The organism is Saccharopolyspora endophytica, assembly GCF_018070075.1.
Lineage (GTDB): Bacteria > Actinomycetota > Actinomycetes > Mycobacteriales > Pseudonocardiaceae > Saccharopolyspora > Saccharopolyspora endophytica.
This window is the reverse complement of sequence record NZ_JAGPXE010000015.1, coordinates 55406-111764: the sequence shown is the minus strand read 5'-3', so window position 1 is coordinate 111764 and position 56359 is coordinate 55406. Positions and strand designations below refer to the sequence as shown.

The window sequence follows — 56359 nt, the reverse complement described above, 5'->3', positions numbered from 1 at the left end:
CCTGAACGGCGTTCAGGCTAGACTGGGGGCACCGACCGGTCAACTGGAGGTTTCGAGTGCGCTACCACCGCAGCGATGTCGTGGCTCGGGCCATCGAGGTCCTCGACGAGTACGGGCTGGAATCGCTCACCATGCGCCGGCTCGCCTCCGAGCTCGGCGTCCAGCCCAGCGCGCTCTACCACCACGTCCCCAACAAGCAGTCGCTGCTGGCGGCCGTCGCCGACGAGATCCTCCAGCGCGGCAGCAGGCCCCGCCGCGCCGAGCGCTGGGACCGGCGGGCGATCGAGATCTGCGCGGAGCTGCGCGACGCGATGCTCGCCTACCGCGACGGCGCCGAGGTCGTCGTCACCGCGCACACCTTCGGGCTCGGCGCCCGCGAGCCCGCGACCGCGCTGCGCTCGGCGCTCGGCGACGGCGGACTGCCCGCAGACCTGGTCGACGTGGGCACCCGCGCGATCCTGCACCTGGTCTTCGGTCACACGGTCGAGGAGCAGACCGCGATGCAGGCGGCCAGCGCCGGTGCCATCGACCGGAACCCCGATGGCGCCGCTGATTTCGAGCAGGGCCTGCAACTGCTGCTCGACGGGCTCCGCGCCCGGGTTTCGGCGGGCTGAGCCCGGTCAGGTCGCTACGGTGGCGGGATGGAGCTGTTCACCGCCTCGTGGGCGTCGTTGCGCTCGGCCGTGGCCGACCTCGCCGACGACGACCTGCTGCAGCCGTCCGGGTGCCGGGGCTGGCTGGTGCGAGATCTGGTGTGCCACCTGATCATCGACGCGCAAGACGTCCTGATCACGCTCGCGACACCGGAGGAGGCCGAGCCGACACGCGACGCGATCACCTACTGGGAGATCGCGAGCGAGCCGCCGACCGGCGAGGACCCGCTGGACGCGCTCACGGTCCGGCTGGCCGCCGCCTACGAGGAGCCGTGGCTGCTGAAGTTCCACCTCGACGACCTCGGCTCGGCGGCGGGACGTGCCGCGCAGCTCGCCGACCCGACGGGCAGGATCGGCACGAAGGACCAGGTCCTCACCGTCGCCGACTACCTCGACGCCTACGTCGTGGAGTGGACCCTGCACCACCTGGACCTGGTCGCCCGCCTTCCGCACGTGCCCGGACCGGCGCCGGAATCCGCGGCGGCGTCGAGGGCGGCGCTGGAGCAGATCACCGGAACACCGTTCCCCGACTCGTTCTCCGACGTCGACGCGCTCCTGGTGGGCACCGGCAGGCGCACCCCGACCGAGACCGAGCAGGCCGAGCTCGACCGGCTCGGCCTCTCCGTTCCCCACGTGCTCGTTTAGTCCCCGACCGTCCCGTACTGGGGGCGGCCCGCTGTGCGGTAGGTCTGGATCGCCACGCCGTTCGGTGTGGTGCGGTTCGCGGCGAGTTCGAGCTCGGTGTCCAGGCCCCGCTCGGCGAACAGCCGCATCCCCTGGCCGACGATCACCGGGAAGGTGATCAGGTTGAGCTCGTCGACCAGGTCGTTCTCCAGGAGGAACCGCACCAGGGTGGCGCTGCCGTGGACCTGCAGCTCCTCACCGGGCCGCTCCTTGAGCTCGCGCACCGCCGCCGCGACGTCGCCGCTGAGCACCGTCGTGCGGGCCCAGCTCGGGTCGGTCAGAGTCGTGGAGGCGACGTACTTGGGCAGCGCGTTGAGCGGGGTCGCGATCGGGTCGTCGGGGTCGTCGACCTTCGGCCAGTAGGCGGCGAAGATGTCGTAGGTCCGCCGCCCGAGCAGGAAGGCGTCGACCCGCCCGAACATGGCGTCCATGAACTGCCCGACCTCGTCGTCGAACAGCGGCGCGAGCCAGCCGCCGCGCTCGAAACCGCCGCTGCGGTCCTCGTCCGGGCCGCCGGGGCCCTGCATCACGCCGTCGACCGAGAGGAACGTGCTCACCGTCAGCTTCATCGTCCTGGTCCTTTCCGGTGGTCGTCACCAGGGTGGACCGCTCGCGGACGGGAAACTCATCGGTGGTCAGTCGCGGCGCGGTCTGCGGTGCAGGAGCCTGAACCGCGACCACTGCGTCTCGGCCGCCTCGATGGAACGCCGGGTGCGCTCGGGGTCCACTGTGGAGAGCTGGGCGGCGATCGCCTGCGCGACCGCGAGTCCGGGTGCCAGCGACGGGAAGAAGGCGACGCCTTCGGCGGGGATCAGCACGATCTGCTCGGATGCCGCCGCCAGGGCGGGGCTGGCCGCGTCGGTGAGGGCGAAGACCCGCGCACCTCGGTCGTGGGCCTCCTCGGCCGCGGTCACCGTGCTCTGGTAGAGCCGCCAGAAGCTGATCGCGATGAGCACGTCGCCCGGTTCGATCCGGGAGACCGCGTTGGCCAGCTCGGCGTCGTCGTGCACGACGGTCGCTTCGTAGCCGGCCAGCTGCACGTTGTGGCCGAGCGCGGAACCCACCGAGAAGTAGCTCCCGTTGGCCACGATCACGGTCCGCCGGGACTGCGCGATCGCCTCGGCGATGGTGCGCAGCAGCTGCTCGTCCAGGCGGCGGTTGAGCACCGCCAGCGAGTCCAGGTCGCGGCGCAGCGAGGCCCCGCCGAGCTCTCCCTCGGTCTGCTGCGCGGCGGCCACTTCCGGAGCGCTGAGCGAGGACAGGTAGCGGGCCCGCAGCTCCTGCTGCAGGTCGGACCAGCCGCTGAACCCCAGGGTCTGGGCGGTCCTGCTGACCGTGGCGACGTTGACGCCGGCCAGTTCGGCGGCCTCCGCGGCCGAGCTGTAGGAGACCCGCCTGGGCTGCGTGAGCAGCACCTGCAGAACCGAGGCGCCCTTGCTGCGCAAGCCGCGTTCGGGAACGCGCCCGCGCAACCAGCTCTCGAACCCGTCGGGCTCGGCTTCGGTGGTCAATCGGGCTCCCCTCGTCGACGCCCAGCTTAACGAGCTCAAAACGCAACAGGTATTGCAGTTTGTGATTACTGCACTATATGTTGCTGGACACTTCGCTCGGTGCTGCGACTCACCTGGACGCACCCCTCACCTGGAGGCAACCGTGTCCCTGCTGGCCAGACTCGACCGGCTCCCGCTGAGCCGGCCGCACTACCTCCTGCTGCTGCTAGGCGGACTCGGCTACACCTTCGACGGCATGGACTCGGCCGTGGTGGCGTTCCTGCTGCCGAGCGTCCAGGACGAGTGGGGGCTGACCAACGCCCAGCTCGGCCTGATCGGCTCGGCCACGCCCTTCGGCTTCCTGTTCGGCGCCACCTGCGCCGGACTGCTCGGCGACCGCATCGGCCGCCGCAAGGTCATGATGTGGGCGCTGGCCGTCTACGCGCTGTTCTCCATCATCGGAGCTCTGTCGCCCAACTACGAGATCTTCCTCGGCGCCCGCGTGCTCGCCGGGTTCGGAGCCGGGGCCGAGAGCGCGATCATCGCGCCGTTCCTGTCCGAGTTCGTGCCCGCCGCTCGGCGGGGGTGGTTCGTCGGCGCGCTCGCCGGGTTCTTCTCCTTCGGCTTCGTCGCCGCGGCGCTGCTCGGCCGGTTCGTCGTGCAGCCGGTCCCCGAGGGCTGGCGCTGGGCCCAGGTCATCACCGCGCTGCCGATCGTGATGCTGCTGTGGTGGCGTCGATCGCTACCGGAATCACCGCGATACCTGCTGGCCAACGGGCGGACGGCCGAGGCCGAGAAGGTCGTGGTCGACCTGGAGGAGAAGGTCCGGGCGGCCACCCGCGCCCCGCTGCCGCCGATCCCCGAAGCCGTGGTCGAGAAGCCGGCCGAGGCGCGCAAGATCGGGCTGGTCTCCGCGCTGAAGTACCTGTGGAGCGGCTCGATGGCCCGGCGCACTGCGATCACCTGGCTGATCTGGTTCGTGATCACCTTCTCCTACTACGGCTTCTTCACCTGGATCCCGACCTTGCTGGTGCAGCAGGGGATCACGGTCACCAAGAGCTTCGAGTTCTCGATCATCATCTACCTCGCGCAGGTGCCCGGGTACTTCTCCGCGGCCTGGCTGGGCGAGTACCTGGATCGCAAGAACACCATCGCCCTCTACCTCGCCGGGGCCGCGGCCAGCGCGTTCTGGATGAGCCAGATGACCGACCCGGTGCTGATCACGACCTCGGCGGCCGTGCTGTCGTTCTTCCTCAACGGCACCTACGCAGCGGTCTACTCGTACACCCCGGAGGTCTTCCCGACCTGGATCCGGGCCTCGGGAACCGGTCTGTCCAGCGCATTTGGCCGCGTCGGCAGCATCATCGCGCCCTCGGTGATCGGCATCTCCGCCGCATCCCTGGGATTCGCCGGAGTCTTCGGACTCACCACCGCCGTGCTGGCGGTCGGCGTCGTGTGCACCCTGCTGTTCGGGCTGTCCACCGCGGGCCGGTCGCTGGAAGACCTCACCGAAACCGACGAGACGAAGGCGGTATCGCGATGACGCTGTCCGAAGTGGAGGAACGGGTTCGGGAGGACGTCGGAGTCCGGCTGTTCACCGTGCTCGCGTGGCTGCCCGGCCGCGGCGTGCTGCACCGCGCGCACAGCAGCCACCCCGAGCAGTACCCGGTGGGCGGCGAGAAGTCCGTCGAGGTCGCCGCGGGGTGGCTGGACCGGTGCATCACCGCGCAGCTGCCCTACTTCGGCCCCGACGAGGCCGCGGTGCGCGAGGTCTTCGCCGATCACCGGCTCATCGCCGAACTCGGCTGCGGATCGGTGATCAACGTCCCGGTCGTGGGCGAGTCCGGCACGCTGGGCGTGCTCAACCTGCTCGACGCCCCCGGCGCCTACGGGCAGCCCCAGGTGGCGCGGGCCGGAGAACTGGCGGTGCTGGCCGCACCCGCGCTGAGCGAGCTCGTGCAGCGCATCGACGAACCCGAGGAAGGACCGACATCGTGACCACCCTGCTGCTGCGCTCCGGCAAGCTGCTCGACGTCGACACCGGCGAGTACGCCGAAGGTGACCTGCTGTGCGCCGACGGCCGCATCGTCGAGATCGGCCGCGGGCTGCGGGCACCGGACGGGGCCCGGACGGTGCAGCTGTCCGGCGCGACGGTGCTGCCCGGGCTCATCGACGGCCACGTGCACGTCACCGCCGCCACCGCCGACCTCGGCGCGCTGACCACCTGGTCCCCGTCCTACGCCACCGCGCACTCCGCGCGGATCATGGGCGGGATGCTCGACCGCGGCTTCACCACCGTGCGCGACGCCTCGGGTGCGGACTTCGGGCTCGCCGACGCGCAGGCCGAAGGGCTCGTTCGCGGGCCGCGGCTCGCCTTCTGCGGAAAGGCGTTGAGCCAGACCGGAGGGCACGGCGACAGCCGCCCGCGCGGCACCCGCGTGCACGACGGGCACCAGTGCTGCGCGGGGCTGGGCCGCATCGCCGACGGCGTGGACGCGGTGCGCGCCGCCGCCCGCGACGAACTGCGCAAGGGCGCCCACCACATCAAGGTGATGGCCGGGGGCGGGGTCGCCTCGCCCACCGACCGCATCGACTCCACCCAGTACTCGATGGACGAACTGCACGCCATCGTGCAGGAAGCCGAGGCCGCCAACCGCTACGTCGCCGCCCACGCCTACACGGCGCGCTCGGTGAGCCGTTCGCTGCGCGCCGGCATCCGCTCCATCGAGCACGGCAACCTCATCGACGAGTCCAACGTGGACGAATTCCTCGAGCAGGACGCGTTCCTGGTGCCCACGCTGGTCACCTACTGGGCGCTCAAGACCGAAGGTCGGGAGTTCGGCCTGCCCGAGGACAGCTGGCGCAAGGTCGACGAGGTGCTCGGCGCCGGACTGGCCGCGTTGGAGACCGCGCACCGAGGCGGCGTGAAGATCGCCTACGGCACCGACCTGCTCGGCGGCATGCACCGTCACCAGAACGAGGAGTTCCGGATCCGCAGCGAGGTCCAGCCGCCGTTGGACGTGATCCGCTCCGCGACCAGCACCGCCGCCGACCTGCTCGGCATGAGCGGCGAGATCGGCACCCTCCGCGAAGGAGCGGTGGCCGACCTGGTCGTCCTCGACGGCGACCCGCTCGAGGACATCGCCGTGCTCGCCGAGCCCAAGCACATCACGCACGTCGTGCAGGGCGGTCAACTCGTCTGAGAGCGGGAAGAATGGTGCTGTGATCGCTTCAGCACCTCGTGAGCCGGTGGGGACGCCGCCCGTGGTCCGCGCCATCGCGGGCGGCCGTCCGGTTCGGGCGGTGTGGCGAAACGAGCTGGGAGGGCTGACCTTCCGGATCGGATCGGAACCCCGCGCGCAGTTCGTGAAGTGGTCACCCGACGGCCTCCCGCTGGCTCCCGAGGTGGAGCGGTTGCGCTGGGCCGGCCGCTACGCCTCGGTGCCGCGCGTGCTCGACCACGGCTCCGACAGCACCGGGGACTGGATGGTCACCGCGGGGCTGCCCGGTCTCTCAGCCGTCGACGACCGCTGGATCTCCCAGCCCGAGACCGCGGTGCGCGCCATCGGTTCCGGACTGCGCGCACTGCACGAGGCACTACCCGTCGAGAGCTGCCCGTTCGACTGGTCAACCGAATCGCGGCTGGCCGGCGCTCGGCAACGCGCCACCGCAGGCCTGATCGACCTGGCGGACCGGCCACCCGAGCTCGCCCGCATCGGCGGAGTCGACGAGGCGCTGGACCTCCTCGCCGAACCTCCTCCGGTCGATCGCCTGGTGGTCTGCCACGGCGACGCCTGCGCCCCCAACACCCTCATCGGGGACGGTGACCGGTGCACCGGCCACGTCGACCTCGGCAGCCTCGGCGTGGCCGACCGCTGGGCCGACCTCGCCGTCGCCACCTGGTCCACCCTGTGGAACTACGGTCCGGGTTGGGAGGACGCGCTCCTGGACGCCTACGGCGTCGCTCCCGACCCGGACCGCACGGCCCACTACCGGCTCCTGTGGTGGTTGGCGGACTGACCTCGCTCAGCCGAAACCCGGCAGGACCAGCAGGATCCAGAGCGCCAGCGGGGTGGCTGCCACGACGACGCCCCCGTAGATGAGGAGCTTCCGGAAGAATGCGTCCTTGTCCACGTCCTTGGCGTTGGCCAGCACGATCGCGCCGTTGGTGGAGAACGGGCTCACGTCGACGACCGTGGCCGCCACCGCGAAGGCCGTGATCATGCCGATCGGTCCGACGCTGCCGGTCTGCAGGAACGGCACCGCCAGCGGGATGAGGGCGCCCATGATGCCGACCGACGAGGCGAACGCCGACACGATCGCGCCGATGTAGCACAGCAGGAGAGCGGCGAGCAGCGGAACGCCGATGCCGGCCACCGAGTGGCCCACGTAGTCGATCGTGCCCATCTTCTCCAGCACGCCGACGTAGGTGAGGACACCGCAGATCAGCAGCACGGTCGGCCACGCGACTTCGCTCGGCGCGGCCTTGCCGGTCTTGGGCGACAGGACGCTGAGCACCACGGCGATGCTCATCGCCATCAGGCCGACGTCGAGCCCGAAGCCGAGCGTGGTGACCACCAGGACCACCAGACCGGTCAGCGTCAGCACGCGGTCGCGGTTGAGCCGCAGCTCCTCGACCGGCTCGCTGTCGGGGACCTCCGCACCGCCGCCCGAACCCGTCGCGATGAGCCGCCGGGCCTCGGCGCCCCTGCGCAGCCGCAGGCCTCCGAAGACCACGAACACGATCCCGGCGATCACGGCGTTGGCGGCGAAGCTGCCCAGGAACAGCACCAGCGGACTGCCCGGCAACCCGCTGTTGGCCACGACCTCGTTGACGATGCTGCCGTAGATGCTGATCGGCGAGAAACCGCCCGCCTGCGTGCCGTGCACGACCATCGCGCCCATCAGCAGCGGGTTGATCCGGTACTGCGCGGCCAGGTTCAGCGCGATCGGAGCCACGATGGCCACCGCGGCGGGGCTGACCGCACCGATCGCGGTGAGCAGCGCGCCGATCCCGAACATCACCCACGGGATCAGCGCGATCCGGCCGCCCACCAACCGAACGGCGCGTTGCACCACCCAGTCGGTCGTGCCGTTCGCCCGGGCTATCGCGAACAGGAACGTCACGCCCACCAGGACCACGAACAGGTCCCCGGGGAAGCCGTCGAAGATGTCGTCCTCGGACAGCCCGCCGAACACCGTGGCGACCAGGAAAGCCGCTGCGAAGCACAGCACTCCCATGTTCACCGACAGCGTCGTGGCGATGACGAACGCGGCGACCAGCACCAGGATGGATATGACTTCGGGTGGCACCTTTGCCTCCTTGCCTGCGCGGCCCGCGCACCACGAAGGGGGTGTGGTGCGCGGCACAGTGGCTCACTGGCTCAGCCACTTTCCGTGAAACGCAGCCCGAAGTCAATACCGAACTGGCCAACTGGCTCATCCAGTTTCGGGGTGCCGCCGGGCGCCCGGCCGCCCTGCAGCGCGATCAGCGCCAGCCGAGCTCCGGGGCCACGTGGCGGAGGATGCTGTCGATGACGTGGGCGTTGTAGTCCACGCCCAGCTGGTTGGGCACCGTGAGCAGCAGGGTGTCGGCCGCGGCGATCGCCTCGTCCTCGGCCAGCTGCTTGACCAGCACGTCCGGCGCCGCCGCGTAGGACCGACCGAAGATCGCGCGGGTGTTGGCGTCGATGTTGCCGATCTTGTCCTCGGTGTTGTCGTCACCGCCGAAGTACATGTCGTCGAGGTCGTTGACGATGGCGAAGATGCTGCGGCTGACCGACACCCGCGGCTCGCGCTCGTGCCCCTCGGCGCGCCAGGCCTCGCGGAACGCCTCGATCTGCTTGCGCTGCTGGACGTGCAGCGGCTCACCGCTCTCGTCGTCCTTGAGCGTGGAGCTCTGCAGGTTCATCCCCAGCTTCGCCGCCCACCGCGCCGTCGCGTTGGAGCTCGACCCCCACCAGATGCGGTCCCGCAGGCCGGGGGAGTGCGGCTCGACGCGCAGCAGTCCCGGCGGGTTGGGGAACATCGGCCGCGGATTGGGCTGCGCGAACCCCTCGCCCTTGAGGACCTCCATCAGCACCTCGGTGTGGGTGCGCGCCATGTCCGCGTCGGTCTGGCCCTCCGGTGGCTGGTAGCCGAAGTAGCGCCAGCCCTCGATCACCTGCTCCGGCGATCCCCTGCTGATGCCGAGCTGCAGCCTGCCGTCGGAGAGGAGGTCGGCCGAACCCGCGTCCTCGGCCATGTAGAGCGGGTTCTCGTAGCGCATGTCGATCACGCCGGTGCCGATCTCGATGCGGCTGGTCCGGGCGCCGATCGCCGCCAGCAGCGGGAACGGCGAGCCGTACTGCCGCGCGAAGTGGTGCACGCGGAAGTAGGCGCCGTCGGCGCCGAGCTCTTCCGCTGCGACGGAGAGGTCGACGGCCTGGTGCAGCGCGTCCGCCGCGGTGCGCGTCTGCGAGTGCGGCGAGGCCGACCAGTGCCCGAAGGACAGGAACCCGATCTTTTTCACACCGGGTTCAACGCGGACCGACCGTTTTTGTTTCCCGGGTGCGAGCCGCGCCACCACCCTGCTTGAAGGGCTTCATGAGCAGCTTGTGGGCCGGCTGCTCCACCGCGCGGGTGAGCACCCACCCGAGGAGCGTGCCCGTCACCAGCATCGCCAGGGTCTGCGTGATGGTGTCGACCCCCACGTCCTGCAGCTTGCGCAGCACGATGTAGCCGATGGCCTGGTGCATCAGGAAGGTGCCGTAGGAGATGCCGGCGAACCAGCTGATCGCGCGTCGCGCGGGCTGCGGCATCGCCATGTCGGGGGAGCGCGCGACCAGCGCGATCAGGCACATGCCGATGGCCACGGCCACCGACGAGCCGGTGTCGGCCAGCAGACCTTCGGGCGTGCGCGTGTAGTTGTGCACTTCCTGCGCCGCCATGCAGAGCGCCAGCAGAGCCGCGAAGTGCGGGGTGCTCAGGCGCTTGACCGACCACATCCAGATCGCCACTCCCGCGACGAACAGGTGCCAGCGGTGCATGCCGACCCCGTCGACCACGGTCCGGTAGGTCTCGTCGATCGGCTCGGCGATCCGGATCGGCCACTGCGCCAGCGGTACCAGCACCGCCACCCACAGCACGATCACGATCCTGCGACCGTGGCCCCACCAGCTCCGGTAGAGCAGGGCGGCGACGGTGAAGCCCATCAGCTGCAGCGGCACCGTCCAGTGCGAGCCGTCGATGAAGGGGTAGAACTGCGGCTTCCAGTGCCACAGCATCAGCAGGTTGGCTCGCAGGTCCTCGGGCAGGGGGAAGAACCAGCCCTCGATCGGGAACGCCCGCAGCACGTAGTAGCTGACCACCACGGCCGCCAGGAACGACGGCAGCAGTCGGGCCACGCGGCCCCACCAGTAGCGGAGCAGGGAGCCGCGGCGGATCGTCACGCACGCGAAGTACGCGGAGACGACCAGCAGCAGGCTGGCCCCGACCTGATACGGGAACTCGAAGGTCCTCGGCTCCAGCTCGGGGTGGAGGAAGACGCTCAGGCTCGTGGAGTGATAGAGCATCACCAGCACCACGCAACCGGCTCGAACAAGATCCCAGCTGATCTTCCGGCGGCTCTGCCCACCGCCGGATCCGGCTGTCGTCACGCTTGTCGCTCTTCCTCTGCGCTAGTCCTCCGGCCAGCTTCACCCAGGAGAGCGTCTGTTGGCCATCGGGGCTGACACCCATTTTTGGTGCGCACGACCCGTATGGGTGTTCGAAGGGCGACCGGTGGTCGAATGGGCGTTCAGGAGGTGCGGGACGTGTCCTTGTTCTGGCGGGTGTTCCTGCTCAACGCCGCCGTGCTCACCGGAGCGACGGTGCTGCTGGTGCTCAGCCCGGCCACGGTGTCCACGCCGGTGCTGCCCGCCGAAGGCCTGATCCTGGTCGCCGGGCTGGTCGCGATGCTGGTGGCCAACGCGGTGCTGCTGCGCATCGGGTTCCTGCCGCTGCGGCGGCTGACCCGAGCGATGACCACCATCGACCTGCTGCGGCCGGGATCGCGGCCGCCGGTGTCCGGGCACGGGGGCATCGCGGACCTGATCATGGCGTTCAACGCGATGCTGGACCGGCTGGAGTTCGAGCGCGCCACCAGCAACGCCCAGGCGCTGTCCGCGCAGGAGGCCGAGCGCCGCCGCATCGCCCGCGAGCTCCACGACGAGGTCGGGCAGAGCCTGACCGCGGTGCTGCTGGAGCTCAGGCGGGTCGCGGACGAGGCGCCCGAGGCGGTGTCCGACGCGCTGCACCAGGTGCAGGAGACCACCCGCGACAGCCTCGACGAGATCCGCCGCATCGCCCGGCGGCTGCGCCCCGGGGTGCTGGAGGAGCTCGGCCTGGCCAGCGCGCTGAAGTCGCTCACCGGCGAGGTCCACGGCGTCGCCGCCCGGTGCCGGATCAAGGGCGAGCTGCCGGAGCTGGGCGAGGAGGTCGAGCTGGTCATCTACCGGGTGGCGCAGGAGAGCATCACCAACGCGGTCCGGCACTCCGGTGCGACCCGCATCCACCTGCTGGTGCACGTGGAGCCCTCGGAGGTCCGGTTGCGGGTGCGGGACAACGGCGCGGGCATCGGGGACTCCCCGGAAGGCGCCGGCATCCGGGGAATGCGGGAGCGCGCACTGCTGGCCGGGGCGACGCTGGCCGTCGAACCGGTCTCCGAGGGCGGCACTGAAGTCCGGCTCGACGTGCCGATCAACACCGGGGGCGGCCGATGACCGACACGACCCGCATCCTGCTGGCCGATGATCACGTGCTGGTCCGTCGCGGAGTCCGGCTGATCCTCGACAACGAACCCGACCTCGCCGTCGTGGCCGAGGCCGGCGACGGGGCCGAGGCCGTCGAGCTCGCGCAGGCCGGGGAGCTGGACCTGGCGATCCTCGACATCGCCATGCCCCGGCTGACCGGGTTGCAGGCGGCCCGGCAGCTCACCCGGCTGCAGCCGGACCTGCGCATCCTGATCCTGACGATGTACGACAACGAGCAGTACCTGTTCGAGGCGCTCAAGTCCGGTGCGTCCGGTTACGTGCTCAAGTCCGTCGCCGACCGCGACCTGGTGGAGGCGTGCCGCGCGGCCATGCGCGGCGAACCGTTCCTGTACCCGGGGGCGGTGACCTCGCTGATCCGCAGCTACCTCGACCGCGCGGGCCAGGGGGAGGCCGTTCCCGAACGGGCCATCACCGATCGGGAGGAGGAGATCCTCAAGCTCGTCGCCGAGGGGCACTCCTCGAAGGAGATCGCCGACCTGCTCGTCATCAGCATCAAGACGGTGGAGCGACATCGCTCCAACCTCATGGCGAAGCTGGGCATGAAGGACCGGTTGGAACTCACCCGTTACGCGATCCGTGCGGGGCTCATCGAACCGTGAGCCGTCACGGCGCGTACGAGAATGTTGTTCGCGAAACGACTTTCGCGCACGACCGGGTGGTGCGCCCGCTCTGAAAGGTCGAATCCGGTCGTTCGTACGGGTTAAAAAGCGACGAAACGCTCCGCGCTCGCCTGCGGCTTCGTGATCATGCGGTACCACCTGAAGTGCGAAACATCGCATCAGAGAAGGAGTTCGGAAATCGTGACCGCTCGACCGAAAATCCTGACCGTCTACCTCCTGCTGGTCTGCCGCTACGGGGCGGCCGCCGGCCGGGCCGCCGTTCACCCCTACACCGGTGGCAAGGGGAACCAGCGAGCCTGAAACGACCTCCCGGCCTAGGGATTCGGTGTGTCCGCCGCTGCTCGGGCGTAGCGATCGGCCAGCTGGGAGAAGGCGGTTCGGAGCTCCGGTGGTCCGATGACCTCCACCTCCGCGTCGTACTTCCCGAGCTCTGCGGCCAGTGCCTTCCACGACCACGATCCCAGCGTGAGCTTGCAGCGGTCGTCGGTCAGCTCCTCGACCACGCCGTCGTAGGTGTAGCGGGAAACCGTCCCCGCGGGCAGGTCGAGGACGACCTCTCCTTGGCACGGCCATGTTTCCGCCCCCTGGAACCTGGCCCTGACGAACGCGGCCACGTCGCCGCCGGGGAGTTCGCGCCGGGTGAAGCGCGGACCCGTCGGGACGCGCGGGGTGATCCGATCGGCGCGGAAGGTGCGCCAGTCATCGCGCTCCAGGTCCCAGGCGACGAGGTACCAGCGCCCGCCCCAGGTGATCAGGTGGTGCGGGTGGGTCCGGCGAGGCGCGGACGAGCCGGTGTAGTCGAACCGGAGCTCCTCCCGAGCGTGCACCGCGACGCTCAGGGCCATCAGGACCTCGCTGTCCACGCGCTGGGCGGTGCTGCGCTCGACCGCGGTGATCTGCAACGAATCGATCCGGTGGCGGAGCCGCGAGGGCATCACCTGGCGGAGGGTGATCAGCGCGCGGGCGGCGGCCTCCTCGATGCCCGCTCCCGCCGTGGTCGCGATGCGCAGCGCGATCGCGAGCGCGACCGCCTGGTCGTCGTCGAACAGCAGCGGCGGCAGGTTGCTGCCCGCTTCCAGCCGGTACCCGCCGTCCGGTCCTTTGACCGCCGCGATCGGGTAGCCCAGCTCCCGCAGCCGGTCGACATCGCGCCGAACCGTGCGGTCGCTGACCTCCAGGCGCTCGGCGAGCACCGAACCGGGCCAGTCCCGGCGCGCCTGGAGCAGCGACAGCAACGACAGCAATCGCGTCGAAGTTTTCCGCATGCACCCCATCGTGCCCGCAGTAGCGGACAGAAACTGACCGCTACCGGTGCCAAGCTGCTCTCATGACTGCTTCCCACACCGCACTCGACGTTGAGAAGGCCGACCTGCTCGCCGAGCTCGCCACCGTGCGCGGCCAGTTGCTCAACACCGTCCGAGGACTGACCGACGAACAGCTGGGCGAGCGCCCGACCAAGAGCGAGCTGTGCCTCGGCGGGATCGTCAAGCACGTCACGAGCACCGAGGAGTCGTGGCTGCGGTTCATCACCGACGGGCCGTCGGCGATGTCCTTCGCGCTGCCAGACGGAGTCACCTGGGGCGACATCGAGGCCGGCACGGCGCGCGAGTACCCGCAGTGGATGACCGACCGGATCAACGATTTCCAGATGCTGCCGGGTGACAGCCTCGAAGGGATCGTGCAGCGCTGCGAGAACGTCGCCGCCCGCACCGAGGAGATCGTGACCGCGCTGCCCGACCTGCTGATCACGCACCCGGTGCCCGACGCGCCCTGGAACGAACCCGGGACCGAGCTCAGCGCCCGCCGCGTGCTGCTGCACGTGATCTCCGAGATCGCGCAGCACGCCGGACACGCGGACATCATCCGCGAGACCATCGACGGCCAGACGACCACCTGAGCGCATGCCCGTTCTCGACACCCGCGCGCTCAACCGCGCGACGCTGGCCCGGCAGCTCCTGCTCCAACCGGCGGACCTCGCGCCCCGCGATGCCGTTGCGCACCTGTGCGGCGTGCAGGCACAGGAACCGCAGGAGCCGTTCGTCGGCCTCTGGTCCCGGATGCGCGTCTTCGATCCGGCGGAGCTCTCGGAGCTGCTGACCCGCCGGCGAGTGGTGCGGACGCACCTGATGCGCCGCACCATGCACCTGCTGGCCGCCGAGGACGTCCTGTCCTGGCGGTCCCGGCACGACGCGATGCTGTTGCAGCGGGTCCTCGGCGTCTACCGGCGCGAGCTCGAGGAGGTCGACCTCGGCGAGCTCGCGGCCGCGGGCCGGGAGGTGCTGGCGGAGGGCGAACCGCATTCGCAGTCCAAGCTCGCGAGAGCGATCGCCCACCGCTGGCCCGAGCAGAGCCTCCGCGCTCTGGGCGAAGCCGTGGTCGGAGCCCTGGTTCCCGTGGTGCAGCTGCCGCCGCGAGGTCTGTGGCGCACCAGCGGGGCGGCCCGTTACCTGCCGGTGTCCTCCTGGCTGGGCCGGGACGTCGACCAGGAGTCACCCGACGATCAGGTCGGCCGGGACCTGGTGCGCCGCTACCTCGCCGCGTTCGGCCCGGCCGCCACCGCCGACATCCGCGCCTGGTCGGGGCTGGCCGGCCTGCCGGGCGCGGTGAAGGCGGTGCGTGACGAGCTCGTGTCCTTCCGGGATGAACGCGGGCGTGAACTGCTGGATCTGCCCGACGCGCCGCGCCCGGACCCGGACGTGCCCGCGCCCGTGCGGTTCCTGCCCGCGTTCGACAACGCCATCCTCGGTTACGACGACCGCAGCCGGATCATCGACGACGAGCACCGCGGCCTGTCGGTGGCCGGCGAACGCGTCGTGCTGGTGGACGGTCGCGTCGCCGGGACCTGGAAGGTCGCCGGGGGAACCGTGAACATCGCTGCGCTGCACTCCTTCTCACGCGCCCAGCGTGCGGAGCTGGTCGAGCGGGGGAGCGCGCTGGCGCTGTTCCTCACCGACGGGGAGAGAGACCGCGCCCGCGTGACCTAGCCGGTTCAGGAGCGGAGCACCTCGTGCCTGGCACCGGACCTCGTCCGGTCCACGGCTGTGGCCTTCACGGCACGCCGCCGTTGGTCGACATGGATGTCGCGACGCCGACCCGCTGGTCGCGGCCTGTGCTGGCCCATGTCCTGACCACCGATGCGCCGTGAGATGGTGGCGTGGATCCTGACCGGTGTGCACAGTGGAGGCCATGGTGTTCCGCGTACCGACGCCCTCTGACGTCCTCGGCCTGGCGAAGTCCACGGTGGGCTGGGCAGCCGAAACGGCCACGGCCGCCGCCACCGCTCCGGTCCGGGTGCTGGGACTTCTCGGCGAGACCGAGAAGCTGGTCGGCCGCATCTCCACGGTGGTGGACCAGGTGGAAGACCTGGTCCAGCGCGCCGGCGGAACCGTCGCAGACGCCGAGGAGACGATCCAGGACGCCCGCGCGGTCGCAGTGGCGGCCGCTCCCATCGTGGCCGCAGCCGGCCAGGTCTCGACCATGGCGGAATCGGTCGTGCGGCGGGCCAACGGGATCTGCGACGACGCGGCCAACACCGTCGCCGAGGCGCAGCGCACCTCGGCCAACGCCGACGAGCTCCTCTCGCTGTACTCGCCCACGGCGAAGAAGGCCGCACCGCTGGTGGACAGGTTCGTCGAGGAGCTCTCCGATGCCGAGGTCGATGCGGCGATCCGCCTGGTCGACGAGCTTCCGCAGCTCACCGAGCACATCCTCACCGACATCCTGCCGATCTTGCGGACCCTGGACCGAGTCGGTCCCGAGATCCACGAGCTCCTCGAAGTCACCTACGACGTCCGCCGGGCGATCGCCGGCATCCCCGGGTTCCAGTTCTTCCGCCGCCGGGGCGAGGACAAGGTCGACGACGAGGAGCCCGCGAAGCCGCAGCCGATCGCCGCAGCGGAGTGACCACCATCAGGTCGTGACGGGGAGGGCCGAGGTCAGCTCTCCGACGGCTCCGCCGGAACGCATTCCTGGGCCGGAACCGACTGCCCCATGGGGATCGCCGGTGTGGCTGCGGTCAGCTCGGCGGCCACGACCGGTTGCAGCGGCTCGGCCATCGTCATGGCGGTCGGTGCGATCGCCGACGTGGCGGCCGACAGCGGGGAGTGCCCGTCGGTGAGCTGCGTTCCCGGGGTGGTGCGGACGCTCCAGACGACCACGTCGTCGGCGTTGCGGAGTTCAAGACCGTCGTCGCCGACGGTCAGCTGCGCGCCCGGATTGCCCGCCGTGCCGGTGGACCACACGGCGCCGCCGCGCTTGTCGTAGAGGACGAGGTCGCCGTCGTCGAGGAGCTTGCAGCGGCCGGTCCCGTGGAACTGGGTGTTCGACGCCCAGAGCGCACCACGCCCCTCGTTGCTGTAGAGGACCAGGTTCCCGTCGTCCTGATGGGTCAGCGTGTGACGGCCGGACGGGGAGGTCAGCGACTGGCGTCCCAGGGTCTGGCCGGGCAGCATCCGGTCACCGATCGCCGCCGGGCCGCCGGGGACGGCCGCAGTGCTGTCGGAGGTCCAGGCGATCTCGCCGTCGACGTCGGTGATGGTGACATTGCCGTCGTCGCGCACCACGAGCGTGGCGGCCGGTCGGACCGCGCCGGTGGACCAGATCCGCCTGCCGCTGGGGGCGAAGAGCACGAGGCCGTCGGTCTCGCGCAGCGCGCAGAGGGCGGTGTCCGCGCCGCAGGTGTTCGAGGCCCACCACGCCCGCATCGACTCGTTCTCGTAGAGCACGATGTTGCCGTCGTCCTGGTGCACCAACGAGAACCGGCCGTTCTCCGAGGTGAGCGATTCGCGGCGAAGCGTCTGCCCGGTGCGCATCTCGTGGCCGGTGGCGTAATCGCCCGGTGCGTAGTCGGGCGCGTCGAGCGGACCGCCGTCGCCTTCGTCGTCGTCCTCGTCGTCACCGTCGTCGGTCAGGATGAAGAAGTCCGTGACGAAGCAGGTGATCTCGCCGCCGGCGTTGCGCCCCACCCAGGTCGGGTAGTGGCCGTCGCCGCCGCCGGAGGAGCACACGACGACCACCGTCCGGTCCTGCTCGTCGGCGAGTCGTCCCGCGCCCGTGTAGTCCCGTTCCTCCAGGGCTTCCAGCACGCGGTCGACGTACTCCTCGTCGTCGCAGAAGGACAGGTTCGCCGCGTCGATGAAACCACCGGTGCCGCCGTCGACGGGGTAGCCGAAGTAGGAGTCGCCGTCCAGGGTCGAGGCGTCCTGGTCGCCCACCAGCGCCATCTCCCAGGAGGTCGCCGGCTCGTCGCGAACCTGGATCTTGATCGCCGCCACGGCCTGGTACCAGCTGAACTGATCGGGCTCGCCGAAGCGGGCCTCGGCGAGCACGACCGGGTAGGTGCCCGGCGGGACCTCCTGCACGAACGCTCCGTCGTCGGACGAACCGAACATGAAGGGCTCGCCGGCGTAGACCTTCCCGGAAGGCATCCACAGCGAGGTCTCCTGGCGCAGCTGGACGGTGGCGTCGCCGAGTCCGGGGATCGAGTGGCGGGATCCGTCGGTGAAGATCTGGTCGAAGTCGGGGGCGGGGATCGGCATGGGGGCTCTTCCGTTGTGATGTCGGGTTGTTCTCAACACGTGGCACGGGTCGCGTTCGGTTCGCCCCACGCGTCGGGTTCGGCCGAACGTCGGCCCCGGGAGGTCGCCGCGCGAACCCGCTGGACTCGCGCGGCGACCACAGGATGCCCCAGGTTCCGCATTTTCCCACTCTGCAGTTATCAAACAACAAGTGCCGCAGACATGTTGGGTCAACCGACCGTGGGGTCGGAGTGGCGTCCTCCGCCGAGGAATGGCGGGTCTCGTGATCTGGATGGCTCAACGAGCGCTGCCGAGGGTGCGTTCAACCAGCCGCACCAAGGCGGGCTGATGAGCACTGTGGACGGTTGAGCGCGAGTGTCGGGACGAGTGGCCGCGGAGGAAATCGGATTCGAACTCATGTGCTAAATGATGCCCGACGGCATTCGAAAGCGCGAGCGACAAGGCATCGCTAAATAGGGTGATCAAGACGATCACTCAGTGAAACGGTGTGGGCCGTAACCCGTTTCAGGCTTGCTCGGCCGAGTGGCGTTCCTCGGGTGGCAGCAGCGCCGGGTACCAGATGTCGGTGAGCGTTTCCGCGGGATCGGTGTCGCTGGTGTCCAACGTGCCCTGAACCGCCCAGCGGGTGAAGAAGCGCTCCAGCTGGGTCACCAGCAGTCCGACCCGCAAGCGCGCCTCATCGCCGCGCGAGGCGCCCCACCGCTGCAGGTATCGGGGCATCGCGGCGGGCAGCTCGGCGACCGCCGCCGTCGCGATCGGCCGGAAGGAGGGCTCCAGGGCCACCGCCTCGTCCCACACCGGCAGGATGTCTCGGTTCGCCTCGAACCAGTGGAGGGCGCGGCGCAGCCACTCGGTGAACCGGTCCCGCGAACCGCTGGCCAGGACCGCGTCCAGGTCGGCGTAGACCGAGACCGCGCGCTGCTGCGTCGTTTCGGCGCCGATCCGCCGCAGGACGTCGGGTTTGCCGTTGAAGTGCAGGTAGAAGGTCGCTCGGCTGCAGCCGACCTCGGAGGTGACGTCGTCGACCGTGACCGCAGCGTAGCCGCGCTCGACGAACAGCCGGCGGGCCGCATCCAGCAGCGCGGCGCGGGTCTGCTGCTTCTGCTGCTGCCGCAGCGTCAGGCGCTCGGTGTCGGTCACGGCCCCGACCATACAGCTGCCCACTCACTGGACACCACGTCAGCGAAATGGCAGAGTCGATCGCCGATCGCATCGCGACGAGGAGGTTGCCGATGGGTTCCGATCCGGTGGTCTGCATCATCGGCGCCGGGTGTTCCGGCTTCACCACGGCCAAGCGGCTCCGCGACGCCGGAGTTCGCTACGACTGCTTCGAAGAGTCCGACGACATCGGCGGGAACTGGTACTTCGACAACCCCAACGGCCGTTCCGCCTGCTACGAATCGCTGCACATCGACACCTCGACCACCCGGCTGCAGTTCGAGGACTTCCCGGCGACCGGTGCGTGGCCCGACTTCCCGCACCACACGCTGATCCACCGCTACTTCCGGGACTACGTCGAGCACTTCGGCCTGCGCGAGACCATCACCTTCAACACCCGCGTCGAGGCCGCCCGGCGAACCTCCGGCGGGAACTGGGAAGTCCGGCTGAGCAGCGGTGAGACGCGCGAGTACGACGCGCTGGTGGTCGCCAACGGTCACCACTGGGACCCGCGAACCCCGCAGTACCCGGGCGAGTTCGATGGGACGACCCTGCACAGCCACTCCTACCGCAGCCCGTTCTCACCGGTGGACATGCGCGGCAAGCGGGTCGTGGTGGTGGGCATGGGCAACTCCGCGCTGGACATCGCCGCGGAGCTGTCGCACCGCTCCATCGCCGAGCACGTCTGGGTTTCCGCACGTCGCGGGGTGTGGGTGCTGCCGAAGTACCGGGGCGGCAAGCCGGCCGACAAGCTGATGATGCCGCCGTGGATGCCCAAGCGGCTCGCGCTGCGCCTGGCGCGCAAGGCCATCAAGAACAACGTCGGCGCGATGCGGGACTACGGCCTGCCCGAACCCGACCACGAACCGCTGTCCGCGCACCCGTCGGTGAGCGTCGACTTCCTGGCCAAGGCGGGTTCCGGCGATCTGACCTGCGTCCCCGGCATCGAGCGGCTCGACGGCTCGGAAGTGCAGTGCACCGACGGCACCCGGATCGCGGCCGACGTGATCGTGTTCGCCACCGGCTACAACATGAGCTTCCCGTTCTTCGACGACCCTGAACTGCAACCCGATGCCGAGCACCGGTTCCCGCTGTTCAAGCGGATCCTCAAGCCCGGCATCGACAACCTGTACTTCGCCGGGCTCGCGCAGGCGTCGCCGACGATCGTCAACCTCGCCGAGCAGCAGAGCAAGCTCATCGCCGCGCACCTCACCGGGGAGTACCGGGCGCCCGCGAGGGCGGAGATGCGGCGGATGATGGCGCACGACGAGCGCAAGCATCTGCGGCAGTACTACGACGCACCTCGGCATACCATCCAACTCGACTTCGCCCGGTACGTGCGCGATCTCCACCGCGAGATCGCCGCAGGCAGAAAGCGAGCCACCCGATGAACGGTCACTGCGCACCCCGCTTCGCGCCGCTGCGCGACCTCCTGGAACGCCGGTTGGGCGAAGGCGAGGAACGCGGCGCCTCGATCTGCGTCGTCCAGGACGGCGAGACGGTGGTCGACATCTGGGGCGGCGAAGCCCGCGAGGGCGTGCCGTGGGAGAGGGACACGCTGGTCAACACCTTCTCGGTGACCAAGACGATGCTCGCCCTGGTCGTGCTCGGCCTGGCCGATGCGCAGGAGCTCGACCTGGACGCGCCGGTGGCCCGCTACTGGCCGGAGTTCGCCGCCGAGGGCAAGGACGAGGTGCTGGTCAGGCACGTTCTCGGGCACACCAGCGGACTTCCGGGCTGGGACGAGAAGATGACCGTGGCCGACCTCTACGACACGCGCCGGGCGGCGGCGCTGCTGGCCGCGCAGAAGCCGTGGTTCGAGCCGGGGAACGGGTCGGGCTACCAGGCGATCAGCCACGGCCACCTGCTCGGCGAGCTCGTGCAGCGGGTCACCGAGCGGTCCGCCGGAACCGTGCTGCGCACCGACTACGCCGAACCGCTGGGTGCCGATTACTGGCTCGGCGCGCCGGAATCCGCGGACGAGCGGGTCGCGGTCCTCAAATCGCCGCCGCACGCGCCCGACCTCGGCGAGTTCGGGCAGCGGGCGCTGCTCAACCCGCTGTTCTCGATGAAGGTGACCACCACGCGGGAGTTCCTCGGCGCCGAGCTCGGCGGGTTCAACGGCCAGGGCAACGCCCGCTCGGTCGCGCGCCTGCAGTCGCTGGTCTCGCACGGGGGCACCCTCGACGGCAGGACCTACCTGTCGCCGGAGACCGTGGAGCGGATCTTCGAGGTCCAATCCGATTCCCCGGACCGGGTTCTCGGTCACCGCATCCCCTTCGGCATGGGGTACGCGCTGCCCACACCTGATCTCATGCCCACGCCGTCCGGGCGGATCTGCTGGTGGGTCGGCCACGGAGGCGCCGTGGTGGTCAACGACCTCGACCGGCGGATGACCATGGCCTACACGATGAACAAGATGGCCGCCGAGCTCGTCGGGGCGGCCAAGACCCGCGAGTACGTGCGCACGACCTACGAGTGCGTCGCGGACTGAGGACATGACGACGCCGGCGACCCGCGGGGCCGCCGGCGTCGTGGGCGATCAGGCTCCGAAGCCCTTGAAGAGGGTGGTGAACTCGAAGGGCTGCTGCTCGATGCTGCTGCACGTCGGCGACACGGCGCCGCCCGGGCAGCCGCCGTTGTCGCGGCCCGCGGACCAGAAAGACAGCAGGCCGATGCCGTTGGCGTTGGCCCAGTCCAGCAGCTGGCGGGCGTGGTCCTGGGTGAAGATGTTGCCGTTGAAGTTGCGGCCGATCATCGGCGTCACGCCCAGGCGGGCCTTGAGGTCGGCGTCGCTGAGGTCGGGCCAGATCTCCTTCATCTGCTTCAGGGTGCTCTCGGCGGCCGCGATCACCGCGTCGCCCCACGGCTTCTGCGAGCCGAACTCCATGGCCATCGGGTTGACCAGCACGTCGACCCCGTGCGCGGCGGCGCTCTGCAGCACCTGCAGCGAGTAGGGGTCGAGGCCGGTCTCATCGGCCTGGACGCGCAGCGTGTAGCTGACCTTGGTGCCGCGCTCGGCTTGGAGCTTGGCGAGCGCCTCGTTGACGACGTCGTGCGGGATGGTCGCCTCGACGTCGACGTCGAGGTGGTTGGCGCCGGTCGCGTCGAGGATCGTCTTGTAGGCGCCCAGCAGCTCGTCGGCGGTGCCGCACACGCTCTCCAGGTACGGGCCCATGGCGCCGCCGGTGGCGACGATGACGTCGCCGCCCATGGCGCGCAGTTCGTCGATCTGGCCCTTGATGGCCGGGTCGTCGACGGCCCGCTCGCCACCCCACATCGGGGTGCAGCCGGCGGCGCTGCCGAGCACGAAGGCGAGCGTGAAGTGCTGCTGGCCGGTGGCCTTGGCGACCTCGGCCAGGGTGGGCTTCTCCTGCATCACGTCGATGTAGGGAGCGGACTTGATCTCGGCGGGGGCTTCCTGGGCGAGGGCGGAACCCGCGGCCAGCGGGAGCATCGAGCCCGCGAGAAGGGCGGTGACGAGCTTTCGGGGAATGCGCATGGTGCTACTCCGGGGGCTCACTGGAACTCGGCGATGATCTTGGTGAATTCGTAGGGCTGCTGCTCGACGCTGCTGCACTTGCCGTCAGCCCATCCGCCGGGCTGGGTGCAGACGCGGTCGCGGTTGAGCGCCCAGTAGGAGAGGCGGCCGATCTGCTTCTGCTCGGCGTAGTCCAGCAGCGCGCGGAAGGTGTCCGGCGTGAACAGCTCGGACGGCTGGTCGGTGTGACCGTTCATGAGGATCACGCCGGTGCGCGCGTAGGCCGCGGCGTCGTCGAACTCGGGGTGCAGCTCGCGCAGCTGCTTGTGGAACGCCTCGGCGACCGAGATGGCGCTGTTGGCCATGTCCTGCCCGGGGCCGCCGTAGTCGAAGTCCATGATCTTGAACAGGTCGATCTCGGCGCCCATGTCCTTGGCGCGCTGGATCTCGGCCTTGCCCGCTTCGTTGAGCCCGACGGTGGTCATCGGCAGCGTCAACGTGACGTGCAGGTCGGGGTTGCGCTCCTTGAGCATCTTGATGGCTTCGAAGCGCTTGGTCTCGCCTGCCACGTCGCCGAGGTCGTCGCCCTCGATGTCGAGGTCGATGTGCGTCAGTTCGTACTTGTCGATGACCTGCTGGTAAGCGTCCGCCAGGGCGGTGGCGTCGGCGCACGCGGTCGCGAGCTCGATGCCGTTGTAGCCGCCGAAGGACACCGAGATGTTGCCGCCCGCGGCGCGCACCGCGTCGGCCTTGGCCTTCACGGCGGTGTCGGTGGCGATCTCCTGGCCGACCTTGCCGTCCCAGGTGGGGGTGCAGGAGTCGGTGGAGGGGGCCAGGGCGAAGGCGAAGATGTAGTCCTTCTGCCCGCTGGTCTGGATCGCCTCGGCGATGTCCTGCGGTTCGTTGTCCAGCGGCATGTAGTACGGCGCGGCCTTGAGCTCACCGGGCGCGGCCTGCGCCGTCATGGCTCCGGCGATCGGCAGCATCAGCAGGCCGGCGGCCAGCGCCGCCCAGCGGATCGGTTTCCTCGTCACAGGGTTCTCCCCTCATGGCGACCCGGCCTGTCGGTCGGGTCGTGAATCGATCCGGAAGCGCGGCGCGCTCGGCCCCGGATTTCGCACTGCGGAGATCTCCGCTACCGGCGCGGTGGAAAGTATGTGCACCACGCCACAGAGTCAATGGGTCTAGACCACTTTGGCGGGACTACGCAACGCCTCTGGACCGGGCGCGCCATCGGCGGCGTCCCTGTGTCGCAGCGGGTTCCGCCGGACGCCGCGCCACGTCGTTCCAGGGCAGCCCGGCGTTAGCGGATTCCGGCGGTGCGAAGGATCACGATCTGCCAGCGGTCCCCACCACGCGGACGACCGCCCGCCACTTGATCCGTTTCTCCTGCGCACGGCCGGATGGCGGGTGCTTCGCCCGGTTCCGGGAGGTCCAGCGGCGGGGATCTAGGGTGACCGCCCATTGCCGCAGTACCCACTCGAAGGAGTGATCGGCTCCCCATGTCGAACGCCAACCCAACTCCGAGGCGCACCGCGTTGGTGGCGGCTGCCGCGCTCTCCACCGTGATGCTCGGCAGCACCCCGGCCACCGCTGAGCCCGAGTCGGGCGAGGCGTCGCAGGCGGCGCAGAAGCTGCGCGAGCTGTCCCGCCAGGCCGAGGTGATCACCGAGGACTACAAGAAGGCGCAGGACGATCACGCGGCCAAGCGCCACGACCTCGACCGGTTCAACGCCGAAGCCCAGCAGGCGGACCGGGTCGCCGGCGAAGCGCGCGTGCAGGAGGAGCAGCTGCGCGGCCAGGTCGACCGGCTGAGCAAGGCCTCCTACAAGGGCTCGCAGATGAACTCGATCGCCGCGGTCCTCGGCAGCGAGACCCCGGACGCGTTCCTGGACCGGGCCTCCACGCTCGACCTGATGGCGCAGCACAACTCCGAGTCCGTGCGCGCCTACGCCGACGCCACGCACCGCGCGGAGAGCGCCCGCCGCCAGGCATGGGACGCGCGCGCCGGTGCCGCCAAGGCCGAGTCCGACGCCGCGCGGCTGGAGGGCGACATCGCCGGCCGCAAGAAGGAGATGGACTCCCAGGTCGCCAAGGTCAAGCAGCAGTACAACGAGCTCAGCGAGAAGGACAAGGACGCGCTGTCCGGCGTGGAGAGCGCCGTGGGTCAGCTCGCCGGTTCGGGTGCGGCGATCAAGGCGGTCAACGCCGCCCTGGGCAAGCAGGGCTCGCCGTACGTGTTCGGAGCCAAGGGCCCCGAGGAGTTCGACTGCTCGGGGCTGGTGCAGTGGGCCTACAAGCAGGCGGGCGTCGACCTGCCGGGCTCGACGCGCTCGCAGGTGTCGGCCGGCCGCTCGGTGTCGCAGTCGGAGATGAAGCCCGGCGACATCGTCTTCTTCTACAGCTCCGCCAGCCACGACGGCATCTACATCGGCAACGGCAAGATCGTGCACGCCCCGACCGAGGGCCAGGACGTCACCGTCGAAGAGGTCGAGTACATGGGTGAGGTCCACTCGGTGCGTCGCGTCGCCGGCTGACAGGCCGGTTGGGCGCAGCGGGTGGAGTTCCGGCATTTCGCGACCGCACCGAAATCGGCTCCGCTACAGTGTGTGCTGGCATGATCACTGAAAGCCAGGTCCCTGGTCCCGTCCTCGCGTGAACCGAGGTTCCGGGCGAGGCGGAGAACGTTGGGAGAGCCCATGTTAAGCAGGATCGCGATGGTGTCGGTGACCGCTGCGGCCACCGTGCTGCCGCTCGGCGCGGGCAGCGCGGCGGCAGAACCGGCGCCGGCCCCCGAGCTCGTCCCCGGCACGCCGTGCACGGCGACCGCGCATGCGTGCGTGAGCCTTTCGCAGAACCGCGCGTGGCTGATCCGCGCCGGCGAGGTCTACTACGGCGAGGCCTCGGCGCTGGGCGGCCGCCCGGAGAGCCCCACCCCGGCCGGCGTCTTCCACGTGACGTGGAAGGACAAGGACCACCACAGCAAGGAATTCGACGCACCGATGCCGAACTCGGTGTTCTTCACCAACACCGGCGTCGCGTTCCACCAGGGCAGCCTCACCGAGCGCTCCGCGGGCTGCGTCCACCTGTCGAAGAAGTCCTCCACGGTCTTCTTCGACAAGCTCCAGGTCGGCGACGAGGTCCAGGTCGTCCCGTAAGCGGAGAACCTGCGAAGGGCCCGCGACTTCCGCGCACCACGTGCGGGAGTCGCGGGCCCTTCGTCACTTTCAGGACTGGGGGAGAGCGGCGTGCAGGGTCGCCGCCCACTGGGTGACGATGTTCCGGCGCCGCGCGGAGTCGTCGGTGAGGACGTCGGCGAGGCCGAGTCCGCGGGCGAGGTCGAGGGTGGCCTGGACGAGGCGTCGGGTGGTCGGGTCGCTGTCGTCGGCGCCGAGCAGCTCGATCGCCGTCTGGTGGACCGTCCGGCCGAACTTCGCCTCCAGCGGCACGATCCGCTCCCGCAGGGACGGGTCCGCGGCGGCCGCCGTCCAGACCTGGAGGGCGGCCTTGAACAGCTCGCCCGTGTAGTGGTCGACGACCCTGGAGACCACGAACTCGGTCCGTCCCGGCCCTTCGGGCAGCCGGGTGCTCTCCGCGCGGATCTCGGCCATCCGCGCGTCGAACATGTGCTCCAGGGCCGCGGTGATGAGGTCCTCGCGAGCCGGGAAGTGGTGCTGCGCCGCACCGCGCGACACACCCGCGCGCTGCGCCGCGGCGGTGACCGTCGTGGCCTCCCAGCCCTGGTCGGCCAGGCAGTCGATGGTCGCTTCCAGCAGGCGTTGCCGCGTCGCCCGGCTGCGGTCCTGCTTCGGCTCGCGCGACGACATTCTCCTCATCCCCCCACCGGTGCTGACCGGATCCGGCTCAGTACGACTTCGGCAGACCCAGGCTGTGCTGGGCCACGTAGTTGAGGATCATTTCACGGCTGACCGGAGCGACCCGGGCGATGCGGGCGGCGCCGAGCATCGCGGCCAAGCCGTGCTCGGCCGTCAGGCCGGAACCGCCGTGGGTCTGGATGGCGCGGTCCAGAGCGGCGATGCTTGCCTCGGCGGCCGCGTACTTGGCCATGTTCGCCGCCTCGGCGGCTTCCAGGTCCAGACCCTCGTCGTAGAGCGTGGCGGCCTTCTGCATCATCACCTTGGCCAGCTCCACCTCGATCTTGTGCTGCGCCAGCGGGTGGGCGATGCCCTGGTGCGCGCCGATCGGGGTCTTCCAGACCTGCCGCTGGTTGGCGTAGTCGACGGCCGTGGTCAGCGCGTAGCGGCCCATGCCGGTAGCCAGGGCGGCGCCGAGGATGCGTTCCGGGTTGAGCCCGGAGAACAGCTGCATCAGCGCCGCGTCCTCCTCGCCGACCAGCGCGTCCGCGGGCAGCCGCACGTCGTCGAGGAACAGCGTGAACTGCCGGTCCGGGGCGATGATGTCCATCTCCATCGGCTGCGCCACGAAGTTCGGCGTGCCGGTGGGCACGACGAACAGCGCGGGCTTGAGCTTGCCGGTGCGGGAGTCCTCGGTGCGGGCGACGACCAGCACCGCGTCGGCCTGGTCGACGCCGGAGATGAACACCTTCTGGCCCTGCAGGATCCAGTCGTCGCCGTCGCGGCGCGCGGTGGTGGTGATGTGGTGCGAGTTCGAGCCCGCGTCCGGTTCGGTGATGGCGAAGACCATCGTGGTGGTGGCGTCGGCGAGGCCGGGCAGCCAGCGCTGCTTCTGCTCGGGCGTGCCGTACTTGGTGATGATCGTGCCGCAGATCGCGGGGGAGACCACGACCAGCAGCAGCCCGGCGCCCTGGGCTGCGAGTTCTTCCTGCACCAGCGCGAGTTCGTAGATCCCGGCACCGCCGCCGCCGTACTCCTCGGGGATGTTGACGCCGAGGAACCCGAGCCTGCCCGCCTCGGACCAGAGCTCGGTGAGCGGTTCGTGCCGGCGCGCCTTGGGCAGCACGTAGTCGACGTGGTTGTAGCGCTGGGCGAGCTTGGCGACGGAAGCGCGCAGCTCCTTGCGCTCGTCGGTCTCGATGAAGCTCATGCGTTCTCCTCGGTGTCCGGGGTGTCGACCACGGCGAGCACGGTTCCCACCTCGACCTGCTGCCCCGCGACGACGTCGAGCTCGCCGAGCACGCCGTCGGCGGGGGAGGCGACGGTGTGCTCCATCTTCATCGCCTCCAGCCAGAGGATCGGCTGACCTGCGGTGACGCGGTCCCCGACGGCGGCGGCGAGGCGGATGACCTTGCCGGGCATCGGGGCCAGCAGCGATCCCTCGGTGACCAGGTCGGCGGGGTCGGTGAAGCGCGGCGCGCGCGCCAGCGCGACCGGCCCGAGCGGGGAGTCGACGTGGACGCGGTCGCCGTAGCGGGCGATGGCGAAGCTCCGGCGGACCGGACCGTGCTCACCCGGAACGTCGAGCACGACGCGGGTCGGGGTCGCCTCCACCAGCGCGAGCCCCGGGTGGTCGGCGACCTCGACTCCGGTGCGCTTGGCGAGGTAGGACACCTCGATCTCGCGGTCCCCGCAGGTGTAGGTCTTGGTCTGCGGCACCGAAGGCAGGTTCCGCCATCCCGACGGGATCCGGGCGTTGGCCCGCGCGGTGAGCCGGTTCTCGGCGGCCGCGGCCATCGCGGCGGCGACCGCAGCGAGGTCGGCGGTGTCGTCGGTGGCCAGCGGGCGGGACAGGGCCTGCAGGCCGTGGCGGTCGAAGAACGCCGTGTCCGTGTCACCGGCCAGGAACGCCGGGTGCCGCAGGACGCGCACGAGCAGGTCCCGGTTGGTGATCAGGCCGTGGATCTCGGCTCGCGCCAGGCTCGCGGACAGCAGCCGCGCGGCCTCCTCCCGGCTCTCGCCGAAGGAGATGACCTTGGCCAGCATCGGGTCGTAGTGGATGCTCACCGCGTCCCCGCCGGCGAAACCGGAGTCCAGCCTGACCCCCGGAGAGCTCAAGACGGCGAACTCCGCTGCGGTGTCGTCGAACTCGATGCGCTCCAGCGTTCCGCTCTGCGGGCGCCAGTCGTGCGCGGGATCTTCGGCGTAGAGCCGGACCTCGATCGAATGACCTCGGGAGGCGGGAGGTTCGGCGGGAAGCGCGTGGCCGTCGGCGATCTGCAGCTGGAGCCGGACCAGGTCGACTCCGGTGGTGTTCTCGGTGACGGGGTGCTCGACCTGCAGGCGCGTGTTCATCTCCAGGAAGAAGAACTCGCCCCGCTCGTCGGCCAGGAACTCCACGGTCCCCGCGCCCTCGTAGCCGATGGCGGAGGCCGCCAGCCGCGCGGACGCGAACAGCCGCTCCCGCATCCGCGGGCCGATGCGCTCGACCAGCGGGGACGGCGCTTCTTCGACGACCTTCTGGTGCCTGCGCTGGATCGAGCACTCGCGCTCGCCGAGCGCCCACACCGTGCCGTGCGCGTCGGCGAGGACCTGCACCTCGATGTGCCGCCCGGTCTCCAGGTAGCGCTCGCAGAACACGGTCGGATCGCCGAATGCCGACTCGGCCTCGCGGCGCGCGGCGTCGAGCTGCTCGGGCAGCTCGGCCAGCGTCCGCACCACCCGCATGCCGCGACCGCCGCCGCCTGCGGAGGCCTTGACCAGGACCGGCAGGTCGGACTCGGTGACGGCCTCGGGGTTCAACTCGGGCAGCACCGGGACTCCGGCGTCGGCCATCAGCTTCTTGGCCTCGACCTTGGAGCCCATCGACTCGATGGCCTGGACCGGCGGACCCACCCAGCGCAGCCCGGCGTCGGACACCGCCTGCGCGAACGCGGCGTTCTCCGAGAGGAACCCGTAACCGGGGTGGACGGTGTCGGCACCGGTGGACCGCGCGGCCTGCACGAGCCGCTCGGCCCTCAGGTACGTCTCGCCCGGGGTGTCGCCGGGCAGCCGGACCGCCACGTCGGCTTCGGTGACGTGCGGAGCGGAGGCGTCGGTGTCGGAGAAGACCGCCGTGGTCGACAGGCCCATGCGGCGGGCGGTGGCGAAGACCCGCCGGGCGATCTCACCGCGGTTGGCGACCAGAACATGGGTGATCATCGCTTCAGGACCTCACATCCGGAAGACGCCGAAGCCCTCGGCGCCTTCGATCGGGGCGTTGTGGATGGCCGACAGGCACATCCCCAGCACCGAGCGGGTGTCGCGCGGGTCGATGACGCCGTCGTCGTAGAGCCGTCCGGACAGGAACATCGGCAGCGACTCGGCTTCGATCTGGTTCTCCACCGCTTCCCGCATCGCCGCGTCACCGGCCTCGTCGAACGGCTGGCCCTTGGCCTCCGCGGCCGCGCGGCCGACGATCGAGATCACCCCGGCGAGCTGGGCGGGGCCCATCACGGCGGACTTCGCGCTGGGCCAGGAGAACAGGAAGCGCGGGTCGTAAGCCCTGCCGCACATGCCGTAGTGGCCGGCGCCGTAGGAGGCGCCCATCAGCAGCGAGATGTGCGGGACCTTGCTGTTGGACACCGCGTTGATCATCATCGCGCCGTGCTTGATGATGCCGCCCTGCTCGTACTCGGCTCCCACCATGTAGCCGGTGGTGTTGTGCAGGAACAGCAGGGGAGTCTCGGCGCGGTTGGCCAGCTGGATGAACTGGGTGGCCTTCTGCGACTCCTCGGAGAACAGCACGCCGCGCGCGTTGGCGAGGATGCCGACGGGGTATCCGTGCAGCTCGGCCCAACCGGTGACCAGGCTCGACCCGTAGCGCGGCTTGAACTCGTCGAAGTCGGAGCCGTCGACGACGCGGGCGATCACCTCGCGCGGGTCGAACGGCACCTTCAGATCCGTGGGCACGACGCCCAGCAGCTCGTCGGCCGGGTGCAGCGGCTCGCGCACCTCCGCGCGCGGGGTCGGGCCCTTCTTGCGCCAGTTCAGGCGTTTCACGATGGAGCGGCCGATGCGCAGCGCGTCCGGCTCGTCAACGGCGAAGTGGTCCGCCAAACCCGAGACGGAGGCGTGCATGTCGGCCCCGCCCAGCGACTCGTCGTCGGCGTCCTCCCCGGTGGCCATCTTCACCAGCGGCGGTCCGCCGAGGAACACCTTCGAGCGCTCCTTGACCATCACCGTGTGGTCGGACATGCCCGGGATGTAGGCGCCGCCGGCCGTGGAGTTGCCGAAGACCAGCGCGATCGTGGGGATTCCGGCCGCCGACAGCCGCGTGAGATCGCGGAACAGCGCGCCGCCCGGGATGAAGACCTCCTTCTGCGTCGGCAGGTCCGCACCGCCCGACTCGACCAGGGAGATCACCGGCAGCCGGTTGCGCTCCACGATCTCGTTGGCGCGCAACGACTTGCGCAGCGTCCACGGGTTGGAGGTGCCGCCGCGCACGGTCGGGTCGTTGGCGACGATCATGCACTCGACGCCTTCGACGACACCGATGCCGGTGACCACCGACGCGCCCACCTGGAAGTCGCTGCCCCACGCGGCCAGCGGGCACAGCTCCAGGAACGGCGAGTCCTCGTCGAGGAGCAGCTCGATGCGCTCGCGGGCGGTGAGCTTGCCGCGCTTGCGGTGCCGCTCGACCTTCGACGGGCCACCACCGGCGACCGCCGTCGCGTGCGCCTCGTCGACCTCGGCGATCTTGTCGAGCATCGCCTGAGCGGCCTCGGCGTACTCCCCGGAACCGGTGTCCAGCGCGGATCGCAGGATCGTCATTCTCGGTACCCCAATCGGTTCGCCGCCAGTCCGGTCATGATCTCGGTGGTCCCGCCGCCGATGCCGAGGATGCGCATGTCCCGGTACTGGCGCTCGACCTCGGACTCGCGCATGTAGCCGAGCCCGCCGAACAGCTGCAACGCCTGGTGGGCGACCCACTCGCCGGCTTCCACCGCGGTGTTCTTGGCGAAGCACACCTCGACGGTCAGGTCCTGCTCACCGGCGACGGCGCGTTCGGCCAGCCGCCGGGTGTAGACGCGGGCGACGTCGATCTTGCGGGCCATCTCGGTGAGCGTGTTCTGCACGGCCTGCCGGGTGATCAGCGCGCGGCCGAAGGTCTCCCGGTCGCGGCACCACTGCTCGGCCAGGTCCAGGCAGCGCTGCGCGCTGGCGTAGGCCTGCACCGCCAGCGAGAGGCGTTCGCTGAGGAACGCCTGGGCGATGTGGAGGAAGCCGGAGTTCTCCGGTCCCACCAGGTTCTCCGCCGGGACGCGGACGTCGGTGAAGGAGAGCTCGGCGGTGTCGGAGGCGTGCCAGCCCATCTTCTCCAGCTTGCGGGAGACGGTGAACCCCGGCGCGTCCTTCTCCACCACCAGCAACGACACCCCGCCCGCGCCGTCGTCGCCGGTGCGCACGGCGGTGACGACGTAGTCGGCGCGGCAGCCCGAGGTGATGAACGTCTTGGCGCCGTTGACCACGTAGTGGTCGCCGTCGCGGTCCGCGCGGGTGCGCAGGTGACCGACGTCGGAACCGCCACCGGGTTCGGTGATGGCCAGCGACCCGATCTTGTCCCCGGCCAGCGTCGGTCTCACCCAGCGCTCGATCTGCCGCGGATCACCGGCGGAAGCCATGTGCGGCACCGCGATTCCGCAGGTGAACAGCGAGGCGAAGGTGCCGCCGGAGCAGCCGGCGTAGTGCATCTCCTCGGCGATGACCGCGGCGTCGATGAGGTCACCGCCGCCACCGCCGACCTCGACGGGCAGCGCGGCGCCGAGCAGGCCCAGCGCACCGGCCTTCTCGTGCAGCCGGCGGGGCAGTTGACCCTCGCGCTCCCACTGGTCCTGGTGCGGCAGGACCTCGGTCTCGACGAAGCGGCGCGCGGTGTCGCGCAGCACGCGCCGCTCGTCGTCGTCCCACGGGTTCACAGCAGCGCCTCCGGAACGTCGATGTGCCGGGACCGCAGCCATTCGCCGAGTCCCTTGGCCTGGGGGTCGAAACGGGCTTGGGACGCCGCACCTTCGCCGAGGATGCCCTCCACGACGAAGTTCAGCGCCCGCAGGTTGGGCAGCACCGTGCGGGTGATGGGCAGCTCGGCGGCCTCCGGGAGCAGGGTGCGCAGGCGGTCGACGGTGAGCGCGTGCGCCAGCCAGCGCCACTGCTGCTCGGTGCGCACCCACACGCCGACGTTGGCGTTGCCGCCCTTGTCGCCGCTGCGCGCGGCCACGAACGTGCCCAGCGGGACCCGCCTGCTGGGTCCGTCCGGAAGCGGTTGCGGCAGAGCGGGTTCGGGCAGCGCCTCCAGCCGTCGGGTCTCCGAGGCCGGTGGCACGTCGACGCGCTCGCCGCCGGGGAGCACCGCGACGTGCGGCACCTGGGCCTGGTCGACGTACCCCGCGGTGAACACCCCGTACGGGGAGGCCTTGCCGGGGACGCTGGTGAGGCTGCACCCGGGGTAGCTCGCCAGCGCCATCTCCACGGCCACGCCGGAGAACGCGCGCCCCACCACGTCCTGGTCGGGATCTCGCACCACGCAGCGCAGGATCGCGCTCGCCCGCTCCTCGGTGTCGGCGTCGGGCCGGTCGAGCCGCGACAGCGTCCAGGTGAGCTCGGCCGGTCGCCGGACCAGCCCGGCTTCCAGCTGGCGTTGCGCGAGTTCGGCCTTGGCCTCGACGTCCAGGCCCGTGAGGACGAAGGCCATCTCGTTGCGGAACCCGCCGAGGCCGTTGAGCGAGACCTTGAGCTCCGGCGGCGGGGCTTCGCCGCGCGTGCTGCTGATCCGAACCCGATCGGTGCCGTCCTGGCCGATCTCGACGGTGTCGAGCCTGGTCGTGACGTCCGGTCCCGCGTAACGCGCGTCCTGGACCTCGTACATCAGCTGCGCGGTCACGGTGTCGACGGTGACCGCGCCACCGGTGCCGGGGTGCTTGGTGATCACGCTCGACCCGTCCCGCCGCAGTTCGGCGATCGGGAAACCGGGCCGGGTCAGGTCGGCGATCTCGGTGAAGAACGCGTAGTTGCCGCCGGTGGCCTGCGTGCCGCACTCGATGACGTGACCCGCGGCGACGGCTCCCGCGAGCGCGTCGTGGTCGGTGCGATCCCAGCCGAAGTGGGCCGCGGCGGGTCCGACGATGACCGAGGCGTCGGTGACCCTTCCGGTGACCACCACGTCGGCACCGGCGTTCAGGCATTCCGCGATGCCCCAGCAGCCGAGGTAGGCGTTGGCGACCAGGGGTGAGCCGAGGTCGAGTTCGGCGGCGCGCGCGGTCAGGTCGTCGCCCTCGACGTGCGCGACCGACACGTCCAGCCCGAGCCGGTCGGTGAGCTCGCGGATCCGCGCGGCGAGACCGGCGGGGTTCGCGCCACCGGCGTTGGCCACGATCCGCACACCCCGCTCCGAGGCGAGGCCGAGGCACTCCTCCAGCTGGCGCAGGAAGGTCTTGGCGTAGCCGAGATCGGGGTCCTTGAGCCGGTCGCGACCGAGGATGAGCATCGTCAGCTCGGCCAGGTAGTCGCCGGTGAGCACGTCGAGCTCGCCGCCGGTGAGCATCTCGCGCATCGCGGAGAGCCGATCGCCGTAGAAGCCGGAGCAGTTGCCGATCCGGAGGAGTTCGGGGTCGGCGCCGATCACGAGTGCTGCCCCGGCTTCCGGCCGTGGCCGGGGGCACCGGCGAACGCCTGCGCGATGGTCAGCCAGTGCGCGGCGTCGGCGCCGACGGTCTCGACGGCGAGGTCGTCGGGGTGGCGCCGCTGGGTGACGAGCAGGCAGAAGTCCAGCGCGGGACCGGTGATCCGCTGTGCGGCGTCGGCCGGGCCCCACTCCCACGCTTCCCCGCCGGGACCGACCAGTTCGACGCGGAACGGTTCGGTCGGTGGGGTCTGGGCGTGGGTGGCGTAGGCGAAGTCGCGGGTGCGCACGCCGATGTGCGCGACGTTGCGGAGCCGCGCGGTGGGCGTGCGGGTGACGCCGAGCGCGTCGGCGATGTCCTGGCCGTGCGCCCAGGTCTCCATCAGCCGTGCGGTGGCCATCGAACCGACGCCCATCGGCGGTCCGAACCAGGGGAGCTTGCGCCCGTCCTCGACGCCGCGCAGCGCTTCGGCGAGCCGGGCGCGACCGAGGCGCCAGGTCGAGATCAGGTCGGCGGGCCGGGCGCGGGCGCGTTCCTCGGCGCCTTCGTCGACGAAGCCGAGGGGGTTGCGCGCGGCCTCGTCCACGACGGCGGCGAAGGCGTCGGCATCCGTCGCCGACAGCAGCGCCACGTCGTCGGTCCAGGCCAGGTGGGCGATCTGGTGCGCGATCGTCCACCCCTCGGCGGGCGTGGGGAGCGCCCACTGCTCCTCGTCCAGTTCGGCGACGAGTTCGTCGAGCTCGTCGCCTTCCACGCACATGTCGTCCAGCAGAGCACCCACGTTGGCCATGCCGACCAGGGTGGGCCCGCGCCTCAGAAAAATCAAGCGCGCTTGATTGGTTTAGCGAACGAAGCGAGGGGCGGAGCCGCAGCTCCGCCCCTCGGTCACCGCGGACCTACTGGCTCAGCTCGTACTTGCCGCCGAAGTCGAGCGACGACAGGCCGCCGGCGAGGCAGCCGCCCGCAGCGGAGGCCATGTCGAACTGGCCGCTGCCCTTGTGCTGGGCGTCGGTGAACTCCCCGTCGACGGTCTTGCCGGTGAACGCACCGGTGACCGGCTGACCCGGGTTGCTGAGGTCGCCCTGCATGTTGAGGCTGAAGTCGGCCTTGCTCGTCTTCGTGCTGCCGTCCTCGTACTTCCAGGTGATGTCGACGTCGCCGCCGACATCGCGCGGCAGCGAGGTGCAGGACATCTTGCCCGCCAGGTCGCCGGTGAACGTCGCGCTCACGATTCCCTCGGCGGCGCGGCCGGCCGGCTTGCAGTTGGCCGCCTCGCCGTCGACCTTCATCTGGGTGTTCGCGCCGAGCGGGTTCGCGGACAGCGCCGGGGAGAACGCGGCCGATCCGGTCAGGTCGCACGTCAGCAGTGTCTTGGCATCAGGCGCGGGGGAGGGGTCGGCCTGCGCGGTCAGGGCGCCTGCGAGCAGTGGGGCGGCGGCGAGAACCGCAGCGGCGCTGAAAATGCCGGACTTCGTGCCGAGTTTGGAAAGCATGCGGATTGAACTCCTTCGTTCACAAGGGGATGAAGGGCATCGTTCGTCCTTCGGTTCAGAATGGGAGCACGGTTCCGTCCCGGCGGCAGGCCGTGTCGCACGATCGAGCGCACTATCGATGCGGTCCCACGAATGCGGATGTCTTCTCGCTGCGCGGGTTTTCGGCCGTTGCTACAGTCCGCCCCGTTGTTCTCCGGGGGATTCCGCAGTTCGCGTCCCCGTCCCCTCCTGCCTGGTTGCGGAGGCGCCGCGACCGGTAAGAACCGAAAGGGAATATTCCATGAGAATTGCGCGTTTCGCTGCTGTGCTTCTCGCGTCCGGTGTGCTGGCTACGGGAATCGCGAGCACGGCCGTCGCGCAGGCACCGTCGGACCAGGTGCTGGTGTTCATCGCCGACGCCCTCGTGCCGGTGGAGAAGTTCCAGAGCCCGCAGGGATGTCACGCTCTGCCTGTGGGCACACACGTGGTCATCAACGACACCGACCGCGCGATCACGCTGCACGCCACGCCCGACTGCACCGGACTGGGAGTTCCGCTGGAATCCGAGCACGGCGCCCACGAGCTCCCGGCGTTCGGCAGCTTCAAGGCATGACCGATCCGCGATTCGACCTGGTCGTCGTCGGGCTGGGTTACGTCGGTCTGCCGCTGCTGGCCCGCGCCCACGAGACCGGTATGAGCACCGCCGGTTTCGACATCTCCGGCGAGGTGGTGGCGGGGCTCAACGCGGGGCGCTCGCACGTGGCCGACGTCCCGGACTCCGCGGTCACCGACATGGTGGCCGCGGGGTTCCGCGCCACGAACGAACCCTCGGTGATCGCGGACGCCGACACCGTCGTGCTGTGCGTGCCCACCGGTCTCACCGACGGCGCTCCGGACCTGAGCTCGGTCCGCGCGGCCGCGCGCGCGGTGGGGGAGAACCTTCGGCCGAACACCTTGGTCGTGCTGGAATCCACCTCCTACCCGGGGACGACCGAGGACGTCGTCCGCCCGATCCTGGAGAGCGGCAGCGGGCTTCGCGCGGGTGAGGACTTCCACCTGGCCTACTCGCCGGAACGCATCGATCCCGGAAACCCGCAGTTCGGCGTGCGCAACACTCCGAAGGTGGTCGCGGGTGTGACCCCGCTGTGCGCCAAGTACGGAGTGGCGTTCTACGGCCGCTTCATCGACACCCTCGTGGTCTCGCGCGGGACCCGCGAGGCGGAGATGGCCAAGCTGCTGGAGAACACCTACCGCTACGTCAACATCGCGCTGGTGAACGAGGTCGCGCTGTTCTGCGACCGGATCGGGATCGACGTGTGGGACGTGCTGCACTGCGCGGGCACCAAGCCCTTCGGCTACGCCCCCTTCCAGCCGGGGCCCGGTGTCGGCGGCCACTGCATCCCGGTCGATCCGGTCTACCTCCAAAATGCCGCAGAAGGCGCCGGTTTCGCGTTCCGGACGCTGGCCGCCGCCCGCGAGGTGAACGAGCGGATGTCCGAGCACGTGGTGTCCCGGGCGCAACAGATGCTGCGCGGCAGCGGTGCTCCCGTCGACGGAGCCAAGGTGCTGCTGCTCGGGGTGAGCTACAAGCCCGACATCGCCGACATCCGCGAGACGCCGGCGGTTCCGGTCGCCGCCGGACTGCTGCGCGCCGGTGCCGAGGTCGCCTACCACGACCCGCACGTGCCCGGGTTCGAGGTCGTGGGCCGGCGGCTGCACCGCGTGGAGCACCTCGACGAAGGCTTGCGGGAGGCCGACGTCGCGATCGTGCTGCAGGACCACTCCTGCTACGACCCGGTGCGGCTGGTCGCCTCGCGGTGCCTGCTGCTGGACACCCGGGGCAAGCTCGCGGGCGAGAACGTGCAGCACCTGTGAGCGTTCGCGCCCGCTCAGCGGTGCGGGTGGCGGAAACCCCCGAACGGGCGGTCCTCCTGCTCCGGGCGTGCCGGCTCATGTGCGTCCAGTGCGCAGCGTCGGCACGTCCTCGCAGGAGAACCGCCTCAGAACCCGCGGCGGTGCGAGCTGAGTCCCACGCCTGGGGCATCGGCTTCCGGAGGCTGGGCGAACGTCAGCTCCTCCTCCGGTCGCAGATCCAGATCGCTGCCGCTGAGCGGTGTTTCGGTGTGGATGAGGATGTTGTAGTGGTTGGGGAAGTGGCAGGCGTCGAAGCCGAGCACCGAGCCGACGACGCGGTCCGCGATGCGGAGCCGGTCACCGCGGTCGATCACGCCGCCGCGGTCGAACTCCGCGAAGCCGAGGAACGCCACCCGGTCGATGCGCGCTCCCGACGCCGTCTCGACGTGGTCGGTGGTGACGAGTTCGTGCACGTCACCGGCCCTGACGCAGCGGCTCGCGTGCGGTTCGAGCGACATGCCGCGCTCGCGGCGGTGATGCACCAGGACCTTGACGACCCGTGCCGTCAACGTCCTCTTCGGACCGTCCTCCTCGGGGTTCACCGCGCCTCCCGGTAGACCGCGTGCACGAGTTCCAGCGCGGCCAGACCACCGGGGTCGGTGCCGGTCGTGGAGGCGAAGGCGTCGAGCACTCCGCGGTACTCGTGCCACAGCGAGTTCTTGAACCCCGGGTGCCCGGCCAGCATGTCGGCGTGCAGCCGAGTCCCGTCCGCCAGCAGCGCTTCCACGTCCTTGGTCTCGCCCGGGTGCGACCAGTCCAGCTCGACGACGGCCGGGACGCCGGAGGTCGATTCCAGCTCGACGACGGCCTGCCGGTCGGTTCCGCGCTCCTCCTTGACCGCGGCGTGCGCCAGCTCGACGTCGCCGAGGAACAGCCGGACGAGGTCGAAGGCGTTGGGCCCGTTGTCGGCGACGCACCCGCCCCCGCAGCGGGCCGGGTCGAGGTACCAGGTGTCGCCGCCGATGTGCTCCTCGATGCGCTCCAGGTAGCGCACCCGCATCGCCGTCACCCCGCCGCGCGCGGCGACCTCGGAGCGCAGCCGGAGCACGTTGTCGTTGTAGCGGCGGTGGAAGGAGGTCAGCAGCGGAACTCCCAGCCGCCTGGACAGGTCCGCCAGCTCGCGGGCGTCGGCCAGGGCGACCGCGAGCGGCTTCTCCACGCACACCGCGATGCCGTGCCGCAACGCGTCCCGGCAGACCTCGGCGTGGACGTCGTTGGGGGCGGTGACGATGACGGCGTCGAGCTCGACGCGCCCGAACAGCTCCCGGTGGTCCTGGAAGCCCGGGGCCTCCGGTGCGAACCCGCGCAGCTTCTCGGGGCGCACGTCGCACACCGCGCTCAGCCGCCACTCCGGATCGGCGTCGATGGCGGCGAGGTAGTACGCCGAGATGGCGCCGAGCCCGACGACCGCGACTCGGCGCATCAGCCGACCACCGCTTCGTCCAGTTCGAGCAGCTGCACGAGCAGTCCCCGACGGACCGGAACGCCGTCCCGCCGCCGGCGCAGCGCCCGCTCCGCCTCCCGCCAGCCCGGGTAGTGCACCTCGCCGGTGGGCGGGCAGTCGAGGACCGCGCCGAACATCGCCCGCGCGGCCTCGGCGAAACCGGGACGCAGCCGCTCGCCGTCGATGGCCAGCACGAAGTAGCCGATGTCGTCGTCGCGCCCGGCGTCGCCGAGCAGCGCCTCCCGGGTGGGGCCGAGGGCGGAACCCGACAGCAGGGCGGCGAGGAGTTCGACGACCAGTCCGAGGCCGAATCCCTTGTAGACACCGGTGTCGGGGTCTCCGCCGAGCCAGCGCAGGTGGGCGGTGCCGTCGTCGAAGGCGCTCGGATCGGTGACCGGGCGCCCGGTGTCGTCGGCCAGCCACCCCCGCGGGACCGCCGCGCCGTCCCCGGCGGCGACCCGGACCTTGCCGGTGGGCACCACGGTCGTGCTCATGTCCAGCAGGAACGGGTGCTCCGGCAACGCGGGCGCGGCCACCGCGAGGGGGTTGGTGCCCAGCAGAGGCAGCGCGCCGTGCGGGGGACGGGCGATGCGCTGACCGCCGCAGTTGCTCGCGACGACACCGATCAGGCCCTGCTCGGCGGCGCGTGCCGCGTGGAAACCCGCGCAGCCGAAGTGGGTGGCGCCGTGAACGGACACGAGGCCGATCCCGTGCTGCCGGGCGCGCTCGATCGCGTCGTCCATCGCCTCCGACGCCGCCCACAGGCCCAGCGCGCGTCCGGCGTCGATCGTCGCGCAGGCGCCCAGATCGGTCCGGGTGACCGGTTCGGCGCGCGGGTCGACGCGGCCGGCGTCGAACAGCGGCAGGTACAGGCGGGGCAGGTTGAACACGCCGTGCGAGTCGAACCCGCACAGGTCGCCGTGGCACAGCGCCGAGGCCGCCAGCCGAGCGCGCTCGTCGGGCACGCCGCGTGCGCGGAACTGCTCGGTGACCAGGCGGTGCAGTCGTTCGTGCGGGACCTGCACGACGTCAGGCTGCGGGTGCATCGTGGTGTTCCTCTCCGGTGCGGTGCCGGGCGAACCCGGTGAGCACGGCCGAGACGACGGCCGCGAACTCCTCCAGCTCGGCGCGGTCGGCGTACTCGCCTTCGGCGTGGGCGTTGTTGGTGTCGAGGCGGCCGGGCCCGAGCACGGCGGTGTAGCTGCCGGGCAGGTCGTGCAGCCAGATCGCGTCGCAGGTGAAGCCCGGTTCGTCGTCCGGCCAGCGCTGCGCGCCGGAGCGGGAGAGGAGGTCCTCGGCCCACGGGTCGCTGTTGTCCAGGCAGGGCAGGCCGCGCTTGAGCCAGTCGACGCGGGTGATCGCCGCCGCGTCCCGCGCGGTGCGGGCGAACTCGCGGCTCCCGGCGAACAGCTCCCGGAACCGGTCGAGCCCGGCCTCGATCTCGCGGTGCAGCGCGACCTCGGCGTCGGCTCCCTCGGCCGTGGTGGCGTAGGAGAGGTTGAGCAGCAGTTCACCGGAGCCGTAGACGCGGTTGTGCAGGTCTCCGGTGCGCAGCCCGGCGACGCACAACCGGCCGGAGCGGTCGGCCGGATCGAGCCTGTCGGCCAGGTGCTGGGCGAGGAACCCGAGCAGCACGGTCGCGTTGTGACCGGCGTCGGGCCGGTCGTCGATCGAGCCGTGGCCGTCGACCCGCACCCGCGCGGTCATCGACGCCGTGGACCGCGGCAGGTAGCGCAGGCCGGTGGGTTCGCAGCAGATGTTGAGCCGGCCGACGTGACCGCGCTCGACGAGCGGCCGGGTGCCGAAGGTGCCCATCGCACCGCCCTCTTCGCCCGACACCACCTGCACCAGCACGGAGACATCGCGCCCCAGTGCGGGTTCGGCGGCCAGGGCGTCCCGGATTCCCGAGAGGAGCGCCACCGAAGGGCCTTTCGCGTCGATCGCGCCACGACCGGTGAACCGTCCCGAGTGCAGGCCGGCGGGTTCGAGGCCCGCGACGGTGTCCAGGTGCACGTTGAACATCACCGTCGCCGATCGCGGCAGGTCGGGCCCGAGGCGCAGCAGCAGGTTCGGCTGCGCGTCGAGGAAGCCCGGTCCCGCGCGGCGCACGACCTCGGGCACGTCGGAGCGGTCGAGCACCTTCGGATCGGGCGGGCCGTGGTGCAGCACCTGGAACCCGATCTCCTCGGCGGCGCGGGCGTAGCGGCGCTGGGCCTGCCAGAGCTGCGGGGTCTCCGCCGTCTCCAGCGGGCTGACCGTCGGCGTGCCCAGCAGTTCCAGCAGCAGCGCGCAGTCGTCGTCGGTGAAGGGCATCAGGCGACGCCGGTGGGTGCGGCCTGCAACAGCTCCTCCAGCCGTCGCCCGGCCCGCAGGAACGAAGCCGGATCGGTGGCGGCCAGTCCCTCGTGCGGCCGTGTGAGCAGGTGCGGTTCGAGGGAGAACGCGCCGGTGTAGCCGTGATCGAGCAGCATCCGCAGGCAGTCGCGCACCCGCGCGTCCCCGTCCCCGGGCAGCACGTACTCGGCGTGGCCGGGAGAGCCGACGGCGTCCTTGACGTGCACGTGCTCGACGTGCGGCAGGATCCGCCGGAGCACGTCGGCGGCGTCGTAGCCGTGCTCGATGCCGTTGCCCACGTCGAACAGCAGCCGCAGGCACGGTCCACCGGCGTCCACCAGCCGCAGCATCCGCTCGGGGTCCGAACCGGCCCAGCCCGAGCAGTTCTCGTGCAGCAGCACCACGCCGTGGCGGGCCGCTCGGTCGCCCAGCAGCGCGATCCGGTCCAGCACGCGCGCCTGCCACTCCGGTTCGTCCAGCCCGTCGGAGAGGTAGGACATGATCCTGATGTAGCGGGTGCCCAGGCTCGCGCACCGCTCGGCCAGCACGTCGAGTTCCCGCAGGTCCGCCGTCGGCGGCGCGGTGATGGGACGCGACCAGTTGCCGATGCGCGAATCCAGGCACACCACGCGCAGCCCGGCGGCCCGGACCGCCCGGTGCACCCGCAGGAACCGCGAGGAGTCCAGGTCGGCCAGCGCGAGGCCGTCGACCGCGCGCAGCTCGATGCCGGTCCAGCCGAGCCCGGTGATCGCCGCGATCTGCTCCGGCAGCGCGGCGGCGGCTTCGTCCCCGATCCCGGCGAGCTGGTCAGCGTGCATGCGCGAGCGTCCTCTCCTTGGCCGCGGTGAGCAGTCGGATGATGTCGGCGTGCAGTCCGAAGGTGCCGTGCTCGCCGGCGGGCCGGAGGTGGTGGAGGTAGGTGCGGACCATCCAGCGGGTCAGCGCGTCGTCGCGGAAAACCGCTCTGCGACCGTTGATGTCGAGCTGCGCGTGGTCGTCGTCGGCCCCGATCGGGTAGTGGCCGACGACCCGCCCGCCGTCGAGCTCGAGGGTGATGCGGCGGCGCCGGATCGGCGCGGTCAGGTCGGACCGGATCTCGCTGCGCACGCCGCTGGCGTGGGTCAGCGCCAGCCGGGCGCTGCCCAGCCTGGGCAGCACGGTGTCGGCGAAGCGCATGTCGGCGCACTCGGCCTCGGCGAGCTCGGCGGCACCGGCCAGCCGCAGGACGACGCCGAGCGAGTGCGGCAGCTCCACGTCGAACGCGGTCGGGTGCCCGCTGGTCGCGCAGGAGCGGGTGAAGCGGGGTTTGTCCTGGTCGAAGGTGATCGACAGCAGTCTGCCGCGCCCGACGAGCCCGGTCAGGTGCTCGGTGAGCCGGGAATCGAGCCAGTGGCTGACCACCGCGATGTCCAGGTCGTGCCTCTCGCGCAGCGTGCTGATCGCCGCGAGCTCGTCCAGGTCGGTGGCCAGCGGTTTCTCGACGATGATGCGGCGGAAGCCGTGCTCGGCGAGTTCGGCGAGGACCGCCGCGCGCCCCTGCGGTGGCGTGCAGACGTGGGCGACGGTCCGGTTCGCGTCGAGCAGCGCGGCCGCGGCGGTGATCGAGTCGGTCGCGGTGACATCCGGTCGGTGCCGTCTCGCGTCGGTGTCGCAGGCCACCACGGGACCGGGGGCGAACAGCCCGGGCGCGACCTCGCGGGCCTGCGCCAGCACCCGCAGGTGCAGGCCCGATCCGGCACGGCCGAGCCCGATCACGAAGGGTTGCAGCATCGTTGGATGTCCTCTGTGGACCAGTAGGTGGAGTGGGAGCGCCGGAGATCCCGGGCTCCGGCCGACTGTACAGATCACCTCGGGAGCCGGAAGTCGTTCTGCCGACGGAAAAACGGTGTCTCACTGGAAGGAGTGAAGATGGCTCTTCCAGCCGTCGGAGACGATCAGGACTCGTTAGGTTCGATCTAGGTCCGGCAGCGGTACCGAGCGCTTCACAGGGGGTTGGTCGACGGTGTCCCTCGGGACGGAATTCGTTGGGGGAGTGGCGGAAGGACCTGTTCCGTTCTTCACCCAGGCGCGCACCTTCGAAAGGCTCTGGCCCGAGATCAGCGGCCGCATCTGCGACGTCTTCGACAACGGGAAGTTCTCCCACGGGCAGCAGGTCGGCGAACTCGAAAACGCGCTCGCGGAATATACCGGCGCGCGGCGGGTGGTCGGCGTCAACAGCGGGACCGACGCGCTGGTCCTGCTGCTGCGGGCCCTCGGCGTCCGTTCCGGGGACGAGGTCGTGGTCCCCGCGTACTCCTTCATCGCCACCGCCACGGCCGTGGTCCTCACCGGCGGCACACCGGTGTTCGCCGACATCGACCCCGTCACCTGCGCGCTGGACCCCGAGGAGATCGCGCGGGTCGCCACACCGCGCACCCGCTTCGTGATGCCCGCGCACCTGTTCTGCCGGATGGCCGACGTCGACGGGATCAACGAGGTCGCGCGGGACCTCGGGCTGACGGTGGTCGAGGACAGCGCCGAGGCCATCGGCATGCGCCACGGCGGTGTCCACGCGGGTCTGCACGGTGCGGGCGGTGTGCTGTCGTTCTTCCCCACCAAGACGCTCGGCGCGCTCGGCGACGCGGGCGCGGTCCTCACCGACGACGACCACGTGGCCGACACCGTCGCGGCGCTGCGCCACCACGGGCGGGCCGGCCGGACCCTCAACGACTTCCCGGCGATCTCGACCGAGACCGCGCTGGCGGGCACCAACAGCAAGATGGACGACATCCAGGCCGCGATCCTGCTGGCCAAGCTGCGGCACCTCGACGACGACATCGCCCGCCGCGCCGAACTCGCCGCGCGCTACCGTTCCGGCCTCGACGGCGTCGTGCGGCTGCCGGATCCCGGTGACGCACCGGTGTTCTACGTGCAGCTGATCGAGGTGGAGCTCCGCGATGCGCTGGCCGAGCACCTCGCCGAGCGGGGCATCGGCACCGAGGTCTACTACCCGGCACCGCTGCACCTGCAGCCGTGCTTCGCCGCGCACGGCCACCGCCGGGGCGACTTCCCGCGCGCCGAGACCGCCAGCGCCCGAGCTCTCGCGCTCCCGCTGCACGCCGACCTCGAACCCGAGCAGGTCGACCGGGTGTGCGCGACGGTCCGCGAGTTCTACGCCGGGAGGCCCTGATGGAGATCCCGTTCTTCCCGCCCGACCTGTTCGACAACGACCGCAAGGTGATGCTCGACCTCGTCCGCGAGATCGGCCTGGCACCGGAGCAGAAGTTCATCCTCGGCGAGCGCACCCGGCTCTTCGAGGAGACGCTGCGCGATGACCTCGGCGCGGCCGACGTCGTCGCCTGCGGCAGCGGCACCAGCGCGCTGGTGCTCGTGCTGCGCGCGATGGAGATCGGTCCCGGTGACGAGGTCGTGGTCCCGGCCTTCGGGTGCGCTCCGCTGGCCTCGTCCGTCCTGGAAGCCGGTGCGCAGCCGGTGTTCGCCGACGTCGTCCCGGGCACCGGGGTCGTCGACCCCGCGGACGTGGCCGCGCGGATCACCCACCGCACCAAGGCGATCATGCCCGCGCACATGTTCTCGGTCATGGCCGACATGCCCCGGCTGACCGAGATCGCCGCCTCGCGCGGGGTGCGGCTCGTCGAGGACTCCGCGGTCGCGCAGGGCGCGGTGCTGGCGGGAACCCCGGCCGGGTTGTGGGGCGAGGCGGGCGTCTACTCGTTCGTGCAGGTCAAGTCGTTCGGCATGCCGGGGGAGGGCGGTGCGGTGGTGACCCGTGACGCCGAACTGGGAGCGCGGGTGCGGATGCTGCGCAACCACGGTCAGCGGACCCGGTTCGTGCACGAGGTGGTGGGCACCAACAGCCGCTTCGACGAGATCCAGGCCGCGTTCCAGACCTACCGCTACTCCGGATTGGCCGAACGGCTGGCGCGTCGCGCCGACATCGCCGACCACTACACCTCGTGCTTCACCCCGCTGCCCGACGTCGTCCCACCGCCGCCCGGGCGCGACGGCCGGTGCTACTACGTCTACTGCGTGCAGAGCGACCGGCGCGACGAGCTGCGCGCGTTCCTCGCCGCGCGCGGCATCGGCTCGCACGTGTACTACCCGAGCCCGCTGCCCGAGCAGCCCGCGTTCGCGCCGCACGCCCCGGTGGGCGAGGGGTGGCCGGGCGCCGAGAGCGCCTGCGCGAGGATCCTGGCGCTTCCGGTGTACCCGCACCTGTCCGACGACGAGGTCGAGCGCGTCGCCGACGCCGTGCGCGAGTTCAGCGGGGGGTGCGCATGACCTCTGAGGTCGTGGAGAGCCGGCCGACGGGCAGCGTTCGGGACTACCTGCGGCTCGGCAAGTTCGACGTCTACGACTACTACTTGGGCATCCTGATCGTCGCCTCCGCGGCACCCGCGGAACCGGTGACGCTGCTGCTGTTCCTTCTCGGCGAGGTCGCGGTGATCGTGGCCGGTGTCGCCTTCGACGACGTCACCGGTTACCGCGACGGCAGCGACCTGGTCAACTACGGCCCCGACGACCGGCTGCGCAAGAAGCTCCGCAAACCGCTGGTCGCCGGAACGCTGACCGAGTCGCAGGCGCTCCGGTTCGCCTGGGGCGCGGCGGCGACCGGAGCCGCCCTGTGGACGGCGGCGGTGCTGACCGCTCCGCACCGTCCGATGTGGAGCGTGGTGCTGCTGGTCGTGGTGTTCGCCGCCGCGTTGCAGTACTCCTACGGGCTCAAGCTCAGCTACCGCGGTTTCCAGGAGGCGTTCCTGGTGGTGCTGGGCATGACCCTGGTGCTGGCGCCGCACGGTCTGATCACCGGTGAGTTCTCCGGGTTCGTGCTGGTGCAGGCGGTGCTGTTCGGCATGGGCCCGCTGATGTTCGGGGTGTACTCCAACACCAACGACGTCGACGGCGACCGCGCCGTGGGCCGTCCGACCGTCGCCGCGCTGACCACCGAGCGCGGCAACGCCCGGTTCATCGGAGCGCTGTCGGTGGGCGAGTTCCTGCTGGGCGCCCTGGCGTCGGTCACCGGGGTGGCGCCGTGGTGGTTCGCGCTGCTGGTGCTGCCCGCCACCGCGCTGCGCGCGCGGCAGTACCACCTGGGTTTCGCGGTCGGGGACATCATGCGGGCGCGCAAGCTCGGCTTCACCGCGCACCGCACGTGCGTGGCCCTGCTGGTGCTGGCCAACGTCCTGGTGGCGATCGGATGAGCCCCGACGTGGACGTGGCCGTCGTGGGGGCGGGCATCGCCGGGCTCACCGCTGCCACCGAACTGCGCCGCGCCGGGCTGGACGTGCGGGTCTACGAAGCGGCCGAGCGGGTCGGCGGGCGCATGGCCACCGCCCGCGTCGACGGCTGCGCGATCGACACCGGCGCCGAGCAGATCTCCCCGCGCGGCTACCCGGCGACCTGGGACCTGCTGCGCCGGTTGGGCTTCCGCCCGGCCGACGTGCCACCGATCGGCCGTCCCATCGCGATGTGGCGAGACGGCGAGGCGCACCTCGGATTCGGTTCCGCGCGCGGCCTGCTCACCGGAGCCGGGCTGTCCCCGCGCGCACGACTGGACCTGCTGCGGCTGCCGACGCGCATCGACCCGGAGCGCCCGGAGAGTTCGATCCTGGGCGATGCCACGGTGATCGAGCTCGCCTCCCGCCACCACCCCGACGTGCACGACTACCTGCTCCAACCCGCCGCGTCGTTCTGCCTCTGGGACCCGCGGCGGTCCTCGGCGGCGGTGCTGCTCGGCATGCAGCAGGCGGTCGGCAGCGCGTCGACCTGGCGCACATACCGGGAGGGGATGGACCTGCCGTGCCGCCGCATGGCCGCCGAGCTGGACGTGGTCACCGGGCAGCCGGTGAGCGAAGTCGTCTCCGACGGTGACTCCGCGCGGCTGCGGGTGGGGGAGGACGTGATCACCGCGCGGCAGGTGCTGCTGTGCGCGCCCGCTCCTGTGGCCGCCGCGCTGCACGCCAATCCGCCTGCGGCTGAATCGGAATTCCTGACCGCCTGCACCTTCACCTCGGCGATCAAGGTGGCCATCCCGCTCGACGCCCCGGTCGCGCTGCCCGGCAGGCCCTACCTGCTGATCACCCCGCGCGCCGAGGAGGAGCTGCTGGCGGCGCTCCTCTTCGACCACCTCAAGCACCCGGATCGCGTCCCGGCGGGCACGGGGATGGTGACGGCGGTCGTCAACGCCGAATCCACCCCGGAGCTCCTCGCCGCGCCCGACCACGAGGTGGCCTCCCGCGTCACCGAGGCCGCGCGGCGCTACGTGCCGGTCAGCGGCGCGGCGCACGTGCACCGCCACGCCCACGCACTGCCCGAGTGCACCCCGGCGGCCCTCGCCGCGCTTCCGGGTTTCCGGGGACGCGCGATCGGGCCGGTGGACTACGCGGGGGACTGGGTGAACCTGCGCCCGCACAGCGAAGGGGCGGTCCGCACCGCCGCGCTGGCCGCCTCCCGCGCGCTGAGCAGGTTCGGCGCCGCCATTCCGGTCTGACGAAGGAGTTCGCGTTGCGTCCACACGACATGGGTGCGCTCTTCGACCGAGCCGCCTCGCGAGGGCACGCCACCACGGTGCACCTGGACCGCCCGTTCGACATCGCGCCCGACGCGGGCACCGATCACGACGTGCCCGCGCTCGCCGAACTCGTGCGGGTTGCGTCCGGCTGGTGGTGGGAGGCGGGCGCGCGGCCCGGAAGCCGGGTGGCGATCCTCAAGGACGACCACTGGGACATCGACCTGCTCGCCTGCGCCGCCGTCCGCGCCGGTGCGGTGCCCGCGAAGCTGTCCGGCCGGCTTCCCGCCGAGACGGCCTCGGCGCTGCTGAAGCGTCTGGAGCCGGACGTCCTGGTGACCTCGCCCGGACTGCTCGAGCGGGCCGCTGAGGAGGGCGTGGACCTGGCCTCGTTCGCGCGCACGACCGTGAGCACGGGACCGGCTCCGGGCGCGGTCGGCCTCGACGAGCTGCGGGGGAGCGGTGTTCCGCAGCCGCACCGGCGCGGGGATGACGAACCGCTGGTCATCACCCACACCTCCGGCACCACCGGGGTGCCCAAGCTCGTGGTGCACTCGACCCGGTCGATCATCGCCAACCTCGCCCGCTTCGAGGCGCTCCCGACACCGGTCGTGGGCATCCGCAAGGACGACGTGCTGGCCACCGCCAGCTCCTACGCCCACGGGAGGACGTTCTGCTGGACGGCCGTGGCCGTGAGCACCGCGCCGCGCGAGATCGTCGTCCTGACCGGTCAGGACCCCGACCAGGTCGACCCGGTGCTGCGGCAGCACCCGCCGACGGTCGTGGAGGGACTGCCCGCTTCGTTCGTGCGGCTCAAGCCGCTGACCGCGCGGCTGGCCAACCCGTTCCGCCGCACGCGGCTGTTCATCAGCACCTACGACGCGGTGCACCCGCCCACCGTGCGGGCGTTCCTCAAGGCCAGCGGCCGGAAGCACCCGCTGTGGCTGGACGGGTTCGGGCAGACCGAGACCGGGCCGCTGACGTTCCGGATCCACCACCGCGGATCGGTGCAGCGGCGGCGCTCCGCCACGCACCGCGCGGGCCGGCCGATCCCGCTGAAGACGCGCCTGAAGCTGGTGGACCCCGGCACCTTCCAGCCGGTGCGGCCCGGCGAACCGGGGCTGCTGCTGGCCCGGACCCGCGCGCTGTGCCTGGACTACCTCGGCGAATCGGAGCGGTTCGCGGCCAAGAAGGTCGGAAACTGGTGGAACACGGGCGATCTCGGCATCCGCGCCAGGGACGGCAGCGTGCACCTGGTGGATCGCGAGGTCGACTGCGCTCCCGAGGGGAGCTGCGTGGCCACCGAGGACACCCTGGAAGAACGCATTCCGCGCGCGATCGAATGCGTGCTGCTGGCCCGCGCGGACGAACCTCCGCTGCCGGTCGTGATCACCAGCGACGGAGAGCTGTCCGAGCACACCTGGCGCCACGCGTGCCACGGCCTGCCCGCCATGTCCGCACCCGTCGTCCTGAGGTGGGACGACGTGCCTCGAACCGGCACCGGCAAGGTGCGCAGGCTCGAACTGCTGGCGCGGCTCACCGGAAGCGCCGACACCTACGGAACGGGACGGTGGACATGACAGCCCAGGCCTACGTCTTCACCAACGACGGCCCGCACTACGCCGAGCAGCACCGCTGCCTCGCCGCGTCCTACGACCACATCACCACCGAACGACTGGCCGCCACCGGCGTCACCGACGGCTGGCACTGCCTCGAAGTGGGCACCGGGCACGGCAGCGTCGCCCGCTGGCTGGCCGAGCGGGTCGCCCCCACCGGCAGCGTGCTGGCTGGCGACATCGCCCCCGGTGACGTCGAACCGCACCCGAACCTGACGGTCGTGGAGCACGACATCGCCACCGATCCGCTTCCCGCCGAGCGCTTCGACCTGATCGTGGCCCGCATGGTCCTGCAGCACGTCCCGCAGCGGAACGCGGTGCTGGACAAGCTGATCACGGCGCTGAAGCCGGGCGGGTGGTTGCAGATCGACGAGCTGGACACCAGTTACGAGCCCGTGCTGCTGGCCACCGACGCCGCCGTCTACGAGAAGTTCCTCGCGGCGAAGACCGAGCACATGCGCTCCCGGGGAGGCGACCCGGAGTGGGGCCGCAAGGCGCCGCTCGCGATGCGCTCGGCCGGGCTGGTCGACATCGACCCGCGCCCGCACATCGGTTCCCGCCACGCGGGTTCGCCCGAGCTCGGGCTGCAGCACAACCACACCTTCCACCTGCGGGAAGGTCTGCTGGCAGCAGGGATGACCGAGGCGGAGCTGATCCGGGTGCGCGAGGTCATGCGCGATCCGGGTTTCCGGGCGTCGTCGAGCGTTCTGCACTCGGTGCAGGGCAGGAAGCCGTCGTGATCGCCGAGCGGGTGGCGGCCGGGCTGCTGCGCGAGCTCGGAGAGGTTCCCGCCGTCTGGTGCGACATCGACTGGCCCGGGCCGGTGGAGATGGCGTTGCGCGACGAATCCGCCGTGCAGGCGGCCTGCGGGATCATGCACGTCCACGGTCGAGCGTCCGGGAGCCCGAGGCGACTCGGCGTCGACTACGCCTCGGCCGTGGCCGGAGTCCTGGCCGCCCACGGGATGCTGGCGGCCGAGCTGGCGCGGGCGCGCGGGGCCCGGGTCGAGTCCGTGCGGACCTCGGTAGCGCAGGCGGCGTTGCTGGCGGTCGGCCAGCACCTCGCGGTGGCCACCACCGACGACGACTGGGGCGAGCGGTGGGCATGCGGGCCGCGCCCGCCGTTCCGGTCGCAGGACGGCATCCGGTTCGAGCTCGAAACGTTGAATCCCGAAGGCTGGCAGCGGTTCTGGAACCACCTCGGTGCCGAGCCCGCCGACGTGGCCGCAGGCTGGTGGCCGTTCCAGCAGCGCTTCGCCACCGCGTCCTGCGCGCTCCCGGAATCGCTGTTGTCCCGCACGCGCCGGTTCCCGTTCCGGGATCTGCTGAAGGCCGCCGGGCAGGCGGAGGTCAGCGTCCTGCCGGTCCGCGATGAGCCGGGCCAGCCGACTAGGGTTCCCGCCTGCACGTTCCGGGACCTGCCGGGATCGTCGAGGGCTCGTCCCTGGACGGGAGGCGAACCGCTGGACGGGATCGTCGTCGTCGAATCGACGCGCCGGATCCAGGGCCCGATGGCCGGGCACGTGCTGCGGATGCTCGGCGCCGAGGTGATCCGCGTCGAGCCGCCGGGCGGCGACCCGATGCGCGGCATCCCGCCGATCTCGGGAGACCGCTCGGCCCGGTTCCGGGTGCTCAACGACGGCAAGCGCGTCACCGAGATCGACCTGAAGACCGCTGCCGGGCGGGAGGAGCTGCGCGAACTCGTGGCCGGAGCCGACGCCTTCGTGCACAACTGGGCGCCCGGTCGTGCCGAACGCGACGGCCTCGATGCCGACGAACTCGCCCGCGTCAGACCCGGTCTGGTCCACGCGTGGGCGTCGGGGTGGGCACCGCTGCCCTGGCCGGATCCGCCGCTGGGCACCGATTTCCTCGTGCAGGCCCACAGCGGCCTGGCCGCCACCGAACCGGATCGCGCGCCGTCGCTGATGACGCTCACCGACATCATGGGCGGACTGGTCTGCGCGGCAGGCGTCCTGGCAGCGCTGCTGCGCCGCGAGCGCACCGGGCTCGGCGCCCGCGTGGACAGCTCGCTCTACTCGGCCGCGGGAGTGATCCCGCGGAGCCCGGCAGGCCCCGCGCGGCTGCTGGAGCGGGACGGCCGGATGGTGCTGCCCGACGGCACACCGGTGTGCACCGACCTGCGCGAACTCGCCGCCGACCCGCGGTTCAAGCGCGCCCTGAACCACACCACGCACGTGTCACCGCAACCTCCTTGGGAGTTCGCATGACCTGGACGTCGCGCAACGGGATCGAGATCCGCGACCTGGTGCCCGCCGAACTGCGCGCGCACTGGGTCGAGCAGGGACTGTGCCCGGACCGGCCGATCTACGACCTGTTCACCGAACGGGTCCGGTCGCACCCGGCACGCGAAGCCGTCATCGACGGCGAGGTGACGCTGACCTACCAGGACCTCGACCAGGCGGTGCGGCGCGTGGCCGCAGCCCTGAGCGCCGACGGATTCGGTCAGGGCGACGTCATCGGGATCCGGTTGCCCAACGGGTGGCGCATGGTGGTCGCGGAACTCGCGGTCGCCGCCATCGGAGCCGTCGTGCTGGCCTACCCCGGAGGGAGCGGCACGAAGGACACGATCAGCCTGCTGGGTCGATCCCGAGCAGCAGCAGGCATTTTCAGCGATCCCGCTGATGCCGAGGTCGCCGCAGGCCTGCCGACGCTGCGCGCGGCGCACGTCTTCGACGACCTCGACAGCGGCGCCGACTGGCACCCGCCGGAGCTCGACCCCGAAGCACCGGTGCGCATCCTGGTCACCTCCGGCTCGCAGTCCGAACCGAAGATGATCGCCTACTCGCACAACGCGATGGCGGGTGGCCGGGCCAACTACGTGCGTGCGTTGAGCGGCGGCGACGAGCCGATGCGGGCCCTGGCGCTGATGAAGCTCGCGTCCTCCTACGGTTCGCTCGTCACCCACGTGAGCATCGCCGCGCTCGGCGCCACCGTCGTCCTGCAGGACCGCTTCGACGCGGGCGATGCGCTGCGCGCGGTCACCCGGCACCGGCCGACCCACCTGTTCGGCGTGCCCACGATGCTGCGCAGGCTCACCGAGCACCCCGCCGAAGCGGACGAGGACCTGTCGAGCCTGCGGGCGGTGGTCTCCAGCGGGGCGCCGCTGTCGGACGTCACCGCCCGCGCGTGCACCCGCCGGTTCGCCGCGCGGGTCATCACCGTCTACGGGTCATCCGACGGCATCAACTGCCACACAGCGCTCACCGGCACGGGCGAGGGGGCGGGAACCGGCTCACCCGACCCGGAGGTCGCCGAGATCCGCATCGTCGACGAGGTCGGGCGCGACGCCGGTCCCGGCGAGGCGGGGGAGATCTGGGCGCGCGGACCGATGACGCCGCTGAGCTACGTCGCCGACACCGAGCTCGACGAACGCCACCGCACGCGCGGCGGGTGGGTGCGCAGCGGTGACCGGGGCGTGCTGGACGAGCTCGGACGGCTGCACGTCCTCGGCAGGATGGACAACGCCGTGCTGCGCGGCGGTTTCCAGATCAGCCCGGCCGAGGTGGAGCGGGAGATCGGCGCCCATCCCGGCGTGGTGGACGTGGCCTGCGTGCCGATCCCGGACGACGAGCTGGGTCAGCGGCTGTGCGCCTGCATCAGCCAGGCCGCCGGGACCGAGGACCTGACGTTGGACGAGGTCGCCGCGTTCCTGGAGGGGGACCGCGGGCTGGAGCGGCGCAAGCTCCCGGAGTTCCTGCTCCGGTTGCCGGAACTGCCGCTGGCGCCGACCGGCAAGGTCTGCCGCCGCACGGTCACCGCGATCGCCGCCGAGCGCTTCGGCGCGGATCAGCCCGCGATGAGCTCGACGTCGAGCCTGCCGTAGTGGTACTCGCGGATCGCTGAGAGCAGTTCGTCGAGGCACAGAGTTCCGCGGCCGCCGACGTCGATGCGCTCGAAGGCCTCCCCGGCCCGCTGTTCGTCGAGGCCGAGGATGATCAGCCAGCGGGTGAACTCGGTTCGGTCGATCCTGCCGTCCCCGTCGCGGTCGCACACGCCGACGACGCCGCCGATGACGGGGCGCAGCGCGCGGTTGAACGCGGCTTCGCCCTGTTCGAAGATCAGGTCCTCGGAGAGGGTGGAGAACTGCGCTTCGGTGATCGTCCCGTCGCGGGAGACCCCGGCCTGATCGGCGCAGAGGTCGAAGAGCGCGCCGAGGGAGGCGCGAAGGCGCGAGGCCGCCGGGTGGGCCGGGTCGACGCCGAAGGCACCGGCGATCCGCTCGGCCTCGCGCTCGACGTCCTGGCGGGTCAGCTCGCCGCTGCCGGCGAGGTCCCACCGGGCGAACCGGGTCTTGATCCTGCCCTGCGCCACACACCGATCCACTCGACACCGTCCACAATCGACTGTGAATTTCGCTGGAGCGAAACGACAATAACCCGAATCCGATCATCTCGCCGGATCGCGCGCCGCGCCCGCGAGAACTGGGTACATTCGGGCGCGCCCGGTTTCGAGAGGTGGTGGTGCTCGTGGCGTCGTTGGCCGCGGAGATCGAGGGGATCGCGCTGGTGGATCACCACGCGCACGGGGTGCTGCCCGCTGATCCCGGGCGGGCGGAGTTCGAGGGCCTGCTCACCGAGTCCGACCGCGCCGTTCCGCCGTGGATGACGCAGTTCGACTCGCCGCTCGGGTTCGCCGTGCGCCGGTGGTGCGCCCCCGTGCTGGGGCTCGCGCCGCACGCCTCGCCCGAGGAGTACCTGGCGGTCAGGGGAGCGCTGGGCTGGGACGAGGTGACCCGGCGCTTGCTCGACGCCTCCGGGGTCGGGTGCGTGCTGCTCGAAACCGGCCTGGACGGCGGTCTCGGCGTGGCGGAGTTCGCCGAGCTGTCGGGAAAGCCGGTCCACGAGGTCGTCCGCCTGGAGGCGGTGCTGGAGGAGGTCGCCGGATCCGGGGTCTCGGCGGCGGAGCTGCCGTCGCGGTTCCGCGAGGCGCTGGCGAGCCGGTCGGCGGTGGGCCTGAAGAGCATCATCGCCTACCGGTACGGCTTCGACTTCGACCCGGAGCCGCCCGGTGAGGCCGAGGTCGTCCGGGCGGCCGGTGCGTGGCTCCGGCAGGGCGCCGCGCGGGTGAGCGATCCGGTGCTGCTGCGGTTCGCGCTGTGGGCGGGCGTGGAGCGCGGACTGCCGATCCAGCTGCACACCGCCTACGGCGATCCCGACCTGGAACTGCACCGCTGCGATCCGCTGCTGCTGACCCGGTTCATCAAGAACGTCGAGCCGCACGGCGTGGACCTGCTGCTGCTGCACTGCTACCCGTTCCACCGCAACGCCGCCTACCTCGCCCAGGTCTTCCCGCACGTCCACTTCGACGTCGGGCTGGCGATCAACCACACCGGGGCGCGTTCGGAGGCGGTGATCGCCGAATCCCTGGAACTCGCCCCGTTCGCCAAGGTCCTCTACTCCTCCGATGCCTGGGGCCTGCCGGAGCTGCACCACCTCGGTGCCCGGCTCTGGCGCAGGGGGATGAGCCGGGCACTGGCCCACCACGTCGAATCCGGCGACTGGAACGTCGACGACGCGCTCCGCGTGGCCCGCATGATCGGCCGGGACAACGCCGAGCGCGTCTACGGCCTGCGCGATCCGCGCTCGTGACGACGACCCGGTGGGGTGGTGGCGGGTTCGAGCCAAGTGCCCGATATCACGCACCGTGAGGTGTGGACGGTGGCGCTCCTGATCGTTACGTTGGTGGCCGCCCACCGGGAGTTGACGACGTCGTTACGGGGAGGGATCAGGCGATGGCGCCTCTTGACCTGCTGTGCGCTGTGCTGATCCCGCTCGCGCTGATAGTCGGAACGGCCGCCGCGATGGTCGGCCGCAAGGTCCTCGCGCAGCGCCTCGCGGTGACCTCCGGTGCACTCGCTGTAGTGGGGCTGGCGTTGGTCTCGGTCGTGTCGTTGTTCGGCCTGTGAGCCGACGCCCCGGCGCGGGCTGTTGGAACGCGGTGTGCGGGTCGGTAGGAACGACGTGAGAGCACCCGATCGCCACGCCGGGAGGAAACACCGTGTCCGCAGCCGAATTCGCGCGTGAACTGCGCGCTCGTGAGGAGCTCGTCGGGTACTGGATCGCGCTGGACGCCCCGGCGGCCACCGAGCGGATCGCGCGGGTGGGCTACGACTACCTGGTCGTCGACGTCCAGCACGGGCTCATCGGCCATTCCGGGATGATCAACGCGTTGCTGGCCATCGATGCCGCCGGCGGTGCGAAAGGCCTGGTCCGCGTCGCGGCGAACGAGCCCAGCGGGATCGGCCACGCCCTGGACGCGGGAGCCGCCGGAGTCATCGTCCCGCTGGTCGACACGCCCGAGGACGCGGCCGCGGCGGTCGAGGCCACCCGCTACCCGCCGCGCGGGCGCCGCTCCTACGGTCCGATGCGGTCGGGCCTGCGGGTCGGTCCCCGGCCGATCGAAGCGGACGAGTCGACGGTGGTGATCGCGATGATCGAGACCGCGCAGGGCCTGGCCAACGTTCGCGAGATCTGCGCGACCCCGGGGCTCGACGGCGTCTACGTCGGCCCGGCCGACCTGTGCCTGGCCGTCGGCGGCGCCCACCCGGGAGATCCCGACGTGGCCGAGGAGTTCGAGGCCGCGGTCGAGACGATCCGGAGCGCGGCGGCGGAGGCGGGCATCGCCGCGGGGTTCCACGTCTCCGACGGCGACGGGGCCGGACCGCGACTCGCCCAGGGCTACACCTTCGCCAGCATCTCCTGCGACCTGGTGCACCTGGAGGTCGCCGCAGCCGGTCACCTGCGCGCGGTCAAGGGATCGGCCCAGCGCTGAGGCCCTGAGTGCGCAGCAGCCCCGGAGCCGTTTCCTCCTCGATCGAGAAGGCCGAACCGGACGCAGTTCGGGGCTCCGGGGCCGGGTAGCTGCCTGGTATTCGCCGACCGCTCCCGCGTCGGGATCCACAGGTTTTCGGGATTCGCGCACGTCGGGTCGGCTGTTGTGCCGTGGGCGGTCCTAGCGGACAGCCACCTCACAAGTCCTGTTGGTATTCAACGTCGGACCACCTCCTTTCCTGTGTGCCCGCAGGCTATGCCGCGTCCCGTTCCACCGGCAACAGATTTTTTCGGGTCACGAAATCGCAGGTCAGAGGTCCTGTCCGGGTGTCGATGTCGATCGTTGACACCCCTACCCCCTAGGGGTATGTTCGAACTCAGGATGATGGTGGA

The 56359-nt window shown here is 71.0% G+C and carries 53 protein-coding genes; 28 read left to right on the top strand and 25 right to left on the bottom strand.

Annotation, left to right across the window (positions count from 1 at the left end):
- Positions 1-56: 56 nt before the first annotated feature.
- Both KBO27_RS28230 and KBO27_RS28225 read left to right on the top strand, forming a co-directional pair.
- Entirely contained in the window at positions 57-614 is a 558-nt protein-coding gene (locus tag KBO27_RS28230; protein ID WP_210972893.1) for a TetR family transcriptional regulator, read from the top strand.
- Between the two features lie 27 nt (positions 615-641).
- Positions 642-1298 (top strand): maleylpyruvate isomerase N-terminal domain-containing protein, encoded by a 657-nt coding sequence (locus KBO27_RS28225; protein WP_210972892.1) that lies wholly within the window; start codon positions 642-644, stop codon positions 1296-1298.
- Here KBO27_RS28225 and KBO27_RS28220 read toward each other — a convergent pair.
- Together KBO27_RS28220 and KBO27_RS28215 are read right to left on the bottom strand one after the other, a co-directional pair.
- Positions 1295-1906, bottom strand: coding sequence for a dihydrofolate reductase family protein (locus KBO27_RS28220; protein WP_210972891.1), 612 nt, complete (start codon positions 1904-1906; stop codon positions 1295-1297). The two genes, KBO27_RS28225 and KBO27_RS28220, sit on opposite strands and share 4 nt — an antisense overlap.
- 66 nt (positions 1907-1972) lie before the next feature.
- Entirely contained in the window at positions 1973-2848 is an 876-nt protein-coding gene (locus tag KBO27_RS28215; RefSeq protein WP_210972890.1) for a MurR/RpiR family transcriptional regulator, read from the bottom strand.
- Between the two features lie 142 nt (positions 2849-2990).
- Between KBO27_RS28215 and KBO27_RS28210 the strand changes: the two genes are divergently transcribed.
- Genes KBO27_RS28210 through KBO27_RS28195 form a run of 4 tightly spaced genes read left to right on the top strand, consistent with a single transcriptional unit; the run spans position 2991 to position 6847 of the window.
- Positions 2991-4370 (top strand): MFS transporter, encoded by a 1380-nt coding sequence (locus KBO27_RS28210; protein WP_210972889.1) that lies wholly within the window; start codon positions 2991-2993, stop codon positions 4368-4370.
- Complete coding sequence (locus tag KBO27_RS28205; RefSeq protein ID WP_246538233.1) at positions 4367-4825, top strand: GAF domain-containing protein; 459 nt, start codon at positions 4367-4369, stop codon at positions 4823-4825. The genes KBO27_RS28210 and KBO27_RS28205 overlap by 4 nt, the downstream gene beginning before the upstream one ends.
- Entirely contained in the window at positions 4819-6030 is a 1212-nt protein-coding gene (locus KBO27_RS28200; protein WP_210972985.1) for a metal-dependent hydrolase family protein, read from the top strand. Before KBO27_RS28205 ends, KBO27_RS28200 begins: the two co-directional genes overlap by 7 nt.
- Positions 6031-6076: 46 nt before the next feature.
- Positions 6077-6847, top strand: coding sequence for an aminoglycoside 3'-phosphotransferase (locus KBO27_RS28195; protein WP_307870671.1), 771 nt, complete (start codon positions 6077-6079; stop codon positions 6845-6847).
- 6 nt (positions 6848-6853) lie between these two features.
- Here KBO27_RS28195 and KBO27_RS28190 read toward each other — a convergent pair whose 3' ends face one another.
- From KBO27_RS28190 to KBO27_RS28180, 3 genes are all read right to left on the bottom strand, one after another.
- A complete protein-coding gene (locus KBO27_RS28190) occupies positions 6854-8140 on the bottom strand; it encodes an SLC13 family permease (protein ID WP_210972887.1) in 1287 nt (428 codons plus the stop codon).
- 175 nt (positions 8141-8315) lie between these two features.
- A complete protein-coding gene (locus tag KBO27_RS28185) occupies positions 8316-9338 on the bottom strand; it encodes an LLM class flavin-dependent oxidoreductase (protein ID WP_210972886.1) in 1023 nt (340 codons plus the stop codon).
- Positions 9339-9345: 7 nt separating this feature from the next.
- Positions 9346-10464: an acyltransferase family protein gene (locus KBO27_RS28180; protein ID WP_307870670.1), complete on the bottom strand. Its 1119-nt coding sequence runs from the start codon at positions 10462-10464 to the stop codon at positions 9346-9348.
- 156 nt (positions 10465-10620) lie between these two features.
- Here KBO27_RS28180 and KBO27_RS28175 point away from each other — a divergent pair, with 156 nt between their 5' ends.
- Positions 10621-11568, top strand: coding sequence for a HAMP domain-containing sensor histidine kinase (locus KBO27_RS28175; RefSeq protein WP_210972885.1), 948 nt, complete (start codon positions 10621-10623; stop codon positions 11566-11568).
- On the top strand, positions 11565-12218 hold the full coding sequence (locus KBO27_RS28170) for a response regulator (protein ID WP_210972884.1): 654 nt from the start codon (positions 11565-11567) through the stop codon (positions 12216-12218). Before KBO27_RS28175 ends, KBO27_RS28170 begins: the two co-directional genes overlap by 4 nt.
- 335 nt (positions 12219-12553) lie before the next feature.
- On the opposite strand, the gene KBO27_RS28165 is transcribed toward KBO27_RS28170, so the two are convergent.
- Complete coding sequence (locus KBO27_RS28165) at positions 12554-13504, bottom strand: helix-turn-helix transcriptional regulator (protein WP_210972883.1); 951 nt, start codon at positions 13502-13504, stop codon at positions 12554-12556.
- 62 nt (positions 13505-13566) lie between these two features.
- On the opposite strand from KBO27_RS28165, the gene KBO27_RS28160 reads away from it, so the two are divergent.
- The 3 genes from KBO27_RS28160 to KBO27_RS28150 all read left to right on the top strand — a co-directional run bounded on the left by KBO27_RS28160 (position 13567) and on the right by KBO27_RS28150 (position 16142).
- Positions 13567-14136: a DinB family protein gene (locus KBO27_RS28160; protein ID WP_210972882.1), complete on the top strand. Its 570-nt coding sequence runs from the start codon at positions 13567-13569 to the stop codon at positions 14134-14136.
- A gap of 4 nt (positions 14137-14140) precedes the next feature.
- Positions 14141-15223 (top strand): winged helix DNA-binding domain-containing protein, encoded by a 1083-nt coding sequence (locus KBO27_RS28155; protein ID WP_210972881.1) that lies wholly within the window; start codon positions 14141-14143, stop codon positions 15221-15223.
- Between the two features lie 184 nt (positions 15224-15407).
- Positions 15408-16142: a hypothetical protein gene (locus tag KBO27_RS28150; protein WP_307870669.1), complete on the top strand. Its 735-nt coding sequence runs from the start codon at positions 15408-15410 to the stop codon at positions 16140-16142.
- Positions 16143-16174: 32 nt separating this feature from the next.
- Here the strand turns inward: KBO27_RS28150 and KBO27_RS28145 are convergent, their stop codons facing one another.
- On the bottom strand, positions 16175-17776 hold the full coding sequence (locus tag KBO27_RS28145) for a DUF4241 domain-containing protein (RefSeq protein ID WP_210972880.1): 1602 nt from the start codon (positions 17774-17776) through the stop codon (positions 16175-16177).
- Positions 17777-18280: 504 nt separating this feature from the next.
- Positions 18281-18916 (bottom strand): TetR/AcrR family transcriptional regulator, encoded by a 636-nt coding sequence (locus KBO27_RS28140; RefSeq protein WP_307870668.1) that lies wholly within the window; start codon positions 18914-18916, stop codon positions 18281-18283.
- 92 nt (positions 18917-19008) lie between these two features.
- On the opposite strand from KBO27_RS28140, the gene KBO27_RS28135 reads away from it, so the two are divergent.
- Together KBO27_RS28135 and KBO27_RS28130 are read left to right on the top strand one after the other, a co-directional pair.
- On the top strand, positions 19009-20325 hold the full coding sequence (locus KBO27_RS28135; protein WP_210972879.1) for a flavin-containing monooxygenase: 1317 nt from the start codon (positions 19009-19011) through the stop codon (positions 20323-20325).
- Positions 20322-21428, top strand: a complete 1107-nt coding sequence (locus tag KBO27_RS28130; RefSeq protein ID WP_210972878.1) for a serine hydrolase domain-containing protein — start codon at positions 20322-20324, stop codon at positions 21426-21428. Before KBO27_RS28135 ends, KBO27_RS28130 begins: the two co-directional genes overlap by 4 nt.
- 48 nt (positions 21429-21476) lie before the next feature.
- Here the strand turns inward: KBO27_RS28130 and KBO27_RS28125 are convergent, their stop codons facing one another.
- Together KBO27_RS28125 and KBO27_RS28120 are read right to left on the bottom strand one after the other, a co-directional pair.
- On the bottom strand, positions 21477-22436 hold the full coding sequence (locus KBO27_RS28125; RefSeq protein WP_210972877.1) for a chitinase: 960 nt from the start codon (positions 22434-22436) through the stop codon (positions 21477-21479).
- Positions 22437-22453: 17 nt separating this feature from the next.
- Entirely contained in the window at positions 22454-23449 is a 996-nt protein-coding gene (locus KBO27_RS28120) for a chitinase (RefSeq protein ID WP_210972876.1), read from the bottom strand.
- A 468-nt stretch (positions 23450-23917) separates the two neighbouring features.
- On the opposite strand from KBO27_RS28120, the gene KBO27_RS28115 reads away from it, so the two are divergent.
- Positions 23918-24952, top strand: coding sequence for a C40 family peptidase (locus KBO27_RS28115; RefSeq protein ID WP_210972875.1), 1035 nt, complete (start codon positions 23918-23920; stop codon positions 24950-24952).
- 162 nt (positions 24953-25114) lie between these two features.
- On the top strand, positions 25115-25573 hold the full coding sequence (locus tag KBO27_RS28110) for a L,D-transpeptidase (RefSeq protein WP_246538231.1): 459 nt from the start codon (positions 25115-25117) through the stop codon (positions 25571-25573).
- Positions 25574-25642: 69 nt separating this feature from the next.
- On the opposite strand, the gene KBO27_RS28105 is transcribed toward KBO27_RS28110, so the two are convergent.
- From KBO27_RS28105 to KBO27_RS28070, 8 genes are all read right to left on the bottom strand, one after another.
- The gene (locus KBO27_RS28105) at positions 25643-26251 is read right to left on the bottom strand and encodes a TetR/AcrR family transcriptional regulator (RefSeq protein ID WP_210972874.1); all 609 of its coding nucleotides are present in this window, start codon (positions 26249-26251) and stop codon (positions 25643-25645) included.
- 28 nt (positions 26252-26279) lie between these two features.
- Complete coding sequence (locus tag KBO27_RS28100; RefSeq protein ID WP_210972873.1) at positions 26280-27440, bottom strand: acyl-CoA dehydrogenase family protein; 1161 nt, start codon at positions 27438-27440, stop codon at positions 26280-26282.
- A complete protein-coding gene (locus KBO27_RS28095; RefSeq protein WP_210972872.1) occupies positions 27437-29431 on the bottom strand; it encodes an acetyl/propionyl/methylcrotonyl-CoA carboxylase subunit alpha in 1995 nt (664 codons plus the stop codon). Before KBO27_RS28095 ends, KBO27_RS28100 begins: the two co-directional genes overlap by 4 nt.
- Before the next feature lie 12 nt (positions 29432-29443).
- Positions 29444-31042: an acyl-CoA carboxylase subunit beta gene (locus KBO27_RS28090; RefSeq protein ID WP_210972871.1), complete on the bottom strand. Its 1599-nt coding sequence runs from the start codon at positions 31040-31042 to the stop codon at positions 29444-29446.
- Positions 31039-32187 carry an acyl-CoA dehydrogenase family protein gene (locus KBO27_RS28085; RefSeq protein ID WP_307870667.1) on the bottom strand — a complete coding sequence of 383 codons (1149 nt, stop codon included), beginning with the start codon at positions 32185-32187 and terminating at the stop codon, positions 31039-31041. The genes KBO27_RS28090 and KBO27_RS28085 overlap by 4 nt, the downstream gene beginning before the upstream one ends.
- Positions 32184-33890, bottom strand: coding sequence for an acyclic terpene utilization AtuA family protein (locus KBO27_RS28080; RefSeq protein ID WP_307870666.1), 1707 nt, complete (start codon positions 33888-33890; stop codon positions 32184-32186). Before KBO27_RS28080 ends, KBO27_RS28085 begins: the two co-directional genes overlap by 4 nt.
- Positions 33887-34678, bottom strand: coding sequence for a TIGR03084 family metal-binding protein (locus KBO27_RS28075; RefSeq protein ID WP_210972869.1), 792 nt, complete (start codon positions 34676-34678; stop codon positions 33887-33889). The genes KBO27_RS28080 and KBO27_RS28075 overlap by 4 nt, the downstream gene beginning before the upstream one ends.
- Before the next feature lie 106 nt (positions 34679-34784).
- The gene (locus tag KBO27_RS28070) at positions 34785-35381 is read right to left on the bottom strand and encodes a hypothetical protein (RefSeq protein ID WP_210972868.1); all 597 of its coding nucleotides are present in this window, start codon (positions 35379-35381) and stop codon (positions 34785-34787) included.
- A gap of 280 nt (positions 35382-35661) precedes the next feature.
- On the opposite strand from KBO27_RS28070, the gene KBO27_RS28065 reads away from it, so the two are divergent.
- Positions 35662-35973, top strand: a complete 312-nt coding sequence (locus KBO27_RS28065) for a hypothetical protein (protein ID WP_210972867.1) — start codon at positions 35662-35664, stop codon at positions 35971-35973.
- The gene (locus KBO27_RS28060; RefSeq protein ID WP_210972866.1) at positions 35970-37235 is read left to right on the top strand and encodes a nucleotide sugar dehydrogenase; all 1266 of its coding nucleotides are present in this window, start codon (positions 35970-35972) and stop codon (positions 37233-37235) included. The genes KBO27_RS28065 and KBO27_RS28060 overlap by 4 nt, the downstream gene beginning before the upstream one ends.
- Before the next feature lie 125 nt (positions 37236-37360).
- On the opposite strand, the gene KBO27_RS28055 is transcribed toward KBO27_RS28060, so the two are convergent.
- From KBO27_RS28055 to KBO27_RS28030, 6 genes are read right to left on the bottom strand one after another with little or no spacing between them, the layout of a single operon-like run.
- Positions 37361-37816, bottom strand: a complete 456-nt coding sequence (locus KBO27_RS28055; protein WP_210972865.1) for a DUF6917 domain-containing protein — start codon at positions 37814-37816, stop codon at positions 37361-37363.
- Positions 37813-38697 (bottom strand): Gfo/Idh/MocA family protein, encoded by an 885-nt coding sequence (locus KBO27_RS28050; RefSeq protein WP_210972864.1) that lies wholly within the window; start codon positions 38695-38697, stop codon positions 37813-37815. Before KBO27_RS28050 ends, KBO27_RS28055 begins: the two co-directional genes overlap by 4 nt.
- On the bottom strand, positions 38697-39764 hold the full coding sequence (locus tag KBO27_RS28045; RefSeq protein WP_210972863.1) for an Ldh family oxidoreductase: 1068 nt from the start codon (positions 39762-39764) through the stop codon (positions 38697-38699). Before KBO27_RS28045 ends, KBO27_RS28050 begins: the two co-directional genes overlap by 1 nt.
- A complete protein-coding gene (locus tag KBO27_RS28040) occupies positions 39748-41031 on the bottom strand; it encodes a M20/M25/M40 family metallo-hydrolase (RefSeq protein ID WP_210972862.1) in 1284 nt (427 codons plus the stop codon). Before KBO27_RS28040 ends, KBO27_RS28045 begins: the two co-directional genes overlap by 17 nt.
- Positions 41031-41870, bottom strand: coding sequence for a sugar phosphate isomerase/epimerase family protein (locus KBO27_RS28035; protein ID WP_210972861.1), 840 nt, complete (start codon positions 41868-41870; stop codon positions 41031-41033). Before KBO27_RS28035 ends, KBO27_RS28040 begins: the two co-directional genes overlap by 1 nt.
- Positions 41860-42822, bottom strand: a complete 963-nt coding sequence (locus KBO27_RS28030) for a Gfo/Idh/MocA family oxidoreductase (protein ID WP_210972860.1) — start codon at positions 42820-42822, stop codon at positions 41860-41862. The genes KBO27_RS28035 and KBO27_RS28030 overlap by 11 nt, the downstream gene beginning before the upstream one ends.
- 262 nt (positions 42823-43084) lie before the next feature.
- Here KBO27_RS28030 and KBO27_RS28025 point away from each other — a divergent pair, with 262 nt between their 5' ends.
- From KBO27_RS28025 to KBO27_RS27990, 8 genes are read left to right on the top strand one after another with little or no spacing between them, the layout of a single operon-like run.
- Positions 43085-44221, top strand: a complete 1137-nt coding sequence (locus KBO27_RS28025) for a DegT/DnrJ/EryC1/StrS family aminotransferase (RefSeq protein WP_307870665.1) — start codon at positions 43085-43087, stop codon at positions 44219-44221.
- Positions 44221-45333, top strand: coding sequence for a DegT/DnrJ/EryC1/StrS family aminotransferase (locus tag KBO27_RS28020; protein WP_210972858.1), 1113 nt, complete (start codon positions 44221-44223; stop codon positions 45331-45333). The genes KBO27_RS28025 and KBO27_RS28020 overlap by 1 nt, the downstream gene beginning before the upstream one ends.
- A complete protein-coding gene (locus tag KBO27_RS28015; protein ID WP_210972857.1) occupies positions 45330-46253 on the top strand; it encodes a UbiA family prenyltransferase in 924 nt (307 codons plus the stop codon). The genes KBO27_RS28020 and KBO27_RS28015 overlap by 4 nt, the downstream gene beginning before the upstream one ends.
- Positions 46250-47542, top strand: coding sequence for a protoporphyrinogen/coproporphyrinogen oxidase (locus KBO27_RS28010; protein WP_210972856.1), 1293 nt, complete (start codon positions 46250-46252; stop codon positions 47540-47542). Before KBO27_RS28015 ends, KBO27_RS28010 begins: the two co-directional genes overlap by 4 nt.
- 14 nt (positions 47543-47556) lie before the next feature.
- The gene (locus KBO27_RS28005; RefSeq protein WP_307870664.1) at positions 47557-49140 is read left to right on the top strand and encodes a class I adenylate-forming enzyme family protein; all 1584 of its coding nucleotides are present in this window, start codon (positions 47557-47559) and stop codon (positions 49138-49140) included.
- Positions 49137-49916 carry a class I SAM-dependent methyltransferase gene (locus tag KBO27_RS28000; RefSeq protein WP_210972855.1) on the top strand — a complete coding sequence of 260 codons (780 nt, stop codon included), beginning with the start codon at positions 49137-49139 and terminating at the stop codon, positions 49914-49916. The genes KBO27_RS28005 and KBO27_RS28000 overlap by 4 nt, the downstream gene beginning before the upstream one ends.
- Positions 49913-51403 (top strand): CoA transferase, encoded by a 1491-nt coding sequence (locus KBO27_RS27995; RefSeq protein WP_307870663.1) that lies wholly within the window; start codon positions 49913-49915, stop codon positions 51401-51403. The genes KBO27_RS28000 and KBO27_RS27995 overlap by 4 nt, the downstream gene beginning before the upstream one ends.
- Positions 51400-53019 carry a class I adenylate-forming enzyme family protein gene (locus KBO27_RS27990; protein WP_210972854.1) on the top strand — a complete coding sequence of 540 codons (1620 nt, stop codon included), beginning with the start codon at positions 51400-51402 and terminating at the stop codon, positions 53017-53019. Before KBO27_RS27995 ends, KBO27_RS27990 begins: the two co-directional genes overlap by 4 nt.
- Here KBO27_RS27990 and KBO27_RS27985 read toward each other — a convergent pair.
- A complete protein-coding gene (locus tag KBO27_RS27985) occupies positions 52983-53507 on the bottom strand; it encodes an EF-hand domain-containing protein (RefSeq protein ID WP_307870662.1) in 525 nt (174 codons plus the stop codon). The genes KBO27_RS27990 and KBO27_RS27985 overlap by 37 nt on opposite strands.
- 155 nt (positions 53508-53662) lie before the next feature.
- Between KBO27_RS27985 and KBO27_RS27980 the strand changes: the two genes are divergently transcribed.
- The 3 genes from KBO27_RS27980 to KBO27_RS27970 all read left to right on the top strand — a co-directional run bounded on the left by KBO27_RS27980 (position 53663) and on the right by KBO27_RS27970 (position 55967).
- Complete coding sequence (locus tag KBO27_RS27980) at positions 53663-54784, top strand: amidohydrolase family protein (RefSeq protein ID WP_210972852.1); 1122 nt, start codon at positions 53663-53665, stop codon at positions 54782-54784.
- A 143-nt stretch (positions 54785-54927) separates the two neighbouring features.
- The gene (locus tag KBO27_RS27975) at positions 54928-55101 is read left to right on the top strand and encodes a hypothetical protein (protein WP_210972851.1); all 174 of its coding nucleotides are present in this window, start codon (positions 54928-54930) and stop codon (positions 55099-55101) included.
- A 92-nt stretch (positions 55102-55193) separates the two neighbouring features.
- A complete protein-coding gene (locus tag KBO27_RS27970; RefSeq protein ID WP_210972850.1) occupies positions 55194-55967 on the top strand; it encodes an HpcH/HpaI aldolase family protein in 774 nt (257 codons plus the stop codon).
- Positions 55968-56359: the final 392 nt, after the last annotated feature.

Bases quoted from the DNA above. Each gene is read 5' to 3' on its own strand.
- KBO27_RS28070 (WP_210972868.1), bottom strand. From the start codon at position 35,381: ATGCTTTCCAAACTCGGCACGAAGTCCGGCATTTTCAGCGCCGCTGCG.
- KBO27_RS27990 (WP_210972854.1), top strand. From the start codon at position 51,400: ATGACCTGGACGTCGCGCAACGGGATCGAGATCCGCGACCTGGTGCCC.
- KBO27_RS28130 (WP_210972878.1), top strand. From the start codon at position 20,322: ATGAACGGTCACTGCGCACCCCGCTTCGCGCCGCTGCGCGACCTCCTG.
- KBO27_RS28065 (WP_210972867.1), top strand. From the start codon at position 35,662: ATGAGAATTGCGCGTTTCGCTGCTGTGCTTCTCGCGTCCGGTGTGCTG.
- KBO27_RS28095 (WP_210972872.1), bottom strand. From the start codon at position 29,431: ATGATCACCCATGTTCTGGTCGCCAACCGCGGTGAGATCGCCCGGCGG.
- KBO27_RS28020 (WP_210972858.1), top strand. From the start codon at position 44,221: ATGGAGATCCCGTTCTTCCCGCCCGACCTGTTCGACAACGACCGCAAG.
- KBO27_RS28105 (WP_210972874.1), bottom strand. From the start codon at position 26,251: ATGAGGAGAATGTCGTCGCGCGAGCCGAAGCAGGACCGCAGCCGGGCG.
- KBO27_RS28135 (WP_210972879.1), top strand. From the start codon at position 19,009: ATGGGTTCCGATCCGGTGGTCTGCATCATCGGCGCCGGGTGTTCCGGC.
- KBO27_RS28160 (WP_210972882.1), top strand. From the start codon at position 13,567: ATGACTGCTTCCCACACCGCACTCGACGTTGAGAAGGCCGACCTGCTC.
- KBO27_RS27975 (WP_210972851.1), top strand. From the start codon at position 54,928: ATGGCGCCTCTTGACCTGCTGTGCGCTGTGCTGATCCCGCTCGCGCTG.
- KBO27_RS28030 (WP_210972860.1), bottom strand. From the start codon at position 42,822: ATGCTGCAACCCTTCGTGATCGGGCTCGGCCGTGCCGGATCGGGCCTG.
- KBO27_RS28045 (WP_210972863.1), bottom strand. From the start codon at position 39,764: ATGCACCCGCAGCCTGACGTCGTGCAGGTCCCGCACGAACGACTGCAC.
- KBO27_RS28000 (WP_210972855.1), top strand. From the start codon at position 49,137: ATGACAGCCCAGGCCTACGTCTTCACCAACGACGGCCCGCACTACGCC.
- KBO27_RS28040 (WP_210972862.1), bottom strand. From the start codon at position 41,031: ATGCCCTTCACCGACGACGACTGCGCGCTGCTGCTGGAACTGCTGGGC.
- KBO27_RS28100 (WP_210972873.1), bottom strand. From the start codon at position 27,440: ATGAGCTTCATCGAGACCGACGAGCGCAAGGAGCTGCGCGCTTCCGTC.
- KBO27_RS28115 (WP_210972875.1), top strand. From the start codon at position 23,918: ATGTCGAACGCCAACCCAACTCCGAGGCGCACCGCGTTGGTGGCGGCT.
- KBO27_RS28165 (WP_210972883.1), bottom strand. From the start codon at position 13,504: ATGCGGAAAACTTCGACGCGATTGCTGTCGTTGCTGTCGCTGCTCCAG.
- KBO27_RS28075 (WP_210972869.1), bottom strand. From the start codon at position 34,678: ATGGCCAACGTGGGTGCTCTGCTGGACGACATGTGCGTGGAAGGCGAC.
- KBO27_RS28155 (WP_210972881.1), top strand. From the start codon at position 14,141: ATGCCCGTTCTCGACACCCGCGCGCTCAACCGCGCGACGCTGGCCCGG.
- KBO27_RS28110 (WP_246538231.1), top strand. From the start codon at position 25,115: ATGTTAAGCAGGATCGCGATGGTGTCGGTGACCGCTGCGGCCACCGTG.
- KBO27_RS28015 (WP_210972857.1), top strand. From the start codon at position 45,330: ATGACCTCTGAGGTCGTGGAGAGCCGGCCGACGGGCAGCGTTCGGGAC.
- KBO27_RS28125 (WP_210972877.1), bottom strand. From the start codon at position 22,436: ATGCGCATTCCCCGAAAGCTCGTCACCGCCCTTCTCGCGGGCTCGATG.
- KBO27_RS28170 (WP_210972884.1), top strand. From the start codon at position 11,565: ATGACCGACACGACCCGCATCCTGCTGGCCGATGATCACGTGCTGGTC.
- KBO27_RS28050 (WP_210972864.1), bottom strand. From the start codon at position 38,697: ATGCGCCGAGTCGCGGTCGTCGGGCTCGGCGCCATCTCGGCGTACTAC.
- KBO27_RS28225 (WP_210972892.1), top strand. From the start codon at position 642: ATGGAGCTGTTCACCGCCTCGTGGGCGTCGTTGCGCTCGGCCGTGGCC.
- KBO27_RS28145 (WP_210972880.1), bottom strand. From the start codon at position 17,776: ATGCCGATCCCCGCCCCCGACTTCGACCAGATCTTCACCGACGGATCC.
- KBO27_RS28060 (WP_210972866.1), top strand. From the start codon at position 35,970: ATGACCGATCCGCGATTCGACCTGGTCGTCGTCGGGCTGGGTTACGTC.
- KBO27_RS28010 (WP_210972856.1), top strand. From the start codon at position 46,250: ATGAGCCCCGACGTGGACGTGGCCGTCGTGGGGGCGGGCATCGCCGGG.
- KBO27_RS28035 (WP_210972861.1), bottom strand. From the start codon at position 41,870: ATGCACGCTGACCAGCTCGCCGGGATCGGGGACGAAGCCGCCGCCGCG.
- KBO27_RS28205 (WP_246538233.1), top strand. From the start codon at position 4,367: ATGACGCTGTCCGAAGTGGAGGAACGGGTTCGGGAGGACGTCGGAGTC.
- KBO27_RS28090 (WP_210972871.1), bottom strand. From the start codon at position 31,042: ATGACGATCCTGCGATCCGCGCTGGACACCGGTTCCGGGGAGTACGCC.
- KBO27_RS28220 (WP_210972891.1), bottom strand. From the start codon at position 1,906: ATGAAGCTGACGGTGAGCACGTTCCTCTCGGTCGACGGCGTGATGCAG.